Here is a 43,938-nt window from a genome sequence, read left to right on the forward strand (position 1 = left end):
GGCGTTTTCCAGCCCCGGAATGGTGGCGATCATGGCCTTCTGCACGTCCAGCGGCAGGCTGGTGGGAATGCCGTTGGGGTAGCATTCCGGGCTGGTCAGCCCTTCCGGCTCAACGAATATCTGGTGCCGTTCGCGGTCGGGGAAGCGGGCCACCTTGTCCTCGATGGACGGGCAGTAGCGTGCCCCGGTGCCGGTGATGACGCCGGTGAACATGGGCGAGCGGTCGAACCCCGCGCGGATGGTCGCGTGGGTGCGCTCGTTGGTCCAGGTCATGTAACAGGGCACCTGCGGCAGGCGCACGCCTGGGCCGCGAAAGCTGAACGGGCGGGGCGGCTCGTCGCCGGGCTGCTCTTCCATGACCGAAAAGTCGATGCTGGCCCGCAGCAGGCGCGGGGTGGTGCCGGTCTTCAGTCGGCCCAGTTCCAGCCCGTGGGCGCGCAGCGAGGCGGAAAGCCCCACCGCCGGGGCATCGCCAAGGCGGCCACCGGGAAAGTTGGTGAGCCCCACGTGGATCAGCCCGCACAGGAAGGTGCCGGTGGTCAGCAGCACCGTGCGCGCGCGGAATTCCTGCCCAAGGCCGGTGCGCACCCCGGCGGCGCGGCCCTGTTCTGCCAGGATGGCTTCCGCCGTGTCCTGCCAGACCCACAGGTTGCCCTGCGCGAAGACGTCGCGCCGTACAGCATGCAGGTAGGCGTCGCGGTCGATCTGGGCGCGGGTGGCCCGCACGGCGGGTCCCTTGCTGACGTTCAGGGTGCGGAACTGGATGCCCGCCTCGTCGGCCCACAGGCCCATCATGCCGCCCAGCGCGTCGATTTCCTTGACCATGTGCCCCTTGGCAAGCCCGCCGATGGCCGGGTTGCACGACAGGTGGCCGATGCGGTCGGCGTTGCTGGTCAGCAGCAGGGTGGGGTGGCCCAGGCGCGCGCTGGCCATGGCCGCCTCGCACCCGGCGTGCCCGGCGCCGACCACGATGCAGTCGAAAAGGGCGGGGAAGGGGGCCTTGCGCGGCATGAGGGGTGCGGACATGTGCGGTACCGTGGTGTGGGGTGCGAAGGGTTGGCCGTAGCCGGGCATCGGGCTATCTGCCACCCTCGAACAGCATGGTGGCGATGACCTTGGCGTCGCCGATGTTGCACGACACGCGCGTGGCCTCGTTGGGCACGTGGGCGTTGGGCACCAGCTTGGACCACACGGCGGCGGAAAGGCCCATGCGCCGCACGATGGCGGCCACGGTGCCCCCGCCTATGCCTGCGGGCCGGGCGGTGACGCCGTACACGTCGCTGATGGCCGCACGCAGCCGGGTGACCACTTCGGCATCCGGGCTGGTGGGCGGGGCGGCCTGTTCGCGCAGCACCTGGGTGATGGCGATGGTCACGCCGTGTTCCCGTTCCACCTCGTCGGCCAGCCCGCGCAACGCGGCCACCACCTCGTCCAGATCGTAGCGGGGCAGCACGCGGCAGTCCACGTAGAACACGTCCGATCCGGGCACGGTGTTCACGTTGGGCACGTTGGCCTCTTTCTTGGTGGGCACGAAGGTGGATGTGGCCGGGTTGAACAGCGGGTCCGCATCGGGGAAGCGCTCGTTCAGGTGGCGTATGCGCAGGATGAGCGCGGCGGCGGCGGAAAGGGAGTTCACCCCTTCGTCGGGGGTGGAGGCGTGGCACTGCTTGCCGGTAACGGCAACGCGCAGCCAGAGCATGCTCTTTTCCGCCACCTCGATCATGGTGCCGTCGCTGTCGCCGAAGTCGGGCACCACGATGAGGTCGTCGGGCCCGAACAGGTCGGGGCGCACGGCGGCCACGTGGGCCATGCCGTGTGCGTTGCCGGTTTCCTCGTCGGCCACGAAGGCAAGGCCCAGCGAAAGGGGCGGGGTGACGCCCTGTTCCAGCAGTTCGCGCGCCAGCAGCAGGCCGGAAACGATGGCCTGCTGGTTGTCCTCCACGCCGCGCCCGTACAGCACGTCGCCGTCCACGCGCAGGGTCCACGGGTCGCCGTCCCACAGGGCCGGGTCGCCGGGGGGCACCACGTCCATGTGGGCCAGCACCCAGACCGTGCGCGGCGAGGCGCCGGGCACGCGGGCGATGATGTTGGGGCGGTGTCCGCAGGGTACGCGGGGGTCGGGGGCGTTGATCTGCTCGATGTCGGTCACGCCGATGGCGCGCAGGTGGGCAAGCAGCCAGTCCGCCTTGGCGCGTTCGCCTTCGCCGCCGCTTTCCGGACCGAGGGCCGGGCGGCTGGTCAGTTCGCGTTGCAGTTCGATGACGGCGTCGCGGTGGGCGTCAAGGGCGGAAATGATGCGGTGCGGCATGCGGCAAACCCCGTGCGCGTGGCGCGTGGCGCCCGCAACCGCACGAAGCGGCCCGGCCGCCGAGTCAGAAGGGTGCCCGCCGGGCATGACCATGACTGGCGCACGGCGGAGAAAAAAAGAAAGGGCGAGGTTGCCCGCGCCCTTTCCCGTGCTGTCGGAATGGAGGCTAACGGCCCTTGGCGGCGCGCTTGGACGCCTTGAGGGGGTTGACCTTGGCGGCGGCAGCGGTCTGCGCCTTGATGTGCGTGGCGAAGTTGCACTTGCCGCCAGCCCACTTGCGTTCGGGCATGGGGTAGCTGCCGCAGAACTTTTCTTCTTCGAACATGCGAACGCGATCACAGCCTTCGCACTGTTCGACGATGGGCTTGAGGGTGATGCCGTTCATCACCACGCCGTCGGCCGTCTTGGTGGCACCAGCAAGGACGTTGCTCGTTGCGCTCATCTCGAAATCCTCCGTCGCGCGCGAAGCGCGTTTGTTCTTTCAGAAAGCAGGTTCCAATTATACAGTTCGGCCCGGTTGTCAACAGGAAAATCGCCGGGGCGTCGAATGCGCTCTGCCGCGTTGCCTGTGTCCCCGCTACCTCCCCAGCTTGTCCAGCACCCAGCGGCGCACGTCGCGCATCTGGGCCACCAGGGCAGGGTAGTCGAAGCGGGTGAACCGGCCATCCTGATACAGCACCTCGCCCGCCACCATGGTCAGGAGCACTTCGTGCCCGGTGGCGGCGTACACCAGGTGCGAGGCCGGGTTGTACATGGGTTGCAGGTTGGGGGCGGAAAGGTCCAGCGCCGTCAGGTCCGCCGGGCAGCCGGGGGCAAGCTGGCCAAGGCCCGGCCAGTGCAGGGCCGCCGCGCCGCCCAGGGTTGCCATGTCCAGCACGGTCTGGGCCGGGGCGCAGGTGGGGTCCATGCAGCGCAGCTTGTGCAGCATGGCGCAACTGGTCATTTCCGTGAACATGTTCAGGCTGTTGTTGCTGGCGGCGCCATCGGTGCCGATGCCCACGGCAATGCCGCGCGCCAGCATCTGCGGCACGGGGGCCGCGCCGGAGGCCAGCTTCATGTTGCTTTCCGGGTTGTGGGCCACCGCCGCGCCGGTGGAGGCCAGCAGATCCATTTCATCATCCGTCAGGTCCACGGCGTGGGCCACGGTGGCGCGCGGGGTCAGCAGGCCGAGGCCGTGGCAGTACGGCACGGGCCGCTGGCCGAACATCTGCTGGCACTGGGCGGTTTCGGTGGTGGTTTCCGCCAGGTGGATGTGCAGGGGCAGGTCCAGTTCTTCGGCAAGGGCCTGGCAGCGTTGCAGCAGTTCCGGCGAGGTGGTGTACACCGCGTGCGGGGTGACACACTGGCGGATGCGCGGGTTGTGCCGCCAGGTTTCGTGCAGGCGGCGCACCAGGACCAGGCCCGCGTCGGCGTCGGGGTAGGCGGGCGAGGGAAAGCCGAAGATGCCCTCGCCGCCCAGGCAGCGCAGGCCCGCCGTGTCCACGGCGCGGTAGGTGGCGTCCTGGACCAGGTACATGTCGTTGAAGGCCGTGGTGCCGGTGCGCAGCATTTCGGCGCAGCCCAGCAGGGCCCCGGCTTCCACGATGTCGGGCGTGAGGTGCTTCTCGACGGGAAAGATGTGCTGCGTCAGCCAGTCCATCAGCGGCAGGTCGTCGGCCACGCCGCGCAGGAAGGTCATGGCCGCGTGGGTGTGCGCGTTGACCAGGCCGGGCATGACCAGCGCATTGCCCAGGTCCAGCAGCCGCGCCGGGGCGTGCGCGGCGGTCACGGCCTCGCGCGGGCCAACGGCCAGCACGGTGCCGTCGGCCACGGCCAGCGCGCCGTCCTCGACAACGGTGCGCAGGGCGTCTTGTGTTACGATGCAGGCGGCCTGTATGAGGATGTCGCAGGGACGGGTCATGATGGCTCCTTGGCTATGCGCCGCGGGCGTGGCGTGGGGGGGGGCGGTGTCTGCTGGCCCGGCAACGAATCGGTTTTCATTAATATAGGGCATGGCGTGCCGCAAGCGTGCGGCGCCCGTGCGACAAGGCGCAGGATGCGCCGGGGAGCAACGGATGCGCGTGGGATGTCTGCTGGTGCACGGGTTCACCGGTGCGCCCTTTGAAATGGAGCCGCTGGCCGGGCCGCTGCGCGATCTTGGCTGCGAGGTGCGCAACATCCGCCTGCCGGGGCACGACACCTCTTTCGAGGACTTTCGGCGCACGGTGTTCGCCGACTGGGTGGCCCACGCGGAAGACGAATACCGCGCGCTGGAGCGCGAGGTGGACGCGGTGGTGCCCGTGGGCCTGTCCATGGGCGGCACCATTGCCCTGCACCTGGCCCAGGTGTTCCGGCCTCTGGGCGTGGTGGCGCTGGCCGCGCCCATGTACGTGTACCGCATCATCCCGTGGCGCATGAAGGACTGGCGGCTGCCGCTGGTGGGGCTGTTGCGCCATGTGCGCCCGGTATGGCCCGCTGCCCCGCGCAGCGAGGTGGCTCGGGCCGTGGCACCTTGGCGCGGCTATGAGGAAGCCACGGCCCTGCCGCAGTTGCACAGCCTCATCGTGGGGGCCGCCGATGTGCGCCGGGGGCTGGGCCGGGTGACGGCCCCGCTGCTGGTCATGCAGGCCCGGGGCGATGCCACGGTGCACTATTCCAACGCCCTGCACATTGCCGCCCGCGTGGCCTCGCCCGATGTGACCCTGAAGCTGTTCGACATAGTGGACCGGCGCGCCGGGCACCATGTCATCACCACCCACACGGAATGCCGCGACAGGGTCAGTGGAGCCGTGCGCGACTTTGTGCGGGAACTTTTTTTATAGAACAAAAATGTTATTTTTTGTGATTTCTCTCGTTTTTTCCAAAAAGCATAATTTCACAAGCTAATATTCTGCAACAATTGCACTGTTCAAGTTGTGTGGTTGGTCAATCCCGACCACGATTGTTGGCGGGATTGACGATTTTGCACGGAATCGTTAAATCATGACCATGCCGGACGCTCCGGCGGGGCGCTGTTGCGTTCCCGGTCCTTGCCGCATGGTCCCTTCTTTGCCGCAGGGGCGGCGTGCGCCGATTTTCGCCAGACAGGCCGGACAGTCGGACAGGCCAGGCACATCGGACGGTCAGCCAAGCCGGACAGTCGGACAGGCCGGACAGGCGCACGGAAACATGCTATGCAGGGGGCGAACCGGTCCGTCGTTCCCGGCAGCATTCCCACAGGTTCGCCAAGCAGAGGTTACCAGCGTGCATGTGAAGCCCATCAGCCAGCATTTCAACGACTTCGTCATCGAGCGCGAGCGCGCCCGGTGCATCAACTGTGAAGTCTGCGTGCGCCAGTGTTCGTACGAGGCCCACTTCTGGGACGAGGCGCGCCAGTTCGTGGTGCACGACAGCGCCCGTTGCGTGGGCTGCCACCGCTGCGCGGCCATGTGCCCCACCAGTTGCCTGACCATTCGCAAGAAACCCTCGGATTTCCGCGACAACTCGCTGTGGACGTCCACCTACATCAAGCACATCTTCAAGCAGGCCGACACCGGCGGGGTGCTGCTCTCCGGCATGGGCAATCCGCAGCCCAAGCCCATTTACTGGGACAACATGCTGCTGGACGCCAGCCAGGTGACCAACCCCTCCATCGACCCGCTGCGCGAACCCATGGAACTGCGCACCTTTCTGGGGGCCAAGCCCGACGCCGTGGACTTCATCCACACCCCCGAAGGCCTGCGCCTGAAGCAGCCCCTGCCGCCGCAACTGCAACTGGAATACCCCATCATGTTCGCGGCCATGTCGTTCGGGGCCATCAACTTCAACCTGCACGTGGCCATGGCCCGCGCCGCCACGCAGCTCGGCATCTGCTACAACACCGGCGAAGGGGGCCTGCACCCGGACCTGTACCAGTACGGGGCCAACACCATCGTGCAGGTGGCCTCCGGGCGCTTCGGCGTGCACAAGGACTACCTGAACGCCGGGGCCGCCGTGGAAATCAAGGTGGGGCAGGGCGCCAAGCCGGGCATCGGCGGGCACCTGCCGGGCGAGAAGATCGACGAGGAAGTCTCGCGCACCCGCATGGTGCCGCAGGGCTCCGACGCCATCTCGCCCGCGCCGCACCACGACATCTATTCCATAGAAGACCTGCTCCAGCTCATCTACGCCATCAAGGAATCCACCCGCTACCGGGTGCCCGTGGCCGTGAAGATCGCCGCCGTGCACAACGCCCCGGCCATCGCCTCCGGCATCGTGCGCGCCGGGGCGGACATCGTGGTCATCGACGGCTTCCGGGGCGGCACGGGCGCGGCCCCCACCATGATCCGCGACAACGTGGGCATTCCCATCGAACTGGCCCTGGCCTCGGTGGACAACCGCCTGCGCGACGAAGGCATCCGCAATCATGCCTCGCTGGTGGTGGCCGGGGGCGTGCGGTGCAGCGCCGACGTGGTGAAGGCCATCGCACTTGGGGCCGACGCCGTGTACATCGGCACCGCCGCGCTGGTGGCCGTGGGCTGCACCCTGTGTGGCCGCTGCTACACCGGCAAGTGCCCGTGGGGCATCGCCACCAACGCCGCGCAACTCAAGAAGCGCCAGAACCCGGACGTGGCCGCGCAGCGCATGGCCAACCTGGTGCGGGCCTGGGGCCACGAGATCCAGGAAATGCTGGGCGGCATGGGGCTGAACTCCATCGAAAGCCTGCGCGGCAACCGCGACAAGCTGCGGGGCGTGGGGCTGAACGACGTCGAGTTGGGTGTCCTCGGCATCAAGCACGCCGGACTGTAGCCCGGCGGGGCGGATCGCGGGCGCTGGCGGCGTCAAACCGGCTTTTTGCGCCGGTCACGCACCGAAGAGTGCGCTCCCTTTGCAAACATGCCGTTTTTTCTTGCCATCACCCACGCTGCGCCCCGCCGGGGGTGTGCCGGGTGCGGCGAGGGAAAGAGTTAAAGAAGAACTTGAAGTTGGTGAGGCCCACTGACACCACGGAGAGAGGCCATGCAGGCTCCACGCGATTTCTGGCATTTCGAGAAGGACATTTCCGGCTGCGGCGTGTTCGGCGTCATCGACCGGGCGCGGCGGCTCATACCGGGGTCGGAGCCCATCGCGGCCATGTGCACCATGCACGACCGTGGCAACGGGCTGGGCGGCGGCTTCGCGGCCTACGGCATCTATCCGGACCGGGCCGACTGGTACGCCTTCCATCTGATGTGCGACGACCGCGACGCGCTGGAGCGGGCCGAGGGCGTCATCAAGCAGTTTCACGACATCCGCCATTCCGAGCCCATCCCCACCCGCAAGGTGGCCAGCGTGAAGAACCCGCCCGTGGTCTGGCGCTACTTCGTCACGCCCAAGGCAAACCGGCCCGCGTGGGCCACAGGTGACGAGGCCGACTACATGGTGGGCACGGTGATGCACATCAACACCCGGGTGCCCGGCGTGTTCGTGTTTTCCAGCGGCAAGGACATGGGCGCCTTCAAGGGTGTGGGCTTTCCGGAAGACATCGCCGATTTCTTCCGGCTGGACGAATACCACGCCCACATGTGGACCGGGCACAACCGCTTTCCCACCAACACGCCCGGCTGGTGGGGCGGGGCGCACCCGTTCACCCTGCTGGACTGGGCCATTGTGCACAACGGCGAAATCTCGTCCTACGGCATCAACAAGCGCTACCTGTGCCAGCACGGTTACGAGTGCACCCTGATGACCGACACCGAGGTGGTGGCCTATCTGATCGACCTTCTGATCCGCAAGCACGGCCTGACCAAGCGCGAGGCCAGTTGGGTGTTCGCGCCGCCGTTCTGGGACGAGGTGGACCGCATGCCCGAGGCCGAGCGAGAGGCCTTCAAGGCCTTGCGCATGGTCTACGGCTCGGCCCTGCTCAACGGCCCCTTCGCCATTCTGGTGACGGATTCCAACGGCATGATGGGCCTCAATGACCGGGTCAAGCTGCGCCCGCTGGTGGTGGCCGAAAAGGGCGACCGGGTGTTCATGTCCAGCGAGGAAAGCTCCATCCGCGAGGTGTCCCGCGACCTTGACCGGGTCTGGGCGCCCAAGGCGGGCCAGCCCGTGATCATCGATTACCTGCCGCAGGGGGGTGCAGCATGAGCGGGGACGTGATGTGCGACGAAAAGGGCTTCTGCGTGCAGCGCGAGGGCGAGCGGTGCGTCATCGACGCCACCGGCGTCTACTACCGCCAGCTCAATGAGCACATCCGCGCCGCGCTGGAGCACGGCGTCACCGACATCGAGGTGGTGCAGGTGCGCGGGCAGCGCTACATCGCCACCGCCGTGGAGGGAGACGTGCGCTTCACCGTGCGCGGGGTGCCGGGGCAGGATCTGGGCGCGTTCATGCGCGGCCCCACCATCCACGTGCACGGCAACGCGCAGGACGGCGTGGGCAACACCATGGACGGCGGGCGCATCGTCATCCACGGCATGGCGGGCGACGTGCTGGGCTACGCCATGCGCGACGGGCGCATTCTGGTGCGCGGCGACGTGGGCTACCGCGTGGGCATCCACATGAAGGCCTACATGGACCGGGTGCCGGTCATCGTGGTGGGCGGCAAGGCGGGCGACTTCCTCGGCGAATACATGGCGGGCGGGGCCATCATCCTGCTGGGCATGCATTCCGGCATGGCCGATGCGCCCATCACCGGGCGCAATCTGGGAACGGGGATGCACGGCGGGGTCATCTACCTGCGCGGGCGGGTGCCGGAATACCAGCTTGGGCCGGGCCTTTCCATGGAGCCGGTGGACGCGGCGGACCTGGAATTCCTGCGTGGCCATGTGGCCGACTTTGCAGCGGAATTCGCGGGCGAGTTCGGGCCCGGCGGCACGGAACCCGCCGATGCCGAGGCGCTTGCCGCAACCATCCTGTCCGAGCCGTTCGTGAAGATACGCCCCTTCTCGCACCGGCCCTATGGCAACATGTACGTGGGCACCAACTGATCGTTGCCGTCCGCCCGTTCCGGCACACGACGGACATTTTTCATCAGCAGGCTGGGCTCCGGCACGGTTGCGCGCCGGAGCCGCCGTTTTTCCGCGCCGTGCCATGCCGGGTGACCCGCCGGGAATTGGCGCTCTCCGCTCTGCGCGCGGGTCCGGCATCGATATGCGCCGTTTGCCGATTGTCCCGGGCAGGCGCGCCATTGGCGTTCGCGCCTTGCCTCGTGCCGTTTGAATGTGCATACTACTCCATTGGTCCGCAGTTCCCGTTTTCCGGTGTCGCCCCATGCGCCGCGCCTTCACCCCGACCGGAGCCTTGCATGCCTCACAACATCGATCTCATCCTGACTCTTGCGGGCGGCCTCACCGCCGCGCTGGCCCTTGGTTTCATTACCCAGAAGCTGCGCCTGTCGCCCATTGTGGGCTACCTGCTGGCGGGCATGGTGGTGGGGCCGTATTCTCCCGGTTTCGTGGCCGACGCGGACACGGCCACCCAGTTCGCCGAATTGGGCGTGATCCTGCTGATGTTCGGGGTGGGGCTGCATTTTCATCTCAAGGATCTGATGGCCGTGCGTTCCGTGGCCGTGCCGGGGGCCATCGTGCAGATTGCCGCCGCCACGGTGCTGGGCATGCTGGCCACGCACTTCTTCGGCTGGTCGTGGACGGCGGGGGCGGTGTTCGGCATGGCCATTTCGGTGGCCAGCACCGTGGTGCTTACCCGTGTGCTGTCCGACAACCGGGCCATGCACACCCCTGTGGGGCACGTTGCCATCGGCTGGCTGGTGGTGGAGGACCTGTACACCATTCTGGTGCTGGTGCTGCTGCCCGCGCTGTTCCCGCCCGCCGCGGCGTCTGGCGCCCCTGTGTCGGTGTGGGCCACCCTGGGCACCACCACCCTGAAGCTGGGCGCACTGGTGGTGTTTACGCTGGTGGCCGGGCAGCGGGTGATTCCGCTGCTGCTGTCCTACGTGGCCCGTACCGGCACGCGCGACCTGTTCACCCTGGCCGTGCTGGTGCTGGCGCTGGGCATTGCCGTGGGGGCGGCGGAATTCTTCGGCGCGTCCATGGCGCTGGGGGCCTTTCTGGCGGGCATGGTGGTGGGGCAGTCCGAGTTCAGCGCCCGGGCGGCGGCAGAGGCGCTGCCCATGCGCGATGCCTTCGCCGTGCTGTTCTTCGTGTCCGTGGGCATGCTGTTCGATCCCGCCTCGCTGGCCACCGGCTGGCCGCTGATGCTGGTCACCCTGGGCATCGTGCTGCTGGGCAAGCCGCTGGCCGCGTTGCTGGTGGTGCTGGTGCTGGGCCACCCCCTGCGCAAGGCCGTTTCCGTGGCCGTGGCGTTGGCCCAGATTGGCGAATTCTCGTTCATTCTCGCCTCGTTGGGCACGGCGCTGGGCGTGCTGCCGCCAGAGGCGGGCAACGCCATGGTGGTGGCCGCCGTGGTGTCCATCACCATCAACCCCCTGTTGTACAAGGGGATCGAACCGCTGATGAAGGCGCTGGCGCGCCGGGGCATCGGCGTGGCGCGTCCGGCTGCCGGGGATGGCCCGGTGCCGGGGCCCGTGGATGATGCGCACCGCGTGGTGCTGATCGGCTACGGCCCGGTGGGCCGGGCCATTGCCCGCATCCTGCGCGACAACGACATGGACGTGGTGGTGGTGGAAATGAACATCGACACCGTGCGCGAACTGCACGAGCAGGCCGCGCGCGAGGCGCTGCCCCCGGACGCGCAGGATGCGGGCACCGGCGTCATGCCGGGTGGGGCCGGTGCGCCGGGTGGGGCCGGTGCGCCGGGCGCGCCTGAAGAAACCGTTGCCGGAGCCGCCAGCGCCGACGATTCCGGCGGCGTCGGTCGCGCGGGCCATGCCGAACGCCCCCTGCGGCCCCTGCATGCCGTGCACGGCGACGCAACCCAGGCCGAGATACTGCGCCATGCGGGCCTGGAAGAGGCCGAGGCGCTGATCATCTCCACGGCGACGGCGCCCGCGCGTGAAATCATCGAGGTGGCGCGCGGGGTGAACCCCAATGCGCGCATCCTCATCCACACTACCTACCTGCGCGAGGCAGAGGCCCTGCGCGCGGGCGGGGCCGAGGTGGTCTTTTCCGGCGAGGGGGCGGTGGCCCTGTCGCTGTCCACCTTCCTGCTGCGCGAGCTGGGCGCCACAGAAGAACAGGTGGAGGCCGAGCGCAGGCGCATCCGCCACGATTTCTGCTGAGCCCGCCTGCCGTCCGGATGGTGGTGTCATTTCCGCAGCCTGTTCCTGCCGGGGCGGACATGCCTGTCGCCGTCTGTCTTCCGGCGCGCGCGCCGCATGGGCCACGCGGTCCGGCGACCAGAAAAGCGTTGAAAAAAAAGGCCACGGCAGGTAGGTAAGTCACGTTTTGCGACCATAACGCCCTCCTCGCGGGGGCGTAACCTTCAAGGAGGCATCATGCTCTGGACCAACGTGGCGTACGCCATGGGCGCGGGTCAGTCGGCTGGCGGCGGGGCCAACCCCATCGCGTCTTTCGTGCCGCTGATTCTCATGTTCGCCATCTTCTACTTTCTCCTGATTCGCCCCCAGCAGAAGAAGGCCAAGGAACACAAGGCCATGCTGGAGTCCATCAAGAAGGGCGACAACGTGGTTACCGCCGGGGGCATCTACGCCCGCGTGTTCGAAGTGCAGGACGACGTGCTTGTGCTCGACCTTGGTGAAACCAAGATCCGCGTGGGCCGTTCTTTCGTCAGCGCGGTCATCGACCCCAAGGCGAAGAAGGAAGAAAAGAAGCCTGCCGACAAGAAGGCCGCCAAGGACGCGGACAAGAAGGAAGAAGGGAAGGACGGGCAGAAGTAGCCCCGTTTCCCTCGGCATGGGGCAAGCACGCGCGCCGTCGTTCAGGCTGGCGCCTGCTTGCCTTTTTGCCGTGAATGCGGCCGCGCGCCGCACCCGCGTGACATACAGCAACTCCAGGAGTCGCAATGAAAGAGGGTTTCCGCTGGAGACTCGCCGTGGTGCTGGCCGTGCTGCTGTTCGGCGTGGCCTACGTGCTGCCGAGCCTGCCGGGCATCAAGTCTTCGCCGTTGGGCCGGTTTCTGCCCGACAGCACCATAAGCCTCGGGCTTGACCTCATGGGCGGCATCCACCTGACGCTCGGCGTCGACGTGGACAAGGCCGTGGAAAACTCGCTGACCCAGATGGGCCAGGACATCCGCACCTCTGCCCGCGAGAAGGACGTCTTCGTCCTGCGCCCGCGCGTGCTGCCCGGCGACCGCATAGAGTTCGTGCTGGCCAAGGCCGAGCAGCGCGACGTGCTGGGCGAACTGCTGGCCAAGCAGTTCCATCAGCTCAGCGTTGCCGCGCCGCAGACCACCGATGACGGGCAGTTGCGCTACGTGGCCACCATGAAGCCGGAATATCGCAAGAACATCAGCGATATGGCGCTGGAACAGGCGGTCAAGACCATCCGCAACCGCATCGACCAGTTCGGCGTGGCCGAACCGGACATCCGCAAGCAGCAGGACAACCGCATCCAGATCCAGCTGCCCGGCCTGCACGACACCCAGCGCGCCATCCAGATCATCGGCCAGACGGCCCACCTGGAATTCCACATCGTGCGCGACGACGTGGATGCGGAAAAGGCCGCGCGCGGCATTCTGCCGCCCGGTACCGAAGTGCGGCCCATGATCCGGCGCGGGGCCGACGGCAGCCAGGCCGAAACCCCCGTGGTGGTGGACAAGGAAGCCGTGCTTACCGGCGAATACGTGGCCGATGCGCGCCCCGGCTTCGACAATTTCAACCAGGCCTACGTGATGCTGACCTTCAACAGCCGCGGCGCGGCCATGTTCGAACGCATCACCCAGGAAAACGTGCGCAAGCGCATGGCCATCGTGCTGGACGGCAAGGTCTACTCCGCGCCGGTCATCCAGGAAAAGATCGGCGGTGGCCGCGCCAGCATCACCGGCAAGTTCTCCACGGCAGAGGCGCAGGATCTTGCCATCGTGCTGCGCGCGGGTTCGCTGCCCGCGCCGGTGAGCGTGCTCGAGGAGCGCACCGTCGGTCCCTCGCTGGGCCAGGAATCCATCGACAAGGGCATCCTTGCCGCCGTTGTCGGCGGCGCGGCGGTGATGATCTTCATGGTGGTGTACTACGGCGTGTCCGGCCTTATCGCCGACGTCATGCTGTGCTTCACCGTGCTGCTCATCCTGGCGGGCATGGCTGCCTTCGGCGCCACCCTGACCATGCCGGGCCTTGCGGGCATCGTGCTGACCCTTGGCATGGCCGTGGACGCCAACGTGCTGATCTACGAACGCATCCGGGAGGAACTGCGCAGGGGGCACACGGTGCTTTCGGCCATCCACGAAGGCTTCGACCGCGCCACGCTGGCCATCACCGACTCGAACCTGACCACCATCATCGCGGCGGCCATCCTGTACCAGTTCGGCACCGGCCCGGTGCGCGGCTTTGCCGTCACGCTGTCGCTGGGCATCATCGCGTCCATGTTCACCGCCATCTTCGTCTCGCGCGTGATCTTCCATGCCTGGAAGGGCGGTTCGGGCGACAAACGCCTCAGCATATAGCGGAGGAGAACCACAATGGGTTTCTCGTTCATCCGGCATGATACCAATTACGACTTCGTGGGCATGCGCCACAAGGCGTACGTGATTTCCATCGTGCTCGTGCTCATCGGGCTTGCGTCCATGCTCTTCAAGGGCGGGCTGACCTACGGCATCGACTTCGCGGGCGGCGCCATCGTGCAGGTCAAGTTCGACCGGCCCGTGCATGACGACGACCTGAAGAAGAGCCTGGAAGGCGCCAATCTGCCCGGCCTTGCCGTGCAGCGCTTCGGCGAGGGCGAAACCGACTACCTCATCCGCATGTCGCATACGGATGAATCGGCCGAGGCCATCCGCACGGCCGTCACCGGGGCGCTGACCACCAACATCAAGGACGCCAGCTTCGAGGTCCAGCGCCTGGAAATGGTCGGCCCCAAGGTTGGCGCGGACCTGAAGAGCAAGGCCGTGGAAGCGCTGTACTACGCGGTGCTGCTCATAGCCATCTACATCTCCGGGCGGTTCGAGCGGCGCTGGATGGCGTCCGCCGTCATGGCGGGCACCCTGGCGGGCGGCATGTACCTGCTGGGCCTCGTCGGCGTGCCCCGGCTGTGGCTGGTGCCGTTCTCCCTGGTCCTCACGCTGGTGCTGTGCTGGAAGCTGCGGCTCAACTTCGCCCTGGGGGCCATCGTGGCCCTGGTGCACGACGTGCTCATCACCATGGGCGTGCTGTCCCTGCTGAACAAGGAAGTGGACCTGAACATCGTGGCGGCCATCCTGACGCTGGTGGGCTACTCGCTGAACGACACCATCATCGTCTACGACCGCATTCGCGAAACGCTGCGCACCCACCGCAAGGAATGGACCTACGCGCATATCATCAACGCCAGCATCAACCAGACGCTCAGCCGCACCATCCTGACGGGCGGCACCACGCTGGTGGTCATCCTGGCGCTGTACGTGCTGGGCGGCGGGGTCATCCACGACTTCGCGCTGACCATGCTGGTGGGCGTGTTCGTGGGCATCCTGTCGTCCATCTTCGTGGCAAGCCCGGTGCTGCTGCACTTCGGCATGCCCGAAGAGGAAAAGGAACCCGCGCCGCGTGTCGGACAGGAAGGGGCCGTGTAGACGGTCTTTTCCGGCAAGGATTGAAAAAGGAACGGGCGGCGCGCGAGTGCCGCCCGTTTTTTCATGTTATCATCCTCAATAGCGGCCGATTGCGTAAGAACTGCGTGAATATTGCGCCAAGGGTGCGGCACGCGATGCGTCCATGGGCGAGGCCGTGGCGCGGGGCTTGCGGACAAGGCGCGAATACGGTTGCTTTTTTTCGCCGACAGGCGTTATCCTACGGGTACTTGGAATCGTTTTGGCCCCGTGGAGGTGACATGAAGACAAGCCTGGTCGCAACGGCTCTTGGCGCGCTGCTGGCCTGTACGACGTGGATTCCGGTGGCGGTCAGCCCCGCCGTGGCCGCCGATGGCGCCGGGCTGTATGCCCAGTGTGCCGGCTGCCACGGAGAGGATGGCGGCAAGGCGGCCCTGGGGGCGGCGCGCCCCGTGAAGGGCCAGACCGCCGACGCCCTGTACGGCAAGCTCAAGGGCTACGCGGATGGCAGCTATGGCGGCTCGAAGAAGGCCGTCATGGCCGGTATCGCCAAAAAGCTTTCGGATGAGGACATGCGCGCTTTGGCCGCGCACATCGCCTCCTTCTAGACCGATTCGGCGGGTGCGCCCCGCGCGTTATCGGGTAAACCCGACATCACCAGAACAGGAGAACTCGCATGAAACGCATTCTTGTGGTCATGAGCATCTGTGCCGCCCTTGCCTTTGGCGTTTCCGCCGCCATGGCCGCCGATGGTGCGGCCCTGTACAAGTCGTGCGTGGGCTGCCACGGGGCCGACGGCTCCAAGCAGGCCATGGGCGTGGGCCACGCGGTAAAGGGCCAGAAGGCCGACGAACTGTTCAAGAAGCTGAAGGGCTACGCCGACGGCAGCTACGGCGGCGAGAAGAAGGCCGTCATGACCAACCTCGTCAAGCGCTACTCCGACGAGGAAATGAAGGCCATGGCCGATTACATGTCCAAGCTGTAGGAACGGGGCGATGCGCGTGCGCTTTCATTCCGCGACGGTTGCCGGTGTACGCGCGTTCGTCGCCACAGCCTTGCTGACCTGTCTGTTTGGCATGTGCGCCACGTGGGGCAGGGCGGCGGTTTCGACCGCCGTTCCGCCCCACGTTTTGTCTCCCGCTCTGCTGGCCGCCGCCGATGGTGCGCCGCCCGCCACGGCCGCTGCCGAGCCCGCCACGACCACTGCCGGGCATGACGGGCACGGCAGTGCCGCCATGCCCCAGGCTCTGGCGACCCCGGACGGAGGCGCGGGGCACGCGGGACACACCCCGGCGGATGCCGCCCCGGCGCAGGATTCCCATGCCGGACATGGCGCCGCAGAAACCGCCCAGCCCCCGGCAGAGCACGTGCACCCGGTGCCCCCGCCCACCACGGGCAAGCTGGGGCAACCCGGTCAGCCGATTCAGGCGATTCAGGCGGGGCAGGGCGCTTCGGGCGATCCATCCGCCCAGACTCCACTTGCAGGCGTTGACGAGCGCCTCGGCGACATCATCCCCGAGGGCATTCTGCTGCGCGACGAGTCGGGCAACCCCATCGACCCGCGCACCCTGATGGACGTTCCGGTGATCATCGCGCCCATCTATTATTCCTGCCCCACCGTGTGCAACATGCTGCAAAGCTCGCTGGCGCGGGTGCTGCCGCAGGTTTCGCTGCAACCCGGCAAGGACTACCGGGTGCTGTCCGTGAGCTTTGACGAGACGGACACCCCGCAACTGGCAGCGCGAAAGAAGCAGAACTATTTCGCGGCCATGAATTTCGCCTATCCGGAAGACGGCTGGCGCTTCCTGTCCGGCGACCTCGCGTCCATCAACAGGTTCATGGATGCCATCGGGTTCCGGTTCACCCGGCAGGGGCGCGACTTCATCCATCCCGTGGTGCTGGTGGTCACCGCGCCGGGCGGCAAGGTGGTGCGCTACCTGTACGGCCAGAATTTCATGCCCTTCGACCTGACCATGGCCGTCACGGAAGCCTCGCACGGCACCATCGGCCTGTCGGTGAAGCGCGTGCTGTCGTACTGCTTCACCTACGACCCGGAAGGGCGGCGCTATGTGTTCGACTTCATGCGCATAGCGGGAATGATCATCCTGTTCGGCGCGGCGGTGCTGCTGTTCGTGCTGGTGTGGGGCGGCCCGCGCAGGAAGGAACGCAAGGGCCCCGGAGGGCCTCCACCGCCCAAGGCGCCGCCGACAGACCCGCCTTCGTCAGGTTCATCGCAGGGATAGCCGCCGTTCCGGCGTGCGCGCCCCGTCCCGTTCATCGTCCATACGTCGTCCACTGCCCGCACCAGACACAGGAGACCATCGCATGAGCGCAGACGCGCACGACCACCCGAACTTCTTCCAGCCGTTGCCCGGCACGAAGGGCGGGATTGCCTCGTGGATTTTCAGCACCGACCACAAGCGCATCGGCATGCTGTACCTGTACTGCATCGTCGCCATGTTTCTGGTGGGGCTGACACTCGGCTTCCTGATCCGGCTGGAGCTCATCGCGCCGGGCCGCACCATCATGGGACAGCAGACCTACAACGCGCTGTTCACCCTGCACGGGGTGGTGATGATCTTCCTGGTGGTCATCCCCAGCATTCCCGCCGCGTTCGGCAACATCTTCCTGCCCATCCAGATAGGGGCGGAGGACGTGTCCTTTCCCCGGCTGAACATCTTTTCGTGGTGGCTGTACGTCACCGGCGCGGTGCTGGCCGTGGTCTCGCTGGTCACCGGCAAGGGCGCGCCCGACACCGGCTGGACCTTCTACGTGCCCTTCAGCGCGGTGACCACCACCAACGTGGACGTGGCCGTCGTTGCCGTGTTCATCCTGGGCTTTTCGTCCATCCTCACCGGGCTGAACTTCATCACCACCCTGCACCGGTTGCGCGCCCCCGGCATGACCTGGACGCGCCTGCCGCTGTTCTGCTGGTCGCTGTACGCCACCGGATGGATTCAGGTGCTGGCCACGCCGGTGCTGGGCATCACGGTGCTGCTGATCTTCGTCGAGCGCGTGCTGGGCGTGGGCCTGTTCGATCCCTCGCGCGGGGGCGACCCCATCCTGTACCAGCACCTGTTCTGGATCTATTCGCACCCGGCGGTGTACATCATGATCCTGCCCGCCATGGGCGTGATCTCCGAGATTCTGCCGGTGTTCGCGCGCAAGCCCATCTTCGGCTACAAGATGATCGCCTTCTCCAGCCTTGCCATCGCCTTCGCCGGGTCGCTGGTGTGGGCGCACCACATGTTCGTCAGTGGCATGAGCGACACGGCGGTGATGGTCTTCTCGTTCCTGACCTTCGTGGTGGCCATTCCGTCGGCCATCAAGGTCTTCAACTGGGTGTCCACGCTGTACAAGGGGTCCATCCGGGTGGAACCGCCCCTGTGGTACGCGCTGGCGTTCATCTTCCTGTTCTCCATCGGCGGGCTGACGGGCCTTGTGCTGGGCGCGGCGGGCACCGACGTGCACGTGCACGACACCTACTTCGTGGTGGCGCATTTCCACTACGTGATCTTCGGCGGGTTGGGCTTCGGGCTGTTCGGGGCCATGCACTACTGGTTCCCCAAGGTCTACGGGCGCATGTACAACAAACGCATCGCCAACTGGTCGTGCCTGATCGCCTTCGTGGGCTTCAACATCCTGTACTTTCCCATGTTCATCCTGGGGCTGCAGGGCATGCCGCGCCGCTACTACGACTACCTGCCCAAGTATGCCGAGGGGCACTTCATCTCCACCATGGGTTCGTGGGTGCTGGCGGCGGGGCTGCTGCTGATGTTCTGGAACCTGTGGCGGGGCATCCGCCACGGCAAGCCCGTGGGTCGCAATCCGTGGGGCGGGGCCACCCTGGAGTGGACGGTGCCTTCGCCGCCCCCGCACCACAACTTCGAGGCCGAGCCCGTGGTCACCCATGGTCCCTACGACTACACGGGGGTGAAGCCCGATGCATGAGCACCGCGACTATGAAGGCGCCAAGATCGGCATGTGGCTCTTCCTGTTCACGGAAGTGCTGCTGTTCGGCGGGCTGTTCCTGCTCTATGCCGTGTACCTGCACCGCTACCCGGCGGAATTCCACGCCGCGGGCAAGGATCTGAGCCGTATCTTCGGTACGGCCAACACCATTGTGCTCATTACCAGTTCGCTGTGCATGGCGCTGGCCATCAGCGCGCTGCAACGCGGCAAGGTGGTGCTTTCGCAGCGGCTGGTGCTGCTGACCGTGACCATGGCCGGGGTGTTCCTGGTGAACAAGTTCTTCGAATGGAGCGCCAAGATCGGCCACGGCATCTACCCCGACAGCCCCGCGCTGCTCAAGCTGCCGCCCGGCGAGATGGTGTTCTTCAACCTGTACTACCTGATGACCGGGCTGCACGGCATCCACGTGATCATCGGCGCGGCCGTGCTGATGTACGGCTGGCACCTGATGCGCGTGGGCCGGGTGACCCCGGAGCACTTCGTGTTCCTGGAAAACGGCGGCCTGTACTGGCACCTGGTGGACCTGGTGTGGATCTACCTGTTTCCGCTCTTCTACCTTGTGGTCTAGGGGGCCAGCATGACCGGACACGATACAGAGCACCACGCCGTCCCGGTGCGCACCAACATGCTGGTGTGGGCGGCCCTGATGATGCTGACCGCCATCACCGTGGGCGTCACCAGTTTCGACTTCGGCTTCCTGAACGTGGTGGTGGCGCTGAGCGTGGCCACCATCAAGGCGGGGCTGGTCATCCTGTGGTTCATGCACCTGCGCTACGAGGGCAGGGTCATCCGGCTGATGGTGTTCACGGCCTTCGTCATCCTTGCCATCGCCATCGGGTTCACCTTCTTCGACGTGGCCTACAGGTAGGTTCCCATGTATCCGCAATCGTTGACGCCCGTGCAGCAGGTGGACCTTGCGTTCACCATCATCTTCGGGTTTTCGGTATTCGTGCTGCTGGCCATCACTGCGGCCATGCTGTGGTTCGTGTGGCGCTACCACGAATCGCGCCACCCCGTGCCCGCGCAGTTTTCCGGCAACGTGCCCGCCGAGATTGCCTGGACGGTCATCCCCTCCATCATCGTCATGGGGCTGTTCTACTACGGTTGGGAGGGCTACAAGGCCCTGCGCACCGTGCCCAAGGACGCCATGGAGGTGAAGGTGACGGCCCGCATGTGGTCGTGGGTGTTCGAATACCCCGGCGGCAAGCGGGGCAGCGTGCTGGTGGTGCCGGTGGACACGCCGGTCAAGCTGAACATGACCAGCACGGACGTGATCCACAGCCTGTACGTGCCGGCCTTCCGCATCAAGATGGACACCGTGCCCGGCATGGAAACCTATGCCTGGTTCAAGGCCGACCGCCCCGGCGAATACGACCTGTTGTGCGCCGAATACTGCGGCCTGAAGCACGCCAACATGATCACCACGGTGAAGGTGGTGGACAAGCCCGCCTTCGATGCCTGGCTGGCCAGCACCGAGGCCCCCGGCGGCAAGGGCAGGGCGCTGATGGAAACCTACGGCTGTACCTCGTGCCATTCGCTGGACGGAACGCCCGGTGTCGGCCCCACCTTCAAGGACCTGTACGGCGCCGAGCGCGAGGTGGCCCTGCCGGACGGCACGAAACGCAAGGTGGTGGCCGACGAAGGCTACCTGCGCCGCGCCTTCACCGACCCCAACGGAGAGGTGGTGGCGGGCTACGACCCCATCATGCCGTCCACGGAAGGCATGGTGCCGAACGAGGACATGGAGCAGATGCTGGCGTGGCTGATGCACGGCAACGAAGTGGGCCGCGAGGAAGGCAGGCGGCTGATGGAGGCCGAGGGCTGCATCTCGTGCCATTCCACCGACGGCTCCATCATTGCCGGGCCTACCCTGAAGGGGCTGTGGAACGCACCCACCACCGTGCTGCGTGACGGCAAGGAACAACAGGCCACCGCCGACGAGGCGTACCTGCGCGCCAAGATCGCCAATGCGCCGTCACAGGGCACGGTGAAGGGGTTCGACCCCATGATGCCGCCGTATGACCACCTGACGCCGGAGCAGTTGGGGGCCATGGTGGAGTACATCAAGTCACTGGGCGAGCATTCGCATTGATGCAGACCGGCCTTTTGCGCGCAGGCTTCCGAACTGATGGGCGGGGAGCACCCTGCCGGAGAACACTGACGTATGCCCAGTCTGCATGACCTGCGCCTGCTGCTGCGCCTGAACGTGACCCTGATGGTGGGGGCGGCCACGGCGTTCGGCTTTCTGCTGGCCGTGCCGCTGCCCTTTGGCGGGGCCGCCGCCCTGTCCGTGGGCAATCCCGCTGCCGCGCTGGCCTGGGTGGTGGCCGGGGCCATGTTGCTGGCCGCCGCCTGCTCGGCGTGGAATCAGGCGCAGGAGCGGGACATCGACGCGCTGCTGCCCCGCACGGCGGGGCGTCCCCTGCCTGCCGGGCGCATGGCGCCGTGGACGGCCACGGGCATTGGCGCGCTGCTGTTCGTGGCGGCGCTGGGGTGTCTGCATGCGGCGGGAAAGTTGGCCGCATCGCAGGCGTACCTGCATGCCGGAAAGCTTCCGTACGCTGCCGTGTCCGGCGCCGGTTCGCCCGTGTCGGGTTACCCGGTGTCCGGTCTGTCGCTGCTGCTGGTGGGCGCGGGCATCGCCGTGGTCTACAACGGGGTGTACACCCCGCTGAAGCGCGTCACGTCGTTCGCCCTGCTGCCGGGCGCCCTGGTGGGGGCCATGCCGCCCCTGCTGGGCTGGATGGCGGCGGGCGGCGACCCGCGCGACCCCGTGGCCATCCTGCTGTACGGAGTATACGTGCTGTGGCAGGTGCCCCATTTCTGGCTGCGCGCCCAGCGCGAACGCATCCACTACGTCCGGGCAGGCCTGCCCGTTCCGCCCGCCCAGTTTGCCGCCGCGCGCTACGCGCGGCTGTTGCGGGTGTGGTACCACGCCTATGCCGTGGCCGTGTTGATGCTGCCCGTGTTTCCCCTGTTGCATGCCCCGCTGGTGCGTGCCGGGGTGGTCCTGCTGGGCGTGGCCCTGCTGGGAGTGTCGGCGCTGGCGCGGACAGGGCGCGGCGTGGAAGGAGACGCTGCGGAAATGACTGCGAGCGATGCGGGCACGACCCCACGCGAGTGTCTTGCCCTGCGCGCCGCCGATGCAGCCATGCCCGCGCTGATGCTGCTGTTGCTGCTGGACCGGATGCTGCCTTTGTTCTAACTACGGATACTACTACCTCTTCCCTCCACATCCGCACCGGGAGCCGCCATGGTCTGGATTCACCCCGTCCTGCAATTCGTCGCCACGCTCATCGGCCTGTACGCCATGTATTTCGGCTGGATACGCTTCCAGGCATCGCACATGGGGCGCAAGGTGGTCTTTCCTTGGAAGCCGCACGTCAAATGGGGCACCGTGGCCCTGGGAGTATGGGCGGCGGGTTCGCTGCTGGGGCTGGCCGTGGCCCGGCTGGCGTGGTCAAGCATGTTCATTACCGGCGCGCACGCCTGGGTGGGCCTGCTGATGGTGCCGCTGTGCGCGGTGGGCTACTTCACCGGCCAGCGCATGGACGTGGTGAAGAAGCGCCGCAAGCTGCTGCCGCTGGTGCACGGTGTCAACAACCTGCTGCTGGTGCTGCTGGCCCTGTGGCAGTTGTGGACGGGCATCGGCGTGGTGCGCATCTACCTGCTGTAGGCCGCAATCGTATCGCCGTGTTCACGCCCGGCGTGCGGCAGGCCCGGCCCGCCGCCACCGGGCGTCATGCATTGGCGGGGCGGTCGCCCGTGCGCCTGGCTGGCCGGAGACTGGACCAGATGTCGGGAATATCCGTCCACGCCACTGCTGCTGCGGGTCATTCCCCGCTCAGCCCGCCCGCGTGGCTGGGACTGATGCCGAAGTAGCGGCGAAATTCCCGGCTGAATTGCGAAACACTTTCATAGCCCACCATGCGCGCGGCCTCGCTGGCGCGCACGCCGTCCTCGCGCAGCAGGCTGCGCGCCTTGTTCAGGCGCACCCGCTTCAGGTACTGGATGGGCGAGAACGCGGTCACGTCCTTGAAGGCCCGGTGGAAGGTGGACGGGCTCATGTTCACGAACCCCGCCAACTGGTCCACGTTGAACGGCTCCGAAAAGTTGCCGTGGATCTGCTTCAGGGCCTTTTCGATGCGCGACATGTTGGTGTTCTTGGTGGCCAGCGCGTGCAGGGCCGCCGCATTCTCTCCGCACAGCACCCGGAACAGCAGTTCGCGCACCAGACCCGGGCCCAGCACCTGCGCTTCCAGCGGGCAGGATAGCGCCATCAGCAGGCGCAGCACCGTGCTCCTGAACGCGGCGTCGGCCTTGGCCAGAAACAGCCCCTGATGGGTGCACCCTTGCGTCAGCGACCGGTAGTCGATACGGTCTTCTATCTGACCTATGAGTTGGTTGAGCACGCCAAGGTCGATGTCCACGACCAGGGACAGCAACGGCTTTTCCGGCGTGGCCACGGCCTCGCATTCGGCGGCAATGGGCACGCTGAGGGCCAGGTAGTGGTCCTGGTCGTACTGGTAGACCCGACCGCCAAAGTGCACCAGCTTGGCCCCCTGGCCGAGAATGATCAGCCCCTGCTGGTACAGCAGCGGCGTGCGGTGGATGGAGCCGGAGGTTCTGTACAGCCCCACGCCGGGCAGGCCGGTTTCCGTCTTGCCCTCGCTGATGGCAAGCTTGCTCATGAGTTCTGCTATTTCAGGCATGTAGCCTCCAGTTCGGCGTGCAATCTGGGCCGCGCGCCGATTTCGGAAACGTAACAGCTTTGGTGCGTTTCTGCTATGGGTTGCAGGATCAGGCAAGATATTGGCAGGAATGTGCCTTCTCACCGGGGCATGGTCCGTTTATTCACGGAGCATCGAACATCCCCCGCGTTCGCCGGTCACATCGGCGGTACGCGGTCCGGATGGCGGCAGCGGCGGCCTTTTCCGCAAGAGTCCTCACGATTCCTTGCGGACGAGGGGAGCCGCAAAGGCCGCGTAACCGTGAACGGGCGCACCACGCCCGGCACCGAAGGAGCGAGACGTGCTGTACAGAACCATGCCCGGTAACGGTGACACGCTGTCGGCGCTGGGCTTCGGCTGCATGCGCCTGCCCATGCTGGACGGCAAGGTGGACGAGGCCCGCGCCATCGCGCAGATCCGCAGCGCCATCGATGGCGGGGTCAACTACATGGATACGGCGTGGCCGTACCACCACGGCGAGAGCGAGATCGTGCTCGGCAAGGCCCTGCGCGACGGCTACCGCGAGAAGGTGAAAGTGGCGACCAAGCTGCCCTCGTGGCTGCTGAAGACCCGCGCAGACATGGATCGCTACCTGGACGCGCAGCTGGAACGCCTTGGGGTTTCGAGCATCGACTACTATCTGGTGCACGCGCTGAACGGCCCCCTGTGGGACATAGTGCACGGCCTGGGCGTGCTGGAATTTCTGGAAGCGGCCAAGGCCGACGGGCGCATCGTCAACGCCGGGTTTTCGTTCCACGGGCTGGCGGAAGACTTCAAGCGCATCATCGACGCCTACCCCTGGGTGTTCTGCCAGATCCAGTACAACTACCTGGACGAGACCTATCAGGCAGGCACCGAAGGGCTGCGCTACGCGGCGGGCAAGGGCATCGGCGTGGTCATCATGGAGCCGCTGCGCGGCGGCAATCTGGGGCTGATCACCGCGCCGCCCGCCGTGCAGGCCATCTGGGACGAGTCGCCCGTGCGGCGCACCCCGGTGGAATGGGCGCTGCGCTGGATATGGAACCACCCGGAAGTGACCGTGGTGCTCTCCGGCATGAACGAGGAAGCGCACATCGCCGAAAACCTGGCCATTGCGGGCACCGCCGAGGCCGGGGCCATGACCCCGCTGGAACTGGAACTGGTGGCCCGTGCCAGCGCCAAGTACCGCGAACTGATGAAGGTGCGCTGCACCGGCTGCGGCTACTGCATGCCGTGCCCCATGGGCGTTTCCATTCCCATGTGCTTCGAGACGTACAACAAGATGCACATGTTCGGGAACATCGCGGAAGGCAAGTTCATGTACGCCCTGCGCATGAGCGGCGAGATCGGCAGCGAGGGCCCCGGTTACGCCTCGCAGTGCGTGGCCTGCGGCCAGTGCGTGGAAAACTGTCCGCAAAACATCGCCATTCCGGAAGTGCTGGCCGAACTGGCCGCCGAACTGGAAGGGCCGGACTTTGCCCAGTTGCAGGAAGCGGGGCGGCAGCTTCTGCGCCGCACCACGTAGGGGCGTTCCAGATGGCCTTTTTGTCCGTTGGCTGACCGACAAAACCTGACGCCGGGCGGCAGACATGGCTGACCGGTCTGGATGAAACGAACCCGGCAGGCCGGGGTGGACCATCCGCCCCGGCCCCGGATATGCTTTTGCCGGATGTGCTGTGGCCCCCGGACGTTCAGGTCCGGATGTTGATGCATACACGTTCTCATCGCCCGTTCCGTGCGGGCAGCGGTGGCCTAGGCCAAGAGGGATACCCGGCGTGAAGATACTGTTCTACGATTGCTTCGCGGGCATGAGCGGCGACATGCACCTTGCCGCGCTGCTGTCCCTTGGCGTGGAGCCCGACTACCTGCGGGCCGAGCTTTCCCGGCTGGGGCTGGACCACGAGTTCGAACTGCGGGTGACGCCCGGCATGCGCAAGGGCATTGCTGGCGTGCGCGTGGACGTGGCGCTGGCACACGAAGGCCCCGCTGACCAACAGGGCTGCGGGCAGGACTGCGAGCAGGGTGGCGGGCAGGGCGATGGACACGAGCATGGGCATCACCACCCGCACGGGCATGGTGACCATCATCACGCACATCACCACGACCACCGGCACGACCACCATCATGACCAGCCGCACGACGCGGAGCAGCATGCCGGGCACGGTCATGGCCATTCCCATCAGCCTGCCCATGCGCACGCGCATCATGCTTCCGAGCATGCGCACGCGCATCATGTCCCCGACCATGCGCACGCGCATCATGCTTCCGACCACGCGCACGCGCATAGTGCCCCCGACAACGACCATCATCATGCCCACGCGCACGGCCACCACCACCCGCCGCACCGCAACCTGCCGGGCATAGAGGCCATCATCACCGCCAGCACGCTGCCGGAGCAGGTGCAGCGCACCAGTCTTGCCATCTTTCGCAAGCTGGCCGAGGCAGAGGCCAAGGTGCACGGCAAACCGGTGGACGAGGTGCATTTTCACGAGGTGGGGGCCACCGACTCCATCGTGGACATCGTGGGCGCGGCCATCTGCTACCACCGTCTGGGCGTGGACGCGGCCTGGGCCTCGCCCGTGGAACTGGGCGGCGGCTTCGTGCGTTGCGCCCACGGGCTGATGCCCGTGCCCGCCCCGGCCACGGCGGAGATACTGTCCGGCATTCCCACCACGCGCGGGGCCACCCCGCACGAGACCACCACCCCCACGGGCGCGGCCATTCTGGCCACGCTGGTGTCCCGGTTCACCGCCGCGCCGCGCATGGCCGTGCAGCGCACCGGCTACGGCATCGGCCACCGCGATACCGAACTGCCCAACCTGCTGCGGGTGCATCTGGCAGAGGTGGATGCAACGCACGCTGGTCTGGCGGCTGGCGGTGCGTCCGCCACGGCATTCCCCGCCGCATTCGGTGCCGCGTCCGGTACCACATCCGGAATCGCAGCACCGCTGCCCACGGAACCCGCGCGCCTGCTGCAATGCAACATCGACGACATGACCGCCGAGCAACTGGCCGTGGCCATGGAGCAACTGATGGAAGCAGGCGCCATGGACGTGCATTTCACGCCCATCATGATGAAGAAGGGGCGGCCCGCCACCTGCGTTTCGCTGCTGTGCGCGCAGGACGAGCAGGAACGCTTCGCCCGGCTGCTGTTCCGGCACACCACCACGCTGGGCATCAAGAGCGTGCCCATCGACAAGCTGGTGCTGGAAACGCGCTTCGAGCGGCTGGAAACCCCGCTGGGTCCTGTAACCATGAAGCTGGCCCTGCTGGACGGCGAGGTGCTGCGCGCCAAGCCGGAACTGGAAGACTGCAAGGCGCTGGCGCGCCAGCATTCCATCCCGCTGGCCGATGTCTACCTTGCCATCGGCAAGGCCCGCACATAGCGCGACACGATTTCTGACAACAATACCGGCAGCGCCCGCGCGGCGCGCCGCCTTGACGGACGACGACATGGACAGGACAGACGCCCTGCGCGACCTGCTGGAAGGCATCCGCGCCGGCACCATCGATGTGGACAAGGGCATGTCGCAACTGCGCGACCTGCCGTACCTTGAAATGGGCCACACCCGCTTCGACATACACCGCAAGCTGCGCAACGGTTTTCCCGAGGTGGTCTACGGCGCGGGCAAGACGCCCGAACAGGTGGCGGAGATTTTTACCCGGCTGCGCGGCCTCAGCCATGTGCTGGCCACCCGCGTTTCGCCGGAAATGGCCGCGCACGTGCTGGCCGCCTGCCCGGAGGCCGCCTACAACCCCCTTGGCCGCACCCTGACCATGCTGCACGGCGAACTGGTCTTCAAGCCCGGCGAGATCGGCATCATCACCGCCGGAACCTCCGACCTGCCCGTGGCCGAAGAAGCCCGCGTGACCTGCGAGATGCTGGGCAGCAAGGCGTGGGTCATCTCCGACGTGGGCGTGGCGGGCGTGCACCGGCTGTTCGACCGGCTGGACGAACTGCGCAAGGCCCGCGTGCTCATCGTGGTGGCGGGCATGGAAGGCGCGCTCACCAGCGTGGTGGGCGGGCTTGTCTCGCAGCCGCTCATCGCCGTGCCCACCTCGGTGGGGTACGGGGCCAACTTCGCCGGGCTGTCCGCGCTGCTCGGCATGCTCACCTCGTGCGCCAGCGGCATCACCGTGGTCAACATCGACAACGGGTTCGGTGCGGCCTGCGCCGCGTGCCGCATCAACAACCTGTTTGCGTAATGCGTTTATTCTTGTAACCTTTGGACCGCTTAAGATTATTTTCCTTTGAACAGTTCCAGATTGCAATTCAATGAAATTGCTAAAGGGGGATGCCTGAAAGTGGTCTTTGACTATTTATCTGCTTTTCCCGTTCCGGCGAACGCTCTACCTTCACGTTTGAAGGAATTGCTAACGCCCGTTGGCATGTCCTTCAACCAGCGTGTTGAGGTCGCGAGTCTGTTCGAGGAAGATCCTTATGGGAATCATACTGAATATTTACATCTGCTGATGGCTGTGGTTCCTGGCGTTAGAAGCCGTCCGATAGGTGTGCTCTCTGAGGCTAGTGCTGGAGTTGTTCAAGGTTCTGTCCCAGATATAGGAAGACGTGGAGGGATGAGACGGTTTGTTCCATCTGCTTCAGGGTATGACTACATTGTTGCATCCTGCGGAAATGGGTCCTTCTATACATTTAGCCTCGCTGAGAAGGTTTGGATGGCCTTGGGCTTAACGCCACGTTGTTTAGGCAATGATCAGCAGCGTTTGATTTATGACGATCTTGCACTTCCAGAAGTTGGTGTTGCGGATGGTGTGGTGGCAAGTGATTTCCAATGGAATTTGAAGAAAAATGTTACATGGAAGATTTCAAATGAATACTTGCGTCGCTATCTATGGATGAGAGGCGCCCGTGGTGTGCGTATATTTTACTATAAAGCGCAACTTGTTGACTCTCCGGAGTTGCGCGCGCTCATGAATGGTCAATCGCAGGTTGTTCTCAAGCCACAAAATGAAATTGACTGGTATGAACTTGATATTAGAGAACACAGGCAGGGGCTTTTGCTACAAGTATGGGCTTCTGTTGAAGCAGTAATGCCGGAGCTTTGCCCTGAACAAACGGCACAAGGTATTCTGTGGCCTGGGTATGATCAGCCCATGACTCGGAAAATTGCGAATGCGATGATAAATGATGATCGCTTTGTATATTTGAAGGATTCATTTCTTGAGAGATATGAGCAAAATTCTTTTTATGATTCGACTCCATTTTTTAGTTATGAAAATTGTGATTGTAGTCCGTCTTACAGAGGGCAGTGGAGCTTTACTGAGTGCCGTAGGATTGGACGGAACCTGATCAGAGTTCCAATGCGCGAACTATACAAGGCAAAGCCTGACCGTGAGATCGTTCATGCAAGGTCTTTTGCGATTGACCCGGCTGATGTCGTAAATATTGATTTGAGCGAAGAGCATATTGCTTCGAAGATCAAGAGGTTTCTTGATGTCCTTCTGAGACTTGCAGATGCTTTGGCGGCTCTTGGGAAATATGTTGGGATAAATAAGACACCAAAGGATTTGATCGGGTTTGATCGTGAGGAAATTACTGCAAATGGCTGGAGATCATATCCTGTATTAAGTAGATTGGCTCAAGTTGCCCCTGTCGATATGTCTCAGCAGATGTTTTTAGCTCGCTGCAAAACTATTCATGAATTATATCAAAGTATTCCGAATGGATATCTTAAGAAGCTGTTGGTTAAAGCTGGGTGCCCAAAATCAGATATAGAGTCCCGCAGAAGTATCAAGTTGCTCCAAGCTCTTTTGAATATTGTTGCGCTGCTTAATGAACAAGATGAGTCCTGTGATGCTTTTGAGTCCAAGCAGGAAAGGGTTTGTTGGAGGACAGATAATGCCATTATGGCACCACTATTTCTCAATAACGACTTGAGAATTGCTGACGCTCACGAAGCTGCTGATAAGTGCTTGATGGCTTTGGAGCGCATGGGTTTTGATGTCGCTGGCGTTAGTGCTGGCTATGGAAAGGCACTCGATTTTGTTGTCGATCGAGTGATATTCTCGTTAAATACTATGTGTTGTGCCATAGAAAGTCTGTTGCTTTCTGAGTAGGATGTTTAAGGGTGTGGTTGAATGCGGATTTCAGAGCCGCATTCGTTCGCAGGATGGCGATTTTGCCAGCAGGATGCGTAGAAAATCTTACAACCCTCTGCTCTGAACGCCTAATCCACCCGGTAATGACACCCCAGGCTCTGCTTGTTCCGCAGCGCAGCCATGGTCACCATGTACGCGGATTTCCACATGCCGACCGCGTACATGGTGGCGCGCTTCAGTCCACCCGGTAATGACACCCCAGGCTCTGCTTGTTCCGCAGCGCGGCCATGGTCACCATGTACGCGGTCTGGCAGCCGTGGAACAGGTCCACGAGGGGTTTGGAGAGCGGGGTGCGCTTGTAGAAGTCGTGCAGGTGCCGCGACAGGTCGCGCAGGTCTTCGAAGGCGCGTTGCAGGCGGCTGCGGGTGCGGGTGATGCCCACGTAGTTCCACATGGTGTGGCGGATGGTGGCCCAATCCTGCGCGATGAGGGCCGGGTCGTCGTTGCGCTCGTCGCCGGAGGACTGCCAGTCGGGGATGGAGTCGCGCAGGCGCTTGCCAAGGCCGCGCTGGGCGCCGGAGCGCCTGGCGATGTCCTCTGCGGCGGCGCGGCCCCACAGCAGCGCTTCGAGCAGCGAGGTGGAGGCAAGACGGTTGGCGCCGTGCACGCCGGTGCAGCTGCATTCGCCCACGCTGTACAGCCGTTCCAGGGTGGTGCGGCCCGTCAGGTCGGTAAGGATGCCGCCGCAGAAGTAGTGTGCGGCGGGCACCACGGGGATCAGGTCGCGCCGGATGTCGATGCCCAGTTCCATGCACCGGGCAAAGATGGTGGGAAAGCGCTCCGAAGGGTCCTGCTCCATGTGGCGGGCGTCCAGGTACACGCATTCCTCGCCGTTGCGCAGCATTTCCTCCACGATGGACCGGGCCACGATGTCGCGCGGAGCCAGGTCGGCGCGGGGGTCGTAGCGTTCCATGAAATGCTCGCCGCTGCCGTTCACCAGCCGCCCGCCTTCGCCGCGCATGGCCTCGGTGACCAGGAACCGGCGCGAACTGCGGTGCAGCAGGGCGGTGGGGTGGAACTGCACGTACTCCAGGTTTTCCGTGCGTACGAAGGCGCGGCTGGCCATGGCGACGCCGGATCCGATGCAGGCCGGGCTGTTGGTGGTGTGCAGGTACACCTGCCCGATGCCGCCGGTGGCCAGCACGGTGATGTCCGCAAGGATGGTTTCCACCCGGCGCAGTTGCTCGTTGAAGACGTAGGCCCCCACGCACTGGTTGTTGAGCTGGTAGCGGAATTCGTTGTTGCGGGCGTGGTGATGGCTGGTCAGCAGGTCGACGGCGGTGCGTTCCGACAGCACGCGGATGTTGGGGGCGTCATTCACCGCCGCCATCAACCCGTCCATGATGGCCCGCCCGGTGTAGTCGGCGCAGTGCAGGATGCGGTGCGCCCCGTGGCCACCTTCCATGGTCAGGTCCCATTCGCATTCGGGGGTGCGCCCCTTGGCGAAGGGAATGTGCAGCCGGTCCACAAGGATGTCCTGCACGGCCTTGGGGCCGTTGCGGGCAATGTGGCGCACCGCGCGCAAATGGTTGTGGCGGTGCCCGGCGATGAGGATGTCGCTTTCCAGTTGGCGGGGGTCGCCGTCGCCCGCGCGGAACACGATGCCGCCCTGGGCCAGGGCGGAATTGCCGCTGTCCAGTTGCTGGCCGCTGTTGATGAGCGTCACTTCCATGCCCTGGTCGGCCAGGGTGAGCGCGGCGGTGCACCCGGCGATGCCCGAGCCGATGACCAGAACCGGGGTGTGCAGGCGGTAGGTGGAATTGTTCATGGCGCGTCCCTTGCGAACTGGCGGCGTGGGGGATGTGGTGGGTGTCCGTGTGCCGGGCCTTGCGTCTGCCGGGGGGATACCCGGTGCGCATGGGGCGGCTGGCGCGGGCGGGAAAAAATCGGGCCGAAACTGGCCGCAACTGGCCGGAACTGGCCGCAACTGGCCAGAACGGGCCGGAGTTGAGCGGAACTGACCAGAGCTGAGCGGAACTGGCCGGGTCGCGCCGGACAGGACATGAGCGTGGCTCGCCGGGTCACGTCAGGCCGGGTCGGGTCGGGCCGGGCCGGACACAGGATGCTTGTCGGCCCGCGCGGCGCCCGTGTATCGGCGGGCATCGCGCGGGCCGCTGTTCATCTCTACGCCCGCTCAGGCACAGGCGTCCAGCATGCGTTGCAGGGCTGCCTTGGCGGGTTCGTGCAGGTCCATGGGTACGGTGACCGGGGCTTCCGTGCCCGCCGCCACGCCCTCCAGGGTGTGTAGCAGCTTGGGCTCGGTCACGCGGGCCATGTGCGAACAGGCGCTTTCCAGCAGGGGCAGCACGGTCAGCCGCCCGGCATGCTGGCGGGCCAGCCGCCGCACGAGGTTGATTTCCGTACCCACGATGACGGTGGCGCCGTCCGGGGCCGCTTCGGCAAAGCGGATGATGGTGGTGGTGGACCCGGCGGCATCGGCGGCGTTGACCACCTCTGGCGAACATTCCGGATGCACCACGATGCGGCAGCCGGGGTGCGTGGCGCGGGCCGTTTCCATCTGGCGCAGGTTGAACCGGGCGTGGATGGCGCAGCAGCCGGGCCAGATCAGCAGCTCCGCCCGGCGGGCCTCGGCAGTCAGCACGTCTACGCCGAAATTGGCGGCACGTACGTCCAGCATGTGCCGTTTGTTGTCGGGAATGCCCAGCAGGTTCGCGGTGTTGCGGGCCAGGTTCTTGTCCGGCAGAAACAGCACGGCGTCGCCTTGGCTGCGGGTCCATTCCAGCATGGTGCGCGCGTTGGCGGAGGTGCACACCGCGCCGCCGTGCCGCCCCACCACGGCCTTAACGGCCAGCGAGGTGTTCACGTAGGCCAGCGGCACCACCTTGCGGCCATCGGCCTGAAGGGCGCGCAGCACCGCGTCCACCCGTTCCGCCGGGGCCATCTGGGCCATGACGCAGTTGGCGGAATGCTCCGGCAGGTACACCTTCTGGCCGGGCCGCGCCAGCAGGGCTGCGGATTCCGCCATGAAGTACACCCCGCAGAACACGATGCTGGCGGCGTCCGTGTCGGCCACGCGGCGGGCCAGTTCCAGCGAGTCGCCACGCAGGTCGGTGTGCCGGATGACCGATTCGTGCTGGTAGTGGTGGCCCATGATGGTCAGGTCGGGGCCGAGCGCGGCGCGCAGCGCGGCGATGCGCTCTTTCTGGGAGGGCTGTGCGGTCATGTCATGCCTTGCGTATGCGCATGCTGAAGTCCGCCACTGGGGCGGAGTGGGTAAGCCTGCCCACGGAGACGAAATCCGGCCCGTGGGGGGATGCCTCGGCCAGTTGCCGCAGCGTTTCCAGGGTTACGCCGCCGCTGGCCTCGGTTTCGATGCCGGGGGGCACCACTGTAAGCGACTCGCGCAGGAGCGCAAGGTCCATGTTGTCCAGCATGATGCGGTCCACCTTGCAGGCCACGGCCTCGCGCACCTCGTCCAGGGTGCGGCATTCCACCTCGATGGGCGGGCAGGGCGCATAGGCCGCGCGCAGCGCCGCAACGGCGGCGGTGATGGAACCGGCGGCGTCGATGTGGTTGTCCTTCAGCATCAGCATTTCGGCCAGGGTGCGGCGGTGGTTTTGCCCGCCGCCCACCAGCACCGCGTACTTTTCGGGAAAGCGCAGCCCCGGCAGGGTCTTGCGCGTATCCAGCAGGCGGGTGGACGTGCCATCAAGTTCGCGCGTGTAGCGGCGGGTAAGGTTGGCGATGCCGGACAGGTGGCAGACGAAGTTCAGGATGACTCGTTCCGCCTTCAGCACCAGCCGCGCCGGGCCTTCGATGTCGGCGGCGATGAAGCCGGAGGGCAGTTCGTCGCCATCGGCGGTGTGGGGGGTCCACGTCCAGCCGCCCACCACAGGGCTTTCCAGCAGGGCGGCGCAGCGCTCCATCACCAGCGGGGCAATGGGCAGCCCGGCCACCAGGGTCTGCTGCTTGGCCACGATCTGGGCGGCCAGCCGGTCCACGGGGCCGAACACGGCGTCGCTGGTCAGGTCGGGGCCGTCTTCCAGCAGGGCCAGGTCGATGGCGGCCAGCAGGTGCTCGCGGGGCTGGCCCGCGAAGAAGGTGTCGAAATCCGGTACGGTATGCGATGACATGGATTGTGCCGTCACTGGCTAGATGATACACGCAGGGTGCCCCGCGCCGAGCCTGCGCCGCGCGGAGGTTTTTCGGCGTCGCAAGAGGCGCAGCCATAAGGTGCGCCACGGGTGCGCCACGAAGGGCAGCGACCGGGGCGCATGCCGTGTAGTAGGAGGCTGCCCCGCTTTCGTCAAGCCGACGCCGCCGTGCCGCCACACGGAACGGGCATGCGGGGTGGCATGCCCGCCCACGCCGCCGGGCTGGCCGGAACCAGACCCGCCAGGCAGGCCTGACAAATCGAGCAGGTCAGGCAGACCGGGCAGGTCAGGCAGGACGAGCAGGTCAGGCAGGCCGGGCAGACCGGGCAGGTCAGGCAGGACGAGCAGGTCAGGCAGGACGAGCAGAGGACCTCCTTCCTTTCGTATTTCGTCGCATCACGCGTTTCACGCGCATTACGCGCTTCACAAAGCAGGGAACAAGGGTATTTCATGGCAGGGCAGGATCACGGGCAGGAACACGGGCACGACCGCGAATGTGTGGACGGCGCCCCCCGCGACGACGGGGACGCCTGCCGGACCATCGTGCTGCCCGAGGAATGCCGCGACCCCGCCACGCCCGGTGAAGACGCCGAGTTCGCCCACCCCGCCGACGTCGCCGACCATCTGGAAAACCTTTCGCTGGAACGACAGGTGTGCGTGCTGCGCCACCTGCCCGCAGAGGACGCCGCCGACGCACTGGCCGAGCTTGACGAGCACGTGCGCGTCGACCTGCTGGAGAACCTCGACGCCGACGTGGCCGCCCAGATCCTGTCCGAAATGTCGCCCGACGACGCGGCGGACGTGCTGGACGAACTGGACGAGGACCACCGCGACGTCCTGCTGAGCAGCCTGGAAACCGAGGACGCCGAGGAAATCCGCCACCTCATGGCCTTCGACCCGGACACCGCGGGCGGGGTCATGAACACCGAGGTTATCATCCTCGACCACGGCCTGACCGCCGACCAGGCCATCTCGCAGATTCGCGCCGAGATCGAGGACAAGGAAATCCCCTACTATGCCTACGTGGTGGACGAGCAGGACCGGCTGGTGGGCGTGCTTTCGCTGCGCGACATCATGCTCTGCAAGCCCGGCAACAAGCTGCGGGACGAGGTGCGCGGCCAGGGTCTGATTTCCGTGCTGTTCGACCAGGACAAGGAAGAGGTGGCGCACCTGCTGGGCCACTACAACTTCATGGCCATGCCCGTGGTGGACTACGAGGGCCGCCTGCTGGGCGTGGTCACCCACGACGACATCATCGACATCATCCACGACGAAGCGTCCGAGGACATGCTGGGCATGGTGGGCGCGGGCACGGACGAAAGCGTGGACACGCCGTGGCACGAATCGGTGCTGAAGCGGCTGCCTTGGCTGGTCATCAACATGCTGAATTCGGCGGTGTCGGCGTCCGTGGTGTACATGTTCGAGGGGTCCATCGCCCAGATGGCGGTGCTGGCCGTGCTGATGCCCATGGTGGCCAACCAGGCGGGCAACACCGGGCAGCAGGCGCTGGCCGTGATGATCCGGCAATTGGCGGTAGAGCGGTTCGACCGGCGCAAGGCGTGGTGGGCCGTGCTGCGCGAGGCCAAGATCGGCCTGTCCAGCGGAGCCATCGTGGCATTGCTGGTGCTGTGCGCGGTGTGGGCGTTTGCCGGGTCGTGGAAGCTGGCCTCTGTGATGTCGCTGGCGCTGCTGCTGGACATGCTGCTGGGCGCGCTGGCCGGGGCGTCCATTCCGCTCATTTTGCGGGCCGTGGGGCGTGACCCGGCGCAGGCGTCCAGCATCTTCCTGACCGCCATCACCGATGGCGCGGGGTTTTTCATCTTTCTGGGGCTGGCGACGCTGGTGTTGTTTTAGGTTTCGCGCCGCGTGGCCACGTATGGTTGGGCGTCCCTCCTGCGACAGGGAAAGAGAAACGCCACTGCGAACAAGAAGGGCCGGTCCACCGCAAAGGGGACCGGCCCTTGGCCGTACGGTGCGGCAGCCCGCCGTCGCGCAGGCTACAGCGTCAGCACCGAGGCGTCTATGATCTCGCGGCGCATCTCCAGAAAGTGCTTGCCCGTCAGGTCGCGCGGGCGGGGCAGGTCCACGGTGTAGGTGCGCTGCACCCGTCCGGGCAGCTTGCCCTCGATGGTCACGATCCGGTCGGCCAGGAACAGCGCCTCGTCGGTATTGTTGGTGACGAAGAGGACGGTGCGCTTGTCGGTCTGCCAGATGCGTTCGGTTTCCTGCTCCATGAAAATGCGCGTCTGGGCGTCCAACTGGCCGAAGGGTTCGTCCAGCAGCATCACCCGGGGCTTGTTGGCGTAGGCGCGGGCAATGCCCACGCGCTGCTTCATGCCGCCGGAAAGCTGGTGCGGGTAGTGTTTTTCAAAGCCCTTCAGCCCCACCAGATCGATGTAGTGCAGGGCGATGTCGCGGGCCTCGTCCCCGGGCAGGCCGCTGAGCTTCGGCCCCATTTCCACGTTGCCGAGCACGGTCTTCCACGGAAACAGCATGTACCCCTGGAACACCAGCCCTCGGTCGGCCCCCGGCCCGGTCACCGGCTCGCCGTCCAGGATCACGGTGCCGGTGGTGGGCGTTTCCAGCCCGGCGATGATGCGCAGCAGCGTGCTCTTGCCGCTTTGGCCGGGCCCCAGGATGACCACGAATTCGTTGGCCTGCACGTCGAGGCTCACGTCCTCTAGCACCGGCACTTCCTGCTTGCCCTTCTGGATGAAGGTCTTGCTTACGTTGCGGCATTCGATCACGGCGTCGTCCCTTCCTTGCGGATGTACGGTTGCTGCGGGCTGCGGGAGTGGGGCGTGGTTGCCCGGCTGGGCCGGACTACCCTGATTGGCCTGATTGGCCTGCTTGGCCAGACGGGCCGGACGGGCCGGCGGGCTACAGCCCGGCGATCTTGCGCTTCCACGGGCACAGCTTGCGTTCCAGCGCGGTGACCAGCAGCGTGGTGCCCCACGCCGCCGCCGCGATGACCGCCATGCCGCCGATGACCATGGCCGGTTGCGACAGGTTCATGCCCTGCACGATGATGTACCCCAGGCCAGAACGGGCGCTGACCAGTTCCGCCGCCAGCACGCAGGTCCAGGCGATGCTGAGCGATATCTGCAACCCTGCGAAGATGGCCGGGAACGAGGCGGGAAAACAGACGTGCAGTATCTCGTCGCGGCGCTTGCCGCCCAGCATGCGCACCACGTCGTACAGTTCCGGTTCCACCAGGCGCACGCCGTTGTAAGCGTTGAGCAGGCAGGGCACGAAGGTGCCCAGCACGATGATGAACACCTTGGACGTCTCGCCGATGCCGAACCACAGGATGGAGATGGATATCCATGAAATGGGCGGCATGGGCTTCAGCAGGTCGAACAAGGGTTTGACGATGGCGTTGACGTAGCGGTTCAGGGCCATGAACAGCCCCAGCGGCACGGCGATGGCGGCGGCAATGGAAAAGCCCACCACCACGCGCTGGGTGCTGGCCCACACGTGACCCCACAGGGTCAGTTCCGCCAGTTCCTCCCGGGTAAGCACCACCAGTTGTTCCAGCACCTCGTGCGGGCGGGCCAGGGCGCTGCTGCCCCCGCCCAGCACGTTGGAGCGCGCCAGCCAGTCCCACAGCGTAAAGAAGGCCACGATGGACACGGTGTGCAGGAACCAGCGGTTGGTGAGGATGCGGCCGAGGTTCAGCGGGCCGCGGTCCACGACCTGTCCCACGGTTTCGTTGGCGATGGAAGAGCTTGCGGCGCTGCACGTGGCTTCCTGCGACATGGTCTACCTCCTGATCCCGGCCAGCAGCCGCTTTTCAACCTTGTCGATGATCACGCCGATGAAGGCGCCGGTCAGCCCCACCATGAACATGCCCAGCACCACCATTTCGGGCATGGCCAGCCGCCTGCCCATGGTGATCATGAACCCCAGGCCCGCGTCGGCGGCCAGCAGTTCCGCCGCCACCAGGTTGGTCCAGCAGCAGGCCAGCGCGATCTGCAGGGCGCCGAAGACCATGGGCAGCGCCGAAGGGATGCACAGCTGCCGGAAAATCTGCCAGTCGCTGGCCCCGTAGGTGCGGGCCATCTGGATGAGCGTGGGGTTGGTCATCTTGACCCCCACGTAGGCGTTGATGACGCACGGAACCAGCCCCCCCAGCCAGATGATGAATATCTTGCCGGGCAGCCCGATGCCGAACCAGAAGATGGTCAGGGGTATCCACGCCACCGGGGGGATGGGGCGGATGATCTCGAAGATGGGCCGGGCAAGGCCCTCGGCCACGTTGAACCAGCCCATGGCGAGGCCCAGCGGCAGGCCCACGGCAAGGGCCAGGAAATAGCCGCCGAAGGCTTCCTGGATGCTGACCCAGGCGTGCTGGTGCAGCAGGGCGCCGTCGGGGTCCATGTTGGTGAACTTGTCGAACAGTAGTTGCGTCACGGTGGTGGGCGCGGCCAGCATGGTGTCCGGCACGACCCCGGTGCGCACGACGATTTCCCATGCGATGAAGAACGTGGCCACGCTGAGGATGGGCAGCAGCTTCAGCGCCAGCGGCGTTCTTACGACAACCTCGCGATATGCGGTCATGCATGCCTCCGGTGTCGGCGGGTGGGAAGGGGCGCCCGCCCCGCACGGGGCGGGCGCCGTGCGGAAACGGTTACTTCACGGTGGGCACCAGCTTCAGGAACTTGTCGGTGATGTAGTAGCCGGTCAGCAGCTTTTCGCCTTCGGCGGGCTTCAGCTTGCCGAGTTCGGTAAAGAACTTCACCAGGTCCTTCTGCCATGCCTGCACCTGGCTTTCACCGGCGGAGGCGTCGAACATCTTCAGCTGTTCCTGCAAGGTGAACACCGGGTGCAGTTCCAGGTCCATCTTCGCTTCTTCCTCGGACATGTTCAGCCCGGCCCACTTGAGGAAGCGGGCGTATTCGGGGGCCAGCTTCACGCCTTCGGAGCGCAGCGCGTCGATGCCCTGGAAGTACACCTTGAGGAAGCGCGCCACTTCTTCGGGATTCTTGTCGCAGTATTCCTTGTCGCCGATGAGCACGATGGGCACGAATCCGCCCGCCGTCTTGACGTCGGAGGCGACCTTCCAGCCCTTCTTGAGACCGTTGTACATCTGCGGCGCCCACAGCACGACCGCGTCGCCGATGCCCTTTTCGAACGCGGCCACGCACTGGGCGGGGTCCATGTTCTTGATGGTGACGTCCTTGTCGGTCAGGCCCAGGGCCTTCAGCCACAGGCTCATGGCGTAGTGGCCGGACGAAATGGTGGTGGCCAGGATGGTCTTGCCCTTGACGCTTTCAGGCGTGCCGAACACGTCGGGATGCTTGGGATTGAAGCCCTTGGTCTTCAGGATGGGGCTGTCCGGGCGCACCAGCACCGCGTTGGTCACCGATTCATCGTTGGCGATGGCGATGAGGTAGGCGTTCTGGCGCAGCGCGCCGAACATCATGGGTACGCCGCCCGTGCCGCCTACAACCCACTGCTTGGCGGGCAGGGCCTCGATCTGGGCCATGCCCGAATCGAACATATGCATCTTGAAGTCGAAACCGGCGGCCTTGTCCCAGCCCTGCTGCTTGGCATACCAGGGCACGAAGGTTTCGTGCTCCGCCTGCCAGGTCGTGTTCAGGGGCTTCACCTCGGCGGCAAGGGCCGTCGCCGCCATGGCAAGAAGGGCCATCACGGCAGCCGCAAATCCAAACCAACGTTTCATCTGGAGCATGGTCTGACCTCCTTGAAGCAGGTTACGGTAGACTGTCTGGGCGTATGTTCTTGCCATTGCGTGTCCCCTTGGGGGGTTACCACCATCTGATCAGATTCGTGACGTGTTCGCGGATGCGCACGAATTCCGGGTCCATGAAGTCGCGCGGGCGGGGCAGATCCACCTTCACCTCCGCCTTGATGCGGGTGGGCTTGTTGGACAGCACCAGGATGCGCTCGGAAACGTAGACCGCCTCCTCAATGTTGTGGGTGATGAACAGCACCGTGCTTCGCAGCTTGCGCCACAGGTTGACCAGTTCATCCTCCAGGTAGAACCGCAGCTTCACGTCCAGCTGGCCGTAGGGCTCGTCCATCAGCAGCAGGTCGGGGTCCACGGCGAACGCGCGCGAAACCGCGATGCGCTGCTGCATGCTGGCGGATATCTGGTTGGGGTACAGGCTTGCGCACTGGGTCAGCCCCACCATGTCCAGGATGTGGTCGAGCCGCTCGTCGATCTCCTTCCGGGGGCGTCCCTTGACCTCCATGCCGTAGGCCACGTTTTCGCGCACGGTGCGCCAGGGCAGGCAGGTGGGTTCCTGGAAGACGTAGGAGATGTTGTGGCGCTTGGGGTCGGCGGGGGTGCCGTCGATGAGGATCTGTCCGTTGGATGCGGGCAGCAGGCAGGACAGGGCATTGAGGAAGGTGGTCTTGCCGCAGCCCGTGGGGCCGACGATGGCCACGAACTCGCCCTCGGCCACCGAGAAGGAGATGTCGTCGAGAACCAGCAGTTCACCGAACCGCTTGGTGAGATTGCATACTTCGATCTTGGTTCGTGGTCTGGCGGCGTCTTGCACGGGTACGCTCCATCGGCGGGGTGGCCGCCTCCTGCGGCCCGGCCCCGGGGAAGAAGGGGGGGCGGGCGCGCAGGAAACGGGCTGCCGCGTTGACAGGGGCGGCGGATTCCGCGTCGTCGTCATGCTTTCGGGGGGCCGGGCGTACCTGGCCAGCCCCCGCGCGGGGACCGGCCGTGCCCGGACTGCCCCGACTACAACACCTCTTCAACCGGCGCGTGCGGCAGCCCGAAGGCTTCGGCCACGGCCGGGTAGGTTATCTTGCCATCCACCACGTTCAGCCCCTTGCGGATGTCCTCGTGGCGGCGACAGGCTTCCTTCCACCCCAGGTCCGCGATGGTCAGGGCGTAGGGCAGGGTGGCGTTGGTCAGCGCGGCGGTCGAGGTCATGGCCACGGCGCCGGGTATGTTGGCCACGCAGTAGTGGCTCACCCCGTCCACCACGTACACCGGGTCGGCATGGGTGGTGGGATGCGAGGTTTCGAAGCAGCCGCCCTGGTCGATGGCCACGTCCACCAGGATGGAGCCCTTGCGCATCAGTTTCAGGTCGTCGCGGCTGACAAGGTGGGGCGCCTTGGCGCCGGGCACCAGCACCGCGCCGATGACCACGTCCGCCTGCGGCAGCAGCTTGCGGATGGCGTAGGGTCCGGACATCATGGTGATGCAGTTGGGGGGCATCACGTCGCTGAGGTAGCGCAGCCGGTCCAGGTTCTTGTCCAGCAGGTACACCGTGGCGCCCAGGCCGCAGGCCATCTTGGCCGCGTTGATGCCCACGGTGCCCCCGCCGATGACCACCACCACGGCGGGCTCCACGCCGGGCACGCCGCCCATCAGCTTGCCCATGCCCCCGGTGGGTATTTCCAGGTACTTGGCGGCCTGCTGAATGGCCATGCGCCCCGCCACCTCGGACATGGGGGTGAGCAGCGGCAGCGAGCCGTCCGCCTTCTGGATGGTTTCGTAGGCGATGTTCACGTTGCGCGCGGCCACCAGGGAGTGGGTCTGCTCCTCGTCGGCGGCCAGATGCAGGTAGGTGAACAGTATCTGGTCCTTGCGCAGCATCCCGTATTCCGAGGGCTGCGGCTCCTTGACGTGCATGACCATGCCGCATTCGGCATAGATGGTCCGCGCATCGGACATGACCGCGCCCGCGGCCACGTATTCCTCATCGCCAAAGCCCGCGCCCTCGCCCGCACCGGCCTGCACCAGCACCGAATGCCCGTGCGACCGCATGGCCACCACGCCCGCTGGCGTCATGGCCACGCGGTTCTCCAGCACCTTGATCTCTTTGAGAATGCCGACCTGCATGGGATGCTCCTTTCGCGGTTGGAGTATCAGCCGAGCACCTTGACGAGGGCCGCACGCAGGGTGCGGAGGATGACGTCGATGTTGTCCCTGGTGACCACGTAGGCCGGGGCGATGTTGATGATGTTGTTGAAGCCCGGCAGGCTGCGGTTGGTGCGGCCCACCAGCACGCCATTGGCCGCCATTTCGCCCACCACCTGGATGACCTTGCCCTCGGCCATCGGCTTCTTGCCCGCCTTGTCCTGCACCAGTTCGATGCCGCACAGCAGGCCCTTGCCGCGCACGTCTCCCACATAGGGCAGGTCGCCCAGCTCCTTCAGGCCCGCCAGCAGGTAGTCGCCCATGGCATTGACGTTATCGAGCAGCTTTTCCTCCTCGATGATGGCCATGTTCTCAAGGGCGGCGCTGCACCCGGCGGCGCACCCGCCGTACGTGCTGATGTCGCGGAAGTAGGCCATCTTGTCGGCCGGGTCGTTCAGGAAGGCCTTGAACACTTCTTCGGTGGTGGCGGTGACCGAGATGGGCATGTAGGCGCTGGCCACGCCCTTGGCCATGGTCACGATGTCCGGGGTGACCCCGTAGTGCTGGTAGCCGAACATGGTGCCGGTGCGGCCCATGCCGCAGACCACTTCGTCCATGATCAGCAGCACGCCGTGGCGGCGACAGATGTCGGCAAGCACGGTGTAGTACTCGGCCACCGGCGGAATGACCCCGCCGCCCGCCGTGATGGGCTCGACGATGAGGCCGCCCACGGTTTCCGGGCCTTCCTGTTCGATGATCCGCTCCACCGCCCGGGCACAGTCGATGTCGCAGCCGGGGTAGGTCTTGTTGAACGCGCAGCGGTAGCAGCAGGCATGCGGAAATTCCACGAAGCCGGGCACCAGCGGGCCGAACCATTCCTTGCGTTCCGCCTGGCCGGTGGAGCTGAGGGCGCCCAGGGTGGTGCCGTGGTAATCGCGGGCGCGGAACAGTATCTTCTTCTTGGCGGGGTTGCCGGAAAGGTGCGCCAGCGAGCGCACCATCTTGTACGCCTTCTCGTTGGCTTCGGACCCGCTGTTGGAAAGGTAGGCGCGGGTCAGCCCCGGCATGTGGGCAAGCAGCTTCTGCGCGAACTCGATGTACGGAATGTTGCCCGCCGTGGCCGCGTAGTAGGGCATGGCCTTCATCTGTTCGTACACGGCGCGGGCGATGCGTTCGCGCCCGTAGCCCACGTTCACGCACCACACGCCGCCCGAGGTGGCGTCCAGGTATTCCTTGCCGTTGATGTCCCGCAGCGTCAGCCCCTCGCCTTCGACCACGATCATGGGGCCTTTGCCGGCGAATGCCTGGTGCTGGACGAGGTGATGCCACACGTTGGCCAGGTCGGCCGCCGCGTATGCCGCTGGGTCATGCTTCTGACTGGGGCTCATGTCCTGCTCCTTGGGGTTGTCAGGAAAACATTATGGCACCTGTGCTTGCGGACCGCGGGAAGCAACCTCCGGGCGGGAATGATGCGATATGGTCAATGAATAGACAGTGTTCCGGGCGGTCCTCCAAGGCGTTCAGCGAAAATTCGCGAAGGCTCGCCGCCTTCTTTTTTCGCTTTGTCTAGACATAGCGATGAGACTTTGCTATTTTTTTGTCAAGCGTTTTTTGCGACGGGCGGGAACCTGGCGCGAAATAACTTCAACATCGCGCTTTGTCAGGAAAGGCAGCGCGGTACGACCCCCCTTGAGGAGGCTTCGACATGCCCAAGATGACCCCCAGTGAAGCAATGGCGGAAGTGCTGGTGCAGGAAGGCGTCACCCATGTCAGCGGCATTCTCGGCTCCGCTTTCATGGACCTGCTGGACCTGTTTCCGGCGGCGGGCATCGATTTCATTTCGGTGCGCCACGAACAGACGGCGGGCCACATGGAGGACGCCTTTACCAGAATGACTGGCAGGGCGGGCGTTTGCATCGGCCAGAACGGCCCGGGCATTACCAATTACGCCACGGCGGTGGCCACGGCCAACATGGCCCACACGCCCATGGTGCTCATTTCACCCAGCGCGGGCAGCATTTCCGTGGGTTGGGACGGCTTTCAGGAATGTGACACATGGAACATGTTCAAGCCGATCACGAAGGCGTCACTTCGCGTGCCGCACCCCAAGCGCGCCGCCGACATCCTGCGCACCGCCTTCCGCATCGCCTACGCCGAACGCGGCCCGGTGCTGGTGGATATCCCGCGCGACTTCTTCTACGGTGAACTGGACGAGGACATCCTGGCCCCGTCGCAGTACCGCGTGGCCCCCGGTGGCATCGGCAATCCGGAACAGTTCCGCGAGGCGGTGGAAGTGCTGAAGTCTGCCAAGCGCCCGGTCATCGTCTCCGG

Annotated in this window: 38 protein-coding genes (1 of these 38 only partly in view); 23 read left to right on the top strand and 15 right to left on the bottom strand. The window is 65.5% G+C overall.

Annotated features, from left to right (window positions below; genetic code table 11):
- The 4 genes from mnmG to K6142_RS13955 all read right to left on the bottom strand — a co-directional run.
- Window positions 1–1,011: the 5' portion of a tRNA uridine-5-carboxymethylaminomethyl(34) synthesis enzyme MnmG gene (gene mnmG / locus K6142_RS13940; RefSeq protein WP_190245455.1), read on the bottom strand. It extends 891 nt beyond the left edge of the window; the window shows 1,011 of its 1,902 coding nt (coding positions 1–1,011); its start codon is at window positions 1,009–1,011; its stop codon lies off the left edge, out of view.
- A 67-nt stretch (window positions 1,012–1,078) separates the two neighbouring features.
- Entirely contained in the window at window positions 1,079–2,308 is a 1,230-nt protein-coding gene (locus K6142_RS13945) for a M20 family metallo-hydrolase (RefSeq protein WP_190245449.1), read from the bottom strand.
- 166 nt (window positions 2,309–2,474) lie between these two features.
- The gene (locus K6142_RS13950) at window positions 2,475–2,750 is read right to left on the bottom strand and encodes a PxxKW family cysteine-rich protein (RefSeq protein ID WP_012611698.1); all 276 of its coding nucleotides are present in this window, start codon (window positions 2,748–2,750) and stop codon (window positions 2,475–2,477) included.
- Window positions 2,751–2,885: 135 nt separating this feature from the next.
- The gene (locus K6142_RS13955; protein ID WP_190245448.1) at window positions 2,886–4,208 is read right to left on the bottom strand and encodes an amidohydrolase family protein; all 1,323 of its coding nucleotides are present in this window, start codon (window positions 4,206–4,208) and stop codon (window positions 2,886–2,888) included.
- 154 nt (window positions 4,209–4,362) lie between these two features.
- Here K6142_RS13955 and K6142_RS13960 point away from each other — a divergent pair, with 154 nt between their 5' ends.
- From K6142_RS13960 to K6142_RS14040, 17 genes are all read left to right on the top strand, one after another.
- Complete coding sequence (locus K6142_RS13960; protein ID WP_190245447.1) at window positions 4,363–5,109, top strand: alpha/beta hydrolase; 747 nt, start codon at window positions 4,363–4,365, stop codon at window positions 5,107–5,109.
- Window positions 5,110–5,530: 421 nt separating this feature from the next.
- Entirely contained in the window at window positions 5,531–7,054 is a 1,524-nt protein-coding gene (locus K6142_RS13965; protein WP_190245446.1) for a glutamate synthase-related protein, read from the top strand.
- A gap of 210 nt (window positions 7,055–7,264) precedes the next feature.
- On the top strand, window positions 7,265–8,374 hold the full coding sequence (locus tag K6142_RS13970; RefSeq protein WP_190245445.1) for a class II glutamine amidotransferase: 1,110 nt from the start codon (window positions 7,265–7,267) through the stop codon (window positions 8,372–8,374).
- Window positions 8,371–9,216, top strand: a complete 846-nt coding sequence (locus K6142_RS13975) for a hypothetical protein (protein WP_223290410.1) — start codon at window positions 8,371–8,373, stop codon at window positions 9,214–9,216. Before K6142_RS13970 ends, K6142_RS13975 begins: the two co-directional genes overlap by 4 nt.
- A gap of 317 nt (window positions 9,217–9,533) precedes the next feature.
- Window positions 9,534–11,426 carry a cation:proton antiporter gene (locus K6142_RS13980; protein ID WP_223380905.1) on the top strand — a complete coding sequence of 631 codons (1,893 nt, stop codon included), beginning with the start codon at window positions 9,534–9,536 and terminating at the stop codon, window positions 11,424–11,426.
- A 216-nt stretch (window positions 11,427–11,642) separates the two neighbouring features.
- Window positions 11,643–12,044 (top strand): preprotein translocase subunit YajC, encoded by a 402-nt coding sequence (gene yajC, locus K6142_RS13985; protein WP_190245078.1) that lies wholly within the window; start codon window positions 11,643–11,645, stop codon window positions 12,042–12,044.
- Between the two features lie 125 nt (window positions 12,045–12,169).
- Window positions 12,170–13,768 carry a protein translocase subunit SecD gene (secD, locus tag K6142_RS13990; protein ID WP_190245079.1) on the top strand — a complete coding sequence of 533 codons (1,599 nt, stop codon included), beginning with the start codon at window positions 12,170–12,172 and terminating at the stop codon, window positions 13,766–13,768.
- Between the two features lie 15 nt (window positions 13,769–13,783).
- Entirely contained in the window at window positions 13,784–14,869 is a 1,086-nt protein-coding gene (secF, locus tag K6142_RS13995; RefSeq protein ID WP_190245080.1) for a protein translocase subunit SecF, read from the top strand.
- A 257-nt stretch (window positions 14,870–15,126) separates the two neighbouring features.
- Window positions 15,127–15,453, top strand: coding sequence for a c-type cytochrome (locus K6142_RS14000; protein WP_190245081.1), 327 nt, complete (start codon window positions 15,127–15,129; stop codon window positions 15,451–15,453).
- Between the two features lie 68 nt (window positions 15,454–15,521).
- Entirely contained in the window at window positions 15,522–15,830 is a 309-nt protein-coding gene (locus tag K6142_RS14005) for a c-type cytochrome (protein ID WP_012611687.1), read from the top strand.
- 250 nt (window positions 15,831–16,080) lie between these two features.
- Window positions 16,081–17,088, top strand: coding sequence for an SCO family protein (locus K6142_RS14010; protein WP_223380906.1), 1,008 nt, complete (start codon window positions 16,081–16,083; stop codon window positions 17,086–17,088).
- 82 nt (window positions 17,089–17,170) lie between these two features.
- The gene (gene ctaD, locus K6142_RS14015; protein ID WP_190245083.1) at window positions 17,171–18,796 is read left to right on the top strand and encodes a cytochrome c oxidase subunit I; all 1,626 of its coding nucleotides are present in this window, start codon (window positions 17,171–17,173) and stop codon (window positions 18,794–18,796) included.
- A complete protein-coding gene (locus K6142_RS14020; protein ID WP_012611684.1) occupies window positions 18,789–19,385 on the top strand; it encodes a cytochrome c oxidase subunit 3 family protein in 597 nt (198 codons plus the stop codon). Before ctaD ends, K6142_RS14020 begins: the two co-directional genes overlap by 8 nt.
- A gap of 9 nt (window positions 19,386–19,394) precedes the next feature.
- Window positions 19,395–19,685: a cytochrome C oxidase subunit IV family protein gene (locus tag K6142_RS14025; protein ID WP_012611683.1), complete on the top strand. Its 291-nt coding sequence runs from the start codon at window positions 19,395–19,397 to the stop codon at window positions 19,683–19,685.
- Window positions 19,686–19,691: 6 nt separating this feature from the next.
- The gene (coxB, locus tag K6142_RS14030) at window positions 19,692–20,909 is read left to right on the top strand and encodes a cytochrome c oxidase subunit II (protein ID WP_190245084.1); all 1,218 of its coding nucleotides are present in this window, start codon (window positions 19,692–19,694) and stop codon (window positions 20,907–20,909) included.
- 72 nt (window positions 20,910–20,981) lie between these two features.
- Window positions 20,982–22,022, top strand: a complete 1,041-nt coding sequence (locus tag K6142_RS14035; RefSeq protein ID WP_190245085.1) for a UbiA family prenyltransferase — start codon at window positions 20,982–20,984, stop codon at window positions 22,020–22,022.
- 48 nt (window positions 22,023–22,070) lie between these two features.
- Window positions 22,071–22,493 carry a DUF4079 family protein gene (locus K6142_RS14040; protein WP_190245086.1) on the top strand — a complete coding sequence of 141 codons (423 nt, stop codon included), beginning with the start codon at window positions 22,071–22,073 and terminating at the stop codon, window positions 22,491–22,493.
- Between the two features lie 157 nt (window positions 22,494–22,650).
- Here the strand turns inward: K6142_RS14040 and K6142_RS14045 are convergent, their stop codons facing one another.
- On the bottom strand, window positions 22,651–23,508 hold the full coding sequence (locus K6142_RS14045) for an AraC family transcriptional regulator N-terminal domain-containing protein (RefSeq protein ID WP_411722708.1): 858 nt from the start codon (window positions 23,506–23,508) through the stop codon (window positions 22,651–22,653).
- 340 nt (window positions 23,509–23,848) lie between these two features.
- Here K6142_RS14045 and K6142_RS14050 point away from each other — a divergent pair, with 340 nt between their 5' ends.
- The 4 genes from K6142_RS14050 to K6142_RS14065 all read left to right on the top strand — a co-directional run bounded on the left by K6142_RS14050 (window position 23,849) and on the right by K6142_RS14065 (window position 29,604).
- On the top strand, window positions 23,849–25,051 hold the full coding sequence (locus K6142_RS14050; RefSeq protein ID WP_190245088.1) for an aldo/keto reductase: 1,203 nt from the start codon (window positions 23,849–23,851) through the stop codon (window positions 25,049–25,051).
- 250 nt (window positions 25,052–25,301) lie between these two features.
- Window positions 25,302–26,912, top strand: a complete 1,611-nt coding sequence (gene larC / locus K6142_RS14055) for a nickel pincer cofactor biosynthesis protein LarC (protein WP_190245089.1) — start codon at window positions 25,302–25,304, stop codon at window positions 26,910–26,912.
- A gap of 67 nt (window positions 26,913–26,979) precedes the next feature.
- Window positions 26,980–27,732, top strand: a complete 753-nt coding sequence (gene larB / locus K6142_RS14060) for a nickel pincer cofactor biosynthesis protein LarB (RefSeq protein WP_190245090.1) — start codon at window positions 26,980–26,982, stop codon at window positions 27,730–27,732.
- Window positions 27,733–27,792: 60 nt separating this feature from the next.
- Window positions 27,793–29,604, top strand: a complete 1,812-nt coding sequence (locus K6142_RS14065; RefSeq protein ID WP_223290365.1) for a hypothetical protein — start codon at window positions 27,793–27,795, stop codon at window positions 29,602–29,604.
- A gap of 217 nt (window positions 29,605–29,821) precedes the next feature.
- Here K6142_RS14065 and nadB read toward each other — a convergent pair whose 3' ends face one another.
- From nadB to nadC, 3 genes are all read right to left on the bottom strand, one after another.
- Entirely contained in the window at window positions 29,822–31,414 is a 1,593-nt protein-coding gene (gene nadB, locus K6142_RS14070; RefSeq protein WP_190245091.1) for an L-aspartate oxidase, read from the bottom strand.
- A 366-nt stretch (window positions 31,415–31,780) separates the two neighbouring features.
- Window positions 31,781–32,830: a quinolinate synthase NadA gene (nadA, locus tag K6142_RS14075; RefSeq protein ID WP_190245092.1), complete on the bottom strand. Its 1,050-nt coding sequence runs from the start codon at window positions 32,828–32,830 to the stop codon at window positions 31,781–31,783.
- Between the two features lies 1 nt (window position 32,831).
- Complete coding sequence (gene nadC / locus K6142_RS14080) at window positions 32,832–33,740, bottom strand: carboxylating nicotinate-nucleotide diphosphorylase (RefSeq protein WP_190245093.1); 909 nt, start codon at window positions 33,738–33,740, stop codon at window positions 32,832–32,834.
- A 471-nt stretch (window positions 33,741–34,211) separates the two neighbouring features.
- On the opposite strand from nadC, the gene mgtE reads away from it, so the two are divergent.
- Window positions 34,212–35,615, top strand: a complete 1,404-nt coding sequence (mgtE, locus tag K6142_RS14085) for a magnesium transporter (RefSeq protein ID WP_190245094.1) — start codon at window positions 34,212–34,214, stop codon at window positions 35,613–35,615.
- A 143-nt stretch (window positions 35,616–35,758) separates the two neighbouring features.
- Here the strand turns inward: mgtE and K6142_RS14090 are convergent, their stop codons facing one another.
- The 7 genes from K6142_RS14090 to K6142_RS14120 all read right to left on the bottom strand — a co-directional run bounded on the left by K6142_RS14090 (window position 35,759) and on the right by K6142_RS14120 (window position 42,995).
- Complete coding sequence (locus K6142_RS14090; RefSeq protein WP_190245095.1) at window positions 35,759–36,508, bottom strand: ABC transporter ATP-binding protein; 750 nt, start codon at window positions 36,506–36,508, stop codon at window positions 35,759–35,761.
- Window positions 36,509–36,641: 133 nt separating this feature from the next.
- Window positions 36,642–37,520 (bottom strand): ABC transporter permease, encoded by an 879-nt coding sequence (locus K6142_RS14095; protein ID WP_190245096.1) that lies wholly within the window; start codon window positions 37,518–37,520, stop codon window positions 36,642–36,644.
- A 3-nt stretch (window positions 37,521–37,523) separates the two neighbouring features.
- Window positions 37,524–38,321: an ABC transporter permease gene (locus K6142_RS14100; RefSeq protein WP_190245097.1), complete on the bottom strand. Its 798-nt coding sequence runs from the start codon at window positions 38,319–38,321 to the stop codon at window positions 37,524–37,526.
- A gap of 70 nt (window positions 38,322–38,391) precedes the next feature.
- Window positions 38,392–39,456, bottom strand: a complete 1,065-nt coding sequence (locus K6142_RS14105) for an ABC transporter substrate-binding protein (protein WP_012611668.1) — start codon at window positions 39,454–39,456, stop codon at window positions 38,392–38,394.
- 76 nt (window positions 39,457–39,532) lie between these two features.
- Window positions 39,533–40,288 (bottom strand): ABC transporter ATP-binding protein, encoded by a 756-nt coding sequence (locus tag K6142_RS14110; RefSeq protein ID WP_012611667.1) that lies wholly within the window; start codon window positions 40,286–40,288, stop codon window positions 39,533–39,535.
- A 191-nt stretch (window positions 40,289–40,479) separates the two neighbouring features.
- A complete protein-coding gene (gene ald / locus K6142_RS14115; protein WP_190245098.1) occupies window positions 40,480–41,589 on the bottom strand; it encodes an alanine dehydrogenase in 1,110 nt (369 codons plus the stop codon).
- Between the two features lie 26 nt (window positions 41,590–41,615).
- Window positions 41,616–42,995 carry an aspartate aminotransferase family protein gene (locus K6142_RS14120; protein WP_190245099.1) on the bottom strand — a complete coding sequence of 460 codons (1,380 nt, stop codon included), beginning with the start codon at window positions 42,993–42,995 and terminating at the stop codon, window positions 41,616–41,618.
- Between the two features lie 317 nt (window positions 42,996–43,312).
- Between K6142_RS14120 and K6142_RS14125 the strand changes: the two genes are divergently transcribed.
- Window positions 43,313–43,938 (top strand): thiamine pyrophosphate-binding protein (locus tag K6142_RS14125; protein ID WP_263284349.1); only part of this gene is annotated, 626 nt, incomplete at its 3' end.

The organism is Nitratidesulfovibrio sp. SRB-5, from assembly GCF_019931275.1.
GTDB lineage: Bacteria > Desulfobacterota > Desulfovibrionia > Desulfovibrionales > Desulfovibrionaceae > Cupidesulfovibrio.

Bases quoted from the DNA above. Each gene is read 5' to 3' on its own strand.
- K6142_RS13945 (WP_190245449.1), bottom strand. From the start codon at position 2,308: ATGCCGCACCGCATCATTTCCGCCCTTGACGCCCACCGCGACGCCGTC.
- K6142_RS13950 (WP_012611698.1), bottom strand. From the start codon at position 2,750: ATGAGCGCAACGAGCAACGTCCTTGCTGGTGCCACCAAGACGGCCGAC.
- K6142_RS13955 (WP_190245448.1), bottom strand. From the start codon at position 4,208: ATGACCCGTCCCTGCGACATCCTCATACAGGCCGCCTGCATCGTAACA.
- K6142_RS13960 (WP_190245447.1), top strand. From the start codon at position 4,363: ATGCGCGTGGGATGTCTGCTGGTGCACGGGTTCACCGGTGCGCCCTTT.
- K6142_RS13970 (WP_190245445.1), top strand. From the start codon at position 7,265: ATGCAGGCTCCACGCGATTTCTGGCATTTCGAGAAGGACATTTCCGGC.
- K6142_RS13975 (WP_223290410.1), top strand. From the start codon at position 8,371: ATGAGCGGGGACGTGATGTGCGACGAAAAGGGCTTCTGCGTGCAGCGC.
- K6142_RS13980 (WP_223380905.1), top strand. From the start codon at position 9,534: ATGCCTCACAACATCGATCTCATCCTGACTCTTGCGGGCGGCCTCACC.
- yajC (WP_190245078.1), top strand. From the start codon at position 11,643: ATGCTCTGGACCAACGTGGCGTACGCCATGGGCGCGGGTCAGTCGGCT.
- secD (WP_190245079.1), top strand. From the start codon at position 12,170: ATGAAAGAGGGTTTCCGCTGGAGACTCGCCGTGGTGCTGGCCGTGCTG.
- secF (WP_190245080.1), top strand. From the start codon at position 13,784: ATGGGTTTCTCGTTCATCCGGCATGATACCAATTACGACTTCGTGGGC.
- K6142_RS14000 (WP_190245081.1), top strand. From the start codon at position 15,127: ATGAAGACAAGCCTGGTCGCAACGGCTCTTGGCGCGCTGCTGGCCTGT.
- K6142_RS14005 (WP_012611687.1), top strand. From the start codon at position 15,522: ATGAAACGCATTCTTGTGGTCATGAGCATCTGTGCCGCCCTTGCCTTT.
- K6142_RS14010 (WP_223380906.1), top strand. From the start codon at position 16,081: ATGCCCCAGGCTCTGGCGACCCCGGACGGAGGCGCGGGGCACGCGGGA.
- ctaD (WP_190245083.1), top strand. From the start codon at position 17,171: ATGAGCGCAGACGCGCACGACCACCCGAACTTCTTCCAGCCGTTGCCC.
- K6142_RS14020 (WP_012611684.1), top strand. From the start codon at position 18,789: ATGCATGAGCACCGCGACTATGAAGGCGCCAAGATCGGCATGTGGCTC.
- K6142_RS14025 (WP_012611683.1), top strand. From the start codon at position 19,395: ATGACCGGACACGATACAGAGCACCACGCCGTCCCGGTGCGCACCAAC.
- coxB (WP_190245084.1), top strand. From the start codon at position 19,692: ATGTATCCGCAATCGTTGACGCCCGTGCAGCAGGTGGACCTTGCGTTC.
- K6142_RS14035 (WP_190245085.1), top strand. From the start codon at position 20,982: ATGCCCAGTCTGCATGACCTGCGCCTGCTGCTGCGCCTGAACGTGACC.
- K6142_RS14040 (WP_190245086.1), top strand. From the start codon at position 22,071: ATGGTCTGGATTCACCCCGTCCTGCAATTCGTCGCCACGCTCATCGGC.
- K6142_RS14045 (WP_411722708.1), bottom strand. From the start codon at position 23,508: ATGAGCAAGCTTGCCATCAGCGAGGGCAAGACGGAAACCGGCCTGCCC.
- larB (WP_190245090.1), top strand. From the start codon at position 26,980: ATGGACAGGACAGACGCCCTGCGCGACCTGCTGGAAGGCATCCGCGCC.
- nadB (WP_190245091.1), bottom strand. From the start codon at position 31,414: ATGAACAATTCCACCTACCGCCTGCACACCCCGGTTCTGGTCATCGGC.
- nadA (WP_190245092.1), bottom strand. From the start codon at position 32,830: ATGACCGCACAGCCCTCCCAGAAAGAGCGCATCGCCGCGCTGCGCGCC.
- nadC (WP_190245093.1), bottom strand. From the start codon at position 33,740: ATGTCATCGCATACCGTACCGGATTTCGACACCTTCTTCGCGGGCCAG.
- mgtE (WP_190245094.1), top strand. From the start codon at position 34,212: ATGGCAGGGCAGGATCACGGGCAGGAACACGGGCACGACCGCGAATGT.
- K6142_RS14095 (WP_190245096.1), bottom strand. From the start codon at position 37,520: ATGTCGCAGGAAGCCACGTGCAGCGCCGCAAGCTCTTCCATCGCCAAC.
- K6142_RS14100 (WP_190245097.1), bottom strand. From the start codon at position 38,321: ATGACCGCATATCGCGAGGTTGTCGTAAGAACGCCGCTGGCGCTGAAG.
- K6142_RS14105 (WP_012611668.1), bottom strand. From the start codon at position 39,456: ATGCTCCAGATGAAACGTTGGTTTGGATTTGCGGCTGCCGTGATGGCC.
- ald (WP_190245098.1), bottom strand. From the start codon at position 41,589: ATGCAGGTCGGCATTCTCAAAGAGATCAAGGTGCTGGAGAACCGCGTG.
- K6142_RS14120 (WP_190245099.1), bottom strand. From the start codon at position 42,995: ATGAGCCCCAGTCAGAAGCATGACCCAGCGGCATACGCGGCGGCCGAC.